At 69.4% G+C, this 56,259-nt stretch carries 48 protein-coding genes and 8 pseudogenes (1 of these 56 only partly in view); 26 read left to right on the top strand and 30 right to left on the bottom strand.

What is annotated here, in order from left to right; all coding sequences use genetic code 11:
• A protein-coding gene (locus tag ACZ7M7_RS41545; protein WP_472126426.1) for an NmrA family NAD(P)-binding protein crosses the window boundary here: on the top strand, window positions 1–145 show its final stretch. It extends 170 nt beyond the left edge of the window; 145 of the gene's 315 nt are visible here — the last part of the coding sequence; its start codon lies beyond the left edge, outside the window; it ends in the stop codon at window positions 143–145.
• Window positions 146–480: 335 nt separating this feature from the next.
• Window positions 481–1,062, top strand: a complete 582-nt coding sequence (locus ACZ7M7_RS41540) for a hypothetical protein (protein ID WP_472126423.1) — start codon at window positions 481–483, stop codon at window positions 1,060–1,062.
• A gap of 263 nt (window positions 1,063–1,325) precedes the next feature.
• Here the strand turns inward: ACZ7M7_RS41540 and ACZ7M7_RS41535 are convergent, their stop codons facing one another.
• Window positions 1,326–1,775 (bottom strand): hypothetical protein, encoded by a 450-nt coding sequence (locus ACZ7M7_RS41535; RefSeq protein WP_472126421.1) that lies wholly within the window; start codon window positions 1,773–1,775, stop codon window positions 1,326–1,328.
• A gap of 593 nt (window positions 1,776–2,368) precedes the next feature.
• On the opposite strand from ACZ7M7_RS41535, the gene ACZ7M7_RS41530 reads away from it, so the two are divergent.
• Window positions 2,369–4,798 carry a helicase-associated domain-containing protein gene (locus ACZ7M7_RS41530; protein WP_472126419.1) on the top strand — a complete coding sequence of 810 codons (2,430 nt, stop codon included), beginning with the start codon at window positions 2,369–2,371 and terminating at the stop codon, window positions 4,796–4,798.
• Window positions 4,799–4,857: 59 nt separating this feature from the next.
• Here ACZ7M7_RS41530 and ACZ7M7_RS41525 read toward each other — a convergent pair.
• Window positions 4,858–5,160: pseudogene (locus tag ACZ7M7_RS41525) on the bottom strand (IS5 family transposase); the annotation flags it as partial.
• A 21-nt stretch (window positions 5,161–5,181) separates the two neighbouring features.
• Window positions 5,182–5,409 (bottom strand): hypothetical protein, encoded by a 228-nt coding sequence (locus ACZ7M7_RS41520; RefSeq protein WP_472126417.1) that lies wholly within the window; start codon window positions 5,407–5,409, stop codon window positions 5,182–5,184.
• A gap of 272 nt (window positions 5,410–5,681) precedes the next feature.
• Here ACZ7M7_RS41520 and ACZ7M7_RS41515 point away from each other — a divergent pair, with 272 nt between their 5' ends.
• Window positions 5,682–6,455: a transposase family protein gene (locus ACZ7M7_RS41515; protein ID WP_472126414.1), complete on the top strand. Its 774-nt coding sequence runs from the start codon at window positions 5,682–5,684 to the stop codon at window positions 6,453–6,455.
• A 6-nt stretch (window positions 6,456–6,461) separates the two neighbouring features.
• On the opposite strand, the gene ACZ7M7_RS41510 is transcribed toward ACZ7M7_RS41515, so the two are convergent.
• From ACZ7M7_RS41510 to ACZ7M7_RS41500, 3 genes are read right to left on the bottom strand one after another with little or no spacing between them, the layout of a single operon-like run.
• Complete coding sequence (locus ACZ7M7_RS41510; RefSeq protein ID WP_472126411.1) at window positions 6,462–7,727, bottom strand: multidrug effflux MFS transporter; 1,266 nt, start codon at window positions 7,725–7,727, stop codon at window positions 6,462–6,464.
• Between the two features lie 3 nt (window positions 7,728–7,730).
• Window positions 7,731–8,375, bottom strand: a complete 645-nt coding sequence (locus ACZ7M7_RS41505) for an NAD(P)-dependent oxidoreductase (RefSeq protein WP_037796701.1) — start codon at window positions 8,373–8,375, stop codon at window positions 7,731–7,733.
• Between the two features lie 23 nt (window positions 8,376–8,398).
• Window positions 8,399–9,151 (bottom strand): MBL fold metallo-hydrolase, encoded by a 753-nt coding sequence (locus ACZ7M7_RS41500; RefSeq protein ID WP_383611574.1) that lies wholly within the window; start codon window positions 9,149–9,151, stop codon window positions 8,399–8,401.
• A gap of 81 nt (window positions 9,152–9,232) precedes the next feature.
• Between ACZ7M7_RS41500 and ACZ7M7_RS41495 the strand changes: the two genes are divergently transcribed.
• The 3 genes and pseudogenes from ACZ7M7_RS41495 to ACZ7M7_RS41485 form a co-directional block, all read left to right on the top strand.
• Window positions 9,233–9,862, top strand: a complete 630-nt coding sequence (locus tag ACZ7M7_RS41495; protein WP_472126407.1) for a winged helix-turn-helix transcriptional regulator — start codon at window positions 9,233–9,235, stop codon at window positions 9,860–9,862.
• 369 nt (window positions 9,863–10,231) lie between these two features.
• Complete coding sequence (locus ACZ7M7_RS41490; RefSeq protein ID WP_472126404.1) at window positions 10,232–10,522, top strand: Atu4866 domain-containing protein; 291 nt, start codon at window positions 10,232–10,234, stop codon at window positions 10,520–10,522.
• Between the two features lie 101 nt (window positions 10,523–10,623).
• Window positions 10,624–10,767, top strand: a pseudogene (locus ACZ7M7_RS41485) (IS5/IS1182 family transposase); the annotation flags it as partial.
• A 29-nt stretch (window positions 10,768–10,796) separates the two neighbouring features.
• Here ACZ7M7_RS41485 and ACZ7M7_RS41480 read toward each other — a convergent pair.
• From ACZ7M7_RS41480 to ACZ7M7_RS41465, 4 genes and pseudogenes are all read right to left on the bottom strand, one after another.
• A pseudogene (locus ACZ7M7_RS41480) lies at window positions 10,797–11,565 on the bottom strand (DeoR/GlpR family DNA-binding transcription regulator).
• A gap of 276 nt (window positions 11,566–11,841) precedes the next feature.
• Window positions 11,842–12,402, bottom strand: a complete 561-nt coding sequence (locus ACZ7M7_RS41475; RefSeq protein WP_472126401.1) for a hypothetical protein — start codon at window positions 12,400–12,402, stop codon at window positions 11,842–11,844.
• 132 nt (window positions 12,403–12,534) lie between these two features.
• Complete coding sequence (locus tag ACZ7M7_RS41470; protein ID WP_472126398.1) at window positions 12,535–13,674, bottom strand: hypothetical protein; 1,140 nt, start codon at window positions 13,672–13,674, stop codon at window positions 12,535–12,537.
• Window positions 13,671–14,471, bottom strand: coding sequence for a sigma-70 family RNA polymerase sigma factor (locus tag ACZ7M7_RS41465; RefSeq protein WP_472126497.1), 801 nt, complete (start codon window positions 14,469–14,471; stop codon window positions 13,671–13,673). Before ACZ7M7_RS41465 ends, ACZ7M7_RS41470 begins: the two co-directional genes overlap by 4 nt.
• A 495-nt stretch (window positions 14,472–14,966) precedes the next feature.
• Here ACZ7M7_RS41465 and ACZ7M7_RS41460 point away from each other — a divergent pair, with 495 nt between their 5' ends.
• Together ACZ7M7_RS41460 and ACZ7M7_RS41455 are read left to right on the top strand one after the other, a co-directional pair.
• A complete protein-coding gene (locus tag ACZ7M7_RS41460; protein WP_472126395.1) occupies window positions 14,967–15,338 on the top strand; it encodes a VOC family protein in 372 nt (123 codons plus the stop codon).
• 17 nt (window positions 15,339–15,355) lie between these two features.
• A pseudogene (locus ACZ7M7_RS41455) lies at window positions 15,356–15,724 on the top strand (helix-turn-helix domain-containing protein); the annotation flags it as partial.
• Between the two features lie 17 nt (window positions 15,725–15,741).
• Here the strand turns inward: ACZ7M7_RS41455 and ACZ7M7_RS41450 are convergent.
• Window positions 15,742–16,710, bottom strand: coding sequence for an Lrp/AsnC family transcriptional regulator (locus tag ACZ7M7_RS41450; RefSeq protein WP_472126392.1), 969 nt, complete (start codon window positions 16,708–16,710; stop codon window positions 15,742–15,744).
• A gap of 145 nt (window positions 16,711–16,855) precedes the next feature.
• Between ACZ7M7_RS41450 and ACZ7M7_RS41445 the strand changes: the two genes are divergently transcribed.
• Both ACZ7M7_RS41445 and ACZ7M7_RS41440 read left to right on the top strand, forming a co-directional pair.
• Complete coding sequence (locus ACZ7M7_RS41445) at window positions 16,856–18,475, top strand: amidohydrolase (protein WP_472126388.1); 1,620 nt, start codon at window positions 16,856–16,858, stop codon at window positions 18,473–18,475.
• 95 nt (window positions 18,476–18,570) lie between these two features.
• On the top strand, window positions 18,571–19,413 hold the full coding sequence (locus ACZ7M7_RS41440; RefSeq protein ID WP_472126385.1) for a PhzF family phenazine biosynthesis protein: 843 nt from the start codon (window positions 18,571–18,573) through the stop codon (window positions 19,411–19,413).
• An 18-nt stretch (window positions 19,414–19,431) separates the two neighbouring features.
• On the opposite strand, the gene ACZ7M7_RS41435 is transcribed toward ACZ7M7_RS41440, so the two are convergent.
• Window positions 19,432–19,875 (bottom strand): Lrp/AsnC family transcriptional regulator, encoded by a 444-nt coding sequence (locus ACZ7M7_RS41435; protein WP_472126382.1) that lies wholly within the window; start codon window positions 19,873–19,875, stop codon window positions 19,432–19,434.
• Window positions 19,876–20,028: 153 nt separating this feature from the next.
• On the opposite strand from ACZ7M7_RS41435, the gene ACZ7M7_RS41430 reads away from it, so the two are divergent.
• The 3 genes from ACZ7M7_RS41430 to ACZ7M7_RS41420 all read left to right on the top strand — a co-directional run bounded on the left by ACZ7M7_RS41430 (window position 20,029) and on the right by ACZ7M7_RS41420 (window position 24,138).
• Window positions 20,029–21,213, top strand: a complete 1,185-nt coding sequence (locus tag ACZ7M7_RS41430; RefSeq protein ID WP_472126379.1) for a trans-sulfuration enzyme family protein — start codon at window positions 20,029–20,031, stop codon at window positions 21,211–21,213.
• A gap of 240 nt (window positions 21,214–21,453) precedes the next feature.
• On the top strand, window positions 21,454–22,755 hold the full coding sequence (locus tag ACZ7M7_RS41425; RefSeq protein ID WP_472126494.1) for an amino acid permease: 1,302 nt from the start codon (window positions 21,454–21,456) through the stop codon (window positions 22,753–22,755).
• 84 nt (window positions 22,756–22,839) lie between these two features.
• Window positions 22,840–24,138 (top strand): amidohydrolase family protein, encoded by a 1,299-nt coding sequence (locus ACZ7M7_RS41420; RefSeq protein ID WP_472126376.1) that lies wholly within the window; start codon window positions 22,840–22,842, stop codon window positions 24,136–24,138.
• A gap of 331 nt (window positions 24,139–24,469) precedes the next feature.
• Here ACZ7M7_RS41420 and ACZ7M7_RS41415 read toward each other — a convergent pair whose 3' ends face one another.
• From ACZ7M7_RS41415 to ACZ7M7_RS41405, 3 genes are all read right to left on the bottom strand, one after another.
• On the bottom strand, window positions 24,470–24,661 hold the full coding sequence (locus tag ACZ7M7_RS41415; protein WP_472126373.1) for a DUF6313 family protein: 192 nt from the start codon (window positions 24,659–24,661) through the stop codon (window positions 24,470–24,472).
• A 574-nt stretch (window positions 24,662–25,235) separates the two neighbouring features.
• Window positions 25,236–26,243, bottom strand: coding sequence for an RNA polymerase sigma factor SigF (locus ACZ7M7_RS41410; protein ID WP_472126370.1), 1,008 nt, complete (start codon window positions 26,241–26,243; stop codon window positions 25,236–25,238).
• Window positions 26,243–26,791, bottom strand: coding sequence for an RNA polymerase sigma factor (locus tag ACZ7M7_RS41405; protein WP_472126367.1), 549 nt, complete (start codon window positions 26,789–26,791; stop codon window positions 26,243–26,245). Before ACZ7M7_RS41405 ends, ACZ7M7_RS41410 begins: the two co-directional genes overlap by 1 nt.
• 365 nt (window positions 26,792–27,156) lie before the next feature.
• Here ACZ7M7_RS41405 and ACZ7M7_RS41400 point away from each other — a divergent pair, with 365 nt between their 5' ends.
• On the top strand, window positions 27,157–27,624 hold the full coding sequence (locus ACZ7M7_RS41400) for a hypothetical protein (protein WP_472126364.1): 468 nt from the start codon (window positions 27,157–27,159) through the stop codon (window positions 27,622–27,624).
• Window positions 27,625–27,670: 46 nt separating this feature from the next.
• Here ACZ7M7_RS41400 and ACZ7M7_RS41395 read toward each other — a convergent pair whose 3' ends face one another.
• Window positions 27,671–28,477: a NucA/NucB deoxyribonuclease domain-containing protein gene (locus ACZ7M7_RS41395; protein ID WP_472126361.1), complete on the bottom strand. Its 807-nt coding sequence runs from the start codon at window positions 28,475–28,477 to the stop codon at window positions 27,671–27,673.
• Between the two features lie 31 nt (window positions 28,478–28,508).
• Between ACZ7M7_RS41395 and ACZ7M7_RS41390 the strand changes: the two are divergent.
• Window positions 28,509–28,661: pseudogene (locus ACZ7M7_RS41390) on the top strand (IS256 family transposase); the annotation flags it as partial.
• Between the two features lie 233 nt (window positions 28,662–28,894).
• Here the strand turns inward: ACZ7M7_RS41390 and ACZ7M7_RS41385 are convergent.
• Window positions 28,895–29,170, bottom strand: a complete 276-nt coding sequence (locus ACZ7M7_RS41385) for a hypothetical protein (protein ID WP_472126358.1) — start codon at window positions 29,168–29,170, stop codon at window positions 28,895–28,897.
• A gap of 104 nt (window positions 29,171–29,274) precedes the next feature.
• Here ACZ7M7_RS41385 and ACZ7M7_RS41380 point away from each other — a divergent pair.
• Together ACZ7M7_RS41380 and ACZ7M7_RS41375 are read left to right on the top strand one after the other, a co-directional pair.
• Window positions 29,275–29,773 (top strand): annotated as a pseudogene (locus tag ACZ7M7_RS41380) (helix-turn-helix domain-containing protein).
• Window positions 29,658–30,044: an SCO6745 family protein gene (locus ACZ7M7_RS41375; RefSeq protein ID WP_472126492.1), complete on the top strand. Its 387-nt coding sequence runs from the start codon at window positions 29,658–29,660 to the stop codon at window positions 30,042–30,044. The pseudogene ACZ7M7_RS41380 and the gene ACZ7M7_RS41375 overlap by 116 nt, the downstream one beginning before the upstream one ends.
• Before the next feature lie 54 nt (window positions 30,045–30,098).
• Here ACZ7M7_RS41375 and ACZ7M7_RS41370 read toward each other — a convergent pair whose 3' ends face one another.
• Window positions 30,099–31,421 (bottom strand): cytochrome P450, encoded by a 1,323-nt coding sequence (locus ACZ7M7_RS41370; RefSeq protein ID WP_472126355.1) that lies wholly within the window; start codon window positions 31,419–31,421, stop codon window positions 30,099–30,101.
• Window positions 31,422–31,569: 148 nt separating this feature from the next.
• Entirely contained in the window at window positions 31,570–31,968 is a 399-nt protein-coding gene (locus tag ACZ7M7_RS41365; RefSeq protein WP_472126489.1) for a hypothetical protein, read from the bottom strand.
• Between the two features lie 180 nt (window positions 31,969–32,148).
• Here ACZ7M7_RS41365 and ACZ7M7_RS41360 point away from each other — a divergent pair, with 180 nt between their 5' ends.
• A complete protein-coding gene (locus ACZ7M7_RS41360) occupies window positions 32,149–33,390 on the top strand; it encodes a cytochrome P450 family protein (protein ID WP_472126353.1) in 1,242 nt (413 codons plus the stop codon).
• Here ACZ7M7_RS41360 and ACZ7M7_RS41355 read toward each other — a convergent pair whose 3' ends face one another.
• Genes ACZ7M7_RS41355 through ACZ7M7_RS41335 form a run of 5 tightly spaced genes read right to left on the bottom strand, consistent with a single transcriptional unit; the run spans window position 33,391 to window position 37,495 of the window.
• On the bottom strand, window positions 33,391–34,758 hold the full coding sequence (locus ACZ7M7_RS41355; RefSeq protein WP_472126350.1) for a cytochrome P450: 1,368 nt from the start codon (window positions 34,756–34,758) through the stop codon (window positions 33,391–33,393).
• Window positions 34,755–35,393: a GTP-binding protein gene (locus ACZ7M7_RS41350; RefSeq protein WP_472126347.1), complete on the bottom strand. Its 639-nt coding sequence runs from the start codon at window positions 35,391–35,393 to the stop codon at window positions 34,755–34,757. The genes ACZ7M7_RS41355 and ACZ7M7_RS41350 overlap by 4 nt, the downstream gene beginning before the upstream one ends.
• Window positions 35,371–35,730, bottom strand: coding sequence for a DUF742 domain-containing protein (locus ACZ7M7_RS41345; RefSeq protein ID WP_472126345.1), 360 nt, complete (start codon window positions 35,728–35,730; stop codon window positions 35,371–35,373). The genes ACZ7M7_RS41350 and ACZ7M7_RS41345 overlap by 23 nt, the downstream gene beginning before the upstream one ends.
• Complete coding sequence (locus ACZ7M7_RS41340) at window positions 35,727–36,140, bottom strand: roadblock/LC7 domain-containing protein (protein ID WP_472126343.1); 414 nt, start codon at window positions 36,138–36,140, stop codon at window positions 35,727–35,729. The genes ACZ7M7_RS41345 and ACZ7M7_RS41340 overlap by 4 nt, the downstream gene beginning before the upstream one ends.
• A complete protein-coding gene (locus ACZ7M7_RS41335; RefSeq protein ID WP_472126341.1) occupies window positions 36,137–37,495 on the bottom strand; it encodes an ATP-binding protein in 1,359 nt (452 codons plus the stop codon). The genes ACZ7M7_RS41340 and ACZ7M7_RS41335 overlap by 4 nt, the downstream gene beginning before the upstream one ends.
• A 286-nt stretch (window positions 37,496–37,781) precedes the next feature.
• On the opposite strand from ACZ7M7_RS41335, the gene ACZ7M7_RS41330 reads away from it, so the two are divergent.
• Entirely contained in the window at window positions 37,782–38,738 is a 957-nt protein-coding gene (locus tag ACZ7M7_RS41330) for an AraC-like ligand-binding domain-containing protein (protein ID WP_472126339.1), read from the top strand.
• Window positions 38,739–38,767: 29 nt separating this feature from the next.
• Here the strand turns inward: ACZ7M7_RS41330 and ACZ7M7_RS41325 are convergent, their stop codons facing one another.
• Together ACZ7M7_RS41325 and ACZ7M7_RS41320 are read right to left on the bottom strand one after the other, a co-directional pair.
• Entirely contained in the window at window positions 38,768–41,089 is a 2,322-nt protein-coding gene (locus ACZ7M7_RS41325; protein ID WP_472126336.1) for an FdhF/YdeP family oxidoreductase, read from the bottom strand.
• Between the two features lie 107 nt (window positions 41,090–41,196).
• The gene (locus tag ACZ7M7_RS41320) at window positions 41,197–42,345 is read right to left on the bottom strand and encodes a glutathione-independent formaldehyde dehydrogenase (protein ID WP_472126333.1); all 1,149 of its coding nucleotides are present in this window, start codon (window positions 42,343–42,345) and stop codon (window positions 41,197–41,199) included.
• 619 nt (window positions 42,346–42,964) lie between these two features.
• Between ACZ7M7_RS41320 and ACZ7M7_RS41315 the strand changes: the two genes are divergently transcribed.
• A complete protein-coding gene (locus ACZ7M7_RS41315) occupies window positions 42,965–43,102 on the top strand; it encodes a hypothetical protein (RefSeq protein ID WP_472126331.1) in 138 nt (45 codons plus the stop codon).
• Window positions 43,103–43,304: 202 nt separating this feature from the next.
• On the opposite strand, the gene ACZ7M7_RS41310 is transcribed toward ACZ7M7_RS41315, so the two are convergent.
• Complete coding sequence (locus ACZ7M7_RS41310) at window positions 43,305–46,562, bottom strand: acetyl-CoA carboxylase family protein (protein WP_472126328.1); 3,258 nt, start codon at window positions 46,560–46,562, stop codon at window positions 43,305–43,307.
• A gap of 124 nt (window positions 46,563–46,686) precedes the next feature.
• Window positions 46,687–47,981, bottom strand: a pseudogene (locus tag ACZ7M7_RS41305) (AMP-binding protein).
• Between the two features lie 1,168 nt (window positions 47,982–49,149).
• On the opposite strand from ACZ7M7_RS41305, the gene ACZ7M7_RS41300 reads away from it, so the two are divergent.
• Both ACZ7M7_RS41300 and ACZ7M7_RS41295 read left to right on the top strand, forming a co-directional pair.
• Window positions 49,150–49,923 carry a calcium-binding protein gene (locus tag ACZ7M7_RS41300; RefSeq protein ID WP_472126325.1) on the top strand — a complete coding sequence of 258 codons (774 nt, stop codon included), beginning with the start codon at window positions 49,150–49,152 and terminating at the stop codon, window positions 49,921–49,923.
• A 64-nt stretch (window positions 49,924–49,987) separates the two neighbouring features.
• Window positions 49,988–50,764, top strand: a complete 777-nt coding sequence (locus tag ACZ7M7_RS41295; RefSeq protein WP_472126322.1) for a calcium-binding protein — start codon at window positions 49,988–49,990, stop codon at window positions 50,762–50,764.
• Window positions 50,765–51,476: 712 nt separating this feature from the next.
• Here the strand turns inward: ACZ7M7_RS41295 and ACZ7M7_RS41290 are convergent.
• A complete protein-coding gene (locus tag ACZ7M7_RS41290; protein ID WP_472126319.1) occupies window positions 51,477–53,255 on the bottom strand; it encodes a hydroxysqualene dehydroxylase in 1,779 nt (592 codons plus the stop codon).
• Window positions 53,256–54,143: 888 nt separating this feature from the next.
• On the opposite strand from ACZ7M7_RS41290, the pseudogene ACZ7M7_RS41285 reads away from it, so the two are divergent.
• Window positions 54,144–54,302: pseudogene (locus ACZ7M7_RS41285) on the top strand (ISL3 family transposase); the annotation flags it as partial.
• 116 nt (window positions 54,303–54,418) lie between these two features.
• On the opposite strand, the gene ACZ7M7_RS41280 reads toward ACZ7M7_RS41285, so the two are convergent.
• On the bottom strand, window positions 54,419–54,658 hold the full coding sequence (locus tag ACZ7M7_RS41280; protein ID WP_472126316.1) for a hypothetical protein: 240 nt from the start codon (window positions 54,656–54,658) through the stop codon (window positions 54,419–54,421).
• On the opposite strand from ACZ7M7_RS41280, the gene ACZ7M7_RS41275 reads away from it, so the two are divergent.
• Together ACZ7M7_RS41275 and ACZ7M7_RS41270 are read left to right on the top strand one after the other, a co-directional pair.
• Complete coding sequence (locus ACZ7M7_RS41275; protein WP_472126313.1) at window positions 54,650–55,177, top strand: transposase; 528 nt, start codon at window positions 54,650–54,652, stop codon at window positions 55,175–55,177. The two genes, ACZ7M7_RS41280 and ACZ7M7_RS41275, sit on opposite strands and share 9 nt — an antisense overlap.
• A 171-nt stretch (window positions 55,178–55,348) precedes the next feature.
• Window positions 55,349–55,969: a hypothetical protein gene (locus ACZ7M7_RS41270; RefSeq protein WP_472126309.1), complete on the top strand. Its 621-nt coding sequence runs from the start codon at window positions 55,349–55,351 to the stop codon at window positions 55,967–55,969.
• Window positions 55,970–56,259 lie beyond the last annotated feature (290 nt).

Here is a 56,259-nt window from a genome sequence, read left to right as displayed (position 1 = left end):
CGGTGATCTGCTCACCATCGCCGACGTGACCACCGCCCTGAAGGGCGTACGGCGCATCTACAAACCTGCTCGGACGCCCGCCGAAGACCGTGCGCTGGGCGTTGGAGAACCACCCGCGCGTCCGGAAGCTGGCGACTGCGCCTGAGCCGCTGAGCGGACCCGTACGCAGAAGAGGCCAGCCGGCCATGCGCGCACGCAACGGCTCCGCACGGCTGGCCTCGGCGCGGACAGACCTCATGTGGAACGCGGGCCACTTCAGCGCGGCACCCGCCCATCGTGGAGCGTCGTGCCCATAGCGTGCCCTCAAGAGCGGACAACCACGGTCAGCAACGGCGCCGTCGCGCCCCCACTCCAGCAGCGATTCAAAGGATCGGTACAGGTCAGACGGCATAGGGCTGCCCAAGCGCCGTCGCTTCCCAAGCTGAGGGCACTGCGAAATCCCGCTGCTTGGGCGTCCCCAGGTGTCCTACCGTTCCGCGTATGACTGCGATCAGCCCCGAGAATCCGCTGACCTCAGAGGACGCCCAGGCGTTGCTCGCCATGCTCCCTTCCCGAGTCGAGATCAAGCGAGGCATGAGTGAGCGCGAACTCGACCAGGTCGAGGAGCGCTGGGGGTTCCGCTTCGCTCCAGAGCACCGGACGCTGCTGGGCGCAGGACTGCCGTCGGGCGGCCGCAGCTGGCCCGACTGGCGGGACGGCGACGCGGAGGAGCTGGCGGAGCGGCTGGCTTGGCCGATCGACGGTGTGCTCTTCGACGTGGAACACAATGCCTTCTGGCATCCGGAGTGGGATCCGCGGCCGACGGGCGCTCAGGACGCCTTGGAGGCGGCTCGCACCTACTTGGCCAAGGTCCCGGTGATGGTGCCGATCTACTCGCATCGGTGTCTGCTGGCGGATCCGAACCGTACGGGCACGCCCGTGCTGTCGATGCACCAGACGGACATCATTTACTACGGTACCGATCTGGTCGACTACTTCCACCACGAGTTCGGTCGCCCGGTGCCCACACCGGAAGACCACCAGTACGCCACGATCCCGTTTTGGTCCTACTTCCTGGACTGAATGGCTCGCGAGCAGGACTGGCCCAGCACCCGCGGGGGTCAGCGGCGCCAAGGACGACATCCACGGCTGACATCAACGACGCCGGCCAGGGGCGTACGTCAGCGACCCTGTCCGGCGTTCACACCAGCCGACGACGGACGCAGGGGAACACCGGGGAACCAGTCGATAGCCCGCCAGGCGCCAGCACCACTCCGCCGCAGGTCAGCCCCGGAGCAGGCCCCAGATGCCCTTAGCTCCCAAGCTCAGGGCCTACGAACGGGGATCTACCTCAGAGAGTTGAGGTCTGCTCGCATTCTGTCGCTGAGCTCCTTGCGCGTCTCGTTGAAGGCCACCCGTACGCGCTCGAACTCGGTGTCCCCATCGGCCGCCCCCTCAACGACGGCATCCCGATAGTCGATCAATCGCTTGATGATTTGATAAGCCGACTCCCCTATTTCCGGAGGTGCCACCAGCGAGATGCGGTGGCGAATGGGGTAGACCTGGAAGTCTCTAAGGGCATCTCTCGCCATCGCGATGCGCTCGGCTTGAGGTAATTCACTCCAGTGGCTCGCATGCCACATCTGTTCACGAGCGGCCAGCACAGCAGCAAGGTAGTCCGCATAGAGGGTGGTGCGTATGTCTCGCTCATGCCGTCGACCTTCACGCTTCCATCGGCCGCGCTCAACGGCCCAGCCTGAGGCGACGGCGATGCCACCACCGATCAGCGCACTCACAGGGGCAGCCCAATCCACCCCAGGACTCTAGGACGCGGCCGTTCGTCCGGATAGGGCCCGCGGCACACCGACTGACGAGGCGCAGGCCGGCCCCATGGTGCACAGGCCACGAGCATGCGGGGGTACAAGCCCGCCGTCTCAGTTTCCGTCTCATTCGGCCCCGTTCACGGTCGTTCAGCCGAGCCCCGGAGCCGTTCCCGCAGCCGACCGCCCCTGAACGCACCCCACGGCCCCACCACCACAGTTGGAAAGCGTGTTGGGGGCAACCCCTCACGAGTTCGAATCTCGTATCGTCCGCACCTCGCCTGAACAGGCGAAACGAAGAGCCGAGCCGCAATCGCGGCTCGGCTCTTCGCCGCGCACTGGTTGCACTTTTGGGTGCATTTACATGCGCCCATCAAGGACATTTCGGGGAGCGGGTAGCCAGATCTTCTACTGCCGTTGTCTCGTCGGGCTGGGCCCGGGGCGGGAAGATGCCCCAGAGTCTGTCTTCGTACGGCATCCGCGGATCATGGAACTGAGCCATCCTTGACCTTGGCGCCGAAGCGACTTCGGCCCGCCTGTGACGTTCCCTGTCTGTCGAGGTGCACCCCGTGAAGTCCCGATCGACGCTTGCAACTTGGCTGAGCGAACTCGACGGTTCCCGCCTAGCACGCGTACTCACCATGCGAAAGGACGCAAGCTCTTCTCCGGAACCACGCTCGGTGGGGGAACTGGCAGACCGTCTCCAACGTCCGGGCTCCGTGGCACTTGTCCTACCGCAGCTCACGCTGCCGTGCTTGCAGGCCGCCGAGGCGCTGGCAGCCCTGGGAGCACGAGCGACCCGGGACAGCCTGGCGGAGTTGCTCGGCTCGACATCCCCTGCGGCGGTACACGTGCTGGATGCGACCCTGGAGGCGCTGTCGGATCGGGCGCTCGTGTGGCAGGACGGCAACGCGGCACTTCGCATGCCCACGCCCTTGCGGCAGGCGTGGGGCACGCCCCTGGGACTTGACGCCCCGCTGGGAGAGCTGCTGGCCGGCACCACCTCGGAGGAACTGCGCGGCATGCTGGCGGTCCTGGGTATTAAGCCACCTGGCACCAAGCCGCAGCGACTCGCGGCTCTGGTGGAGCATCACAGTGACCCGGAACGGGTCGCCGCGCTGGTGGCGGGGGCACCGGCGGCCGCACGGAAGTTGCTAGAGCAGAGCGCCAGATCCGCGCCGCGTCAGTCACTGTTCGTCGTGCTCGGGGCTCCTGACCGCGACCTCCAACCAGGCGCCCGGTGGGCGCTCGACCGCGGGCTCCTGCTCCATGACAGTCACCGGTATGGGCCCGTCCGGATGCCGGTCGAGGTGGCCCTGGCTCTGCGGGGCCCCGATTGGCACGCTCCGTTCGAACCTCTACCGCCCGTCCCACAGTTGGTGCCCATCACCGCCTCGGAGGTCGAGCGGGAGAGCGCGGTGGCCGCCACCGCGTTCGCAGCCCATGCCGCCTCCGTCCTTTCGGCGTGCGCGACCGCTCCACCGACCCGGCTGAAGTCGGGTGGGATCGGCGCGCGTGAGCTGGCCCGGCTCGGCAAGGCCGCCCAAGCGGACGACGCCGTCGTACGCCTCGCCCTGGAGACCGCGTACGCCGCCGGACTGCTGGCCCGCGACAGCGATCGCGTACCTCCCACTGAGGCGTACGACGCCTGGGCCGAGCAGGAGCCCGCGGAACAACTCGCCGTACTGCTCCGGGCATGGCGGGACCTGCCGCTCACCCCCACCCGGGCACGCGACGAGGACAACAAGGCGCTTCCTGCGCTCGCCGGTGCGCGTGACTGCGGCGGCTGTCTACAGGCCCGCCACGGGTTGCTCACCGCGGCAGCGGGGCTCCCAGCAGGACAGGGGGTGAAGGTCGCTTCAGAACTGGGGCCGCTCGTGGCCTGGCACCGTCCGCTCGCCGACGACGCCTCGCCCCCGGACACGGCACCGTTCAGCACCCTGATCCACGAAGGCGAACTGCTGGGCGTGCTGGCACGGGGCGCGCTGTCCCAGCTCGGCGCCCACCTGGCGGCCCACGCCGACGAAGAGCTCGACATCACGGCCCGGCAGCTGCTGCCCCTCGCGGCCACGACGGCCCGGATCGGCGCCGACCTCACCGCCGTCGTCACCGGCACCCCGTCCGCGCGGCTCGCAGCGCTGCTGGATTCGACGGCCGACCGGGAGACCAGTGGCACGGCGTCGGTATGGCGCTTCAGTGCCGGCAGTATCCGCCGGGCCCTGGACGCCGGCCGCACTCCGGACCACATCACAGCCGACCTGGCAGCCGGCTCCGCCACGGCCCTGCCACAGCCGCTGACCTATCTCATCGCCGACACCGCACGAGGTCACGGACGGGTGCGCATCGCCCCCGCGGCCTGTGTCATCCACGGCGACGAACCCGGGCTCCTGGCCGAACTCGCCGCCCACCGCGCACTGTCCAAGCTCGCCCTGCGGCAGCTTGCCCCGACGGTCCTGGTCAGCGGCAGCCCACCCGCGACGACTCTCGCCGCGCTCCGCTCTGCGGGCTACGCCCCGGTCGCCGAGACCGCCGGGGGAACGGTACGCATCGAAAAGCACCTGCCGCACAGGGCCGCCTCTGCCGTCCCACCCCCGCGAAGGAACGTCGGGCAGCGCGGCCCCCGGACCACCGCGACCCGCGCCTCGGACATGCCCGCCGGCACCGGGATGGACGTCCTGGCCGACCGGCTGCTCAAGGCCCCGTTGACGGCACCGGAACCCGACCCGTTCGGCAGCGGGGTGCCTTTCGCGACGGACACCGAGGAGATCGTCGCCGGATACGCGAAGCACCTGTCGTACAGCGATGTCCGCCAGGTCGCCCATGCCATCGACACCGGTGCGGCGATCACGGTTGAGTACATCGCTACCTCGGGCAACCGGACCGTACGCACCCTCAGCGACCTGGAACTCGACCCGCCCTACCTCGACGCCTGGTGCCACCTGCGCGAAGCGGAACGCGTCTTCACTCTCTCCCGCATCCATGGCGTGATGCCCGCGTAGGGCACGACGGCCAAGGCCGGATGCCAGGGGTACCACCTCGTGGACACCTCGTGAGATGTAGTGGAGTCCACCGACACGGTCCACTCCACCGTGCCCACCGCATCGTCTTTGACCTGCACGTACTCCAGCAGCCTTGCCCAGGTTCCGTCCGTCTCCCAGCGGGCGAAGCGTTCGTGGACGGTCTGCCAGGGACCATAGCGCTCGGGCAGATCACGCCAGGGTGCCCCGGTCCGCAACCGCCAGAGCACGCCGTTCACCACCTGGCGGTGATCCCGCCACGGCCGGCCACGACCATCGCCACGCGGCAGCAGTGGGCCTATCCGCTCCCACGCCGCATCCGTCAATTCACCCCGGCCAACCACAAGATCAATGATCAGGTATGGCTAGTCACCCATGAACCACAAGTAGCTGCCCGGCGTCGCCGCACACGCTTCAAGAAGCTCGGCAAGGTCGAGCAGAGCTGCTTTCTGCTGGTCGTCAGTACACCCCTGTGTCAGGGCGGTGACTTCCTGGCGGGCGACTTGAGCTTCCTGTTCGTTGAACAGCGTGTCGCCGTACGGATCCACCCAGCCGAGCTTGCCCGAGCCGTGCCGGTCGAGGGTGCTCAGCACACTCGCCAACGCCTCACCGTGCCCGTAAGAGCCCCGCAGCAAGGTGTCCCGGGATGAACCCTTTCGCGTGGGTCGCCCCGAGTGCAGTTCCAGCTCAATCCCCATGCCCCCCCTTCGGCCTCGGACAACAAAGCTTCGCAGAGATCATTGAGCCTTTTCCAAGCTGATGTTGCAGCTCAGGGTGATGTGGCGGACCCGATGATCGAGGGGTGCGAGGCTCCAGATAGGACAGCTGTCGACCAAGACTCGAAGCCCCGATCGGGAGCCTCGCCATGCTGTCCTACCCCGCCACGATTCCGTTGTCCAGCCGGACCCTGAACCACCTCGCCGACCGCATCCGCGGCCACCGCCAGCAGCGCCGGTCCCGCTGGCGGCGCCTCGAGCCCGGTCGCCAAGCCCTGCTCGCCCTGGCCCACCTGCGCAACGGTGACACCTACACCCGCCTCGCGGCCGGCTTCCAGATCGGCGTCGCCACCGCCTGGCGCTACGTTCAGGAAGCCATCTCCCTACTCAGCGCAGCCGCCGACGGCCTGGACACCGCCATGCGGCGCATCCGGCAGCTGGCGTACGCGATCCTGGACGGCACGCTGATCTCGATCGACCGGGTCGCCGACCAGAAGCCGTACTACTCCGGCAAACACAAACGGCACGGCGTGAACGTGCAGGTCATCGCGGACGCCGCCGGCGGGCTCGTCTGGGCGTCACCGGCACTACCCGGCTCGGCGCACGCCGCCCGGGCCCACGGCATCATCGACGCGCTGACCAGCGAGAAGGTGATGACCTTCGCCGACAAGGGGTACCAAGGCGCCCGCGGAAGCGTCCGCACGCCGTTCAAACGACGTCGCTTCAGGCCCAAGCTGTCCCGGCGGCAGAAGGCCGTCAACCGCGCCCACGCGAAGATCCGCGCTCGCGGCGAACGGGCCATCGCTACCCTCAAAACCTGGAGAATCCTGGTCGAGCTGCGCTGCTGCCCGCGCCGAGTCACCGCAATCGTGCAGGCCATCCTCGTCCTGCACCACGTCGAGTCACCGCGTTACGAAGGATGAAACGGCTCACTGGTTGCCGGCTCGTCTGCGATCGATGTGCCGGCGCGGTCGCCGGTGCCCGGCAGGTCCTTGGCGAGCCGGCCTGCGAGTGCGCTCACCGGGCATCGACCGGGTGAGGACGCCGAGTGTGAGCAGAGCGAGCGCCGGCAGCACGGCGACGATGATTCCCATCGGCAAGGCGTCGGTGGCGCCACCCGCGCCGGCCAGCGGAGCAAGTGCCCCGCCGATCATGAACTGGCTGAAGCCGAGCAGAGCGGCGGCCGACCCGGCGTGTCCGCCGTGGTCGGCCAGGGCCTGGGCCGCGGCGTTCGGCATGACGAGGCCCACGCTGGAGACCAGGACGAACAGGCCGATCAGGAGCGCGGGCAGGGGTGCCCGTGTCAGCACCGCGCCCAGGACCGTGGTGCCACCGGCTGTCGCGCCCAGCAGACCGGCGAGCACCAGCACGCGGGCGCCGGCCCGGGCCACCAGCCGGCCGCTGATCTGGGCGGCCGCAATGAGTCCGGCGGCGTTGACGGCGAACACGGCGCTGTACTGCTGCGGTGACAGGCCGTGGATTTCCTGCAGGACGAACGGCGAGCCGGAGATGTAGGCGAACATCGCCGCGAAGACCAGGCCGTTGGCCAGGACGTACCCGGTGAAGACCCGGTCGCTGAGCAGCTGCCCGACGACAGCCAGCAGCGGCTGGCGTGACGCGGAGGACCGGGTCTCCGGCAGTCCTGCGGCGGAGGCCGCCAGCATCACGGCGCCGAGTACGGCCAGGCTCACGAAGATCCCCGGCCAGGCCGTGACGCGCAGTAGCTGGCCGCCGAGGACCGGCGCGAACACCGGCGCCAGGCCGGTGATCAAGGTCAGTGCGGAGAAGAGACGTGCGGTGCGGGTTCCGGAGGTGCGGTCGCGGACCATGGCGTTGGCGATGACGATGCCGAACGCCCCGCCGATGCCCTGGACCAGGCGTAGGCCGACGAAGGTCCGGACGTCGGGCGCCACCGCGCAGAGCGCGCTGGCGATCGTGTAGAGGGCGAGGCCGGCCAGCAACGGACGCCGCCGGCCGTAGGTGTCACTCAGCGGCCCGGCGATGAGCTGCCCGATGGCCAGCCCGGCCAGGCAGGCGGTGATGGTGAGCTGGGTGGCCGCGGCGCTGGCGCGCAGGTCGCCGGCGAGGTCCGGCAGTCCGGGCAGGTAGCCGTCGATGGACAGGGGTCCCAGGGCCACGAGCGCTGCGAGCAGGACGATGAATCGGGTTTGCCGGCCGGCGGCGTCGTTGCTCATGGCTCAGTACGCCACGGTGATGCGGCGGCGGATCGCGGTGCCGCTCTCGATCGTGTCGGCCAAGGCGATCGCGTAGTCGGCGTACGAGATGCGGCTGTTGCCGTCGTCGTCGGTGAGCAGGGTGTCCCCGGCGCTGCGGTAGGCCCCGGTCCGCTCGCCCGCTCCGATGACCGCGGCGGGCGACACGTACGTCCAGTCGAGGTCGTGCACGCCGCGGTAGAGGTCGAGCGCTTCGGACTGGGCCTCGGCGTTGGCCTTCCACAGCGCGGGGAAGTCCGGGTCGTCCATGACCCGGGCGCCGGTCGGCGTGCGCAGACTACCGGCACCGCCGATGGTGACCAGGCGGGTGACGCCGGCTCGGCGAAGTCCGTCGATCAGCGCACGGGCGGCACCGACGATCGTGGCGCGGTCGCTTTCCTGGCCGATCCGGGGGCCGACGGCCGAGAGCACGGCGTCGTGGGAGGCGGCGAGGCCGGCGACCGCCGCGGGGTCGGTGACGTCACCGGTGGTCACGGTCAGGGCCTTGTGCTCGAGGCCGTCGACGTGGCCGGCTCGGGTGACCGCGGTGACGGTGTGGCCGCGCCGCAGTAGTTCCTCGGTGGTGGGCCGACCGATGTTGCCGCTGGCACCGAACAGGACGATTTTCATGTGTTGTTCCTTGTTTCTGATAGTCAGAGGACGGGCTGGCCGTCGGCGATGATGGCCGCGGTGATGCCCCGCTCGTCGGCGGCGTGCTGGAAGCGCTGCTCGATGTCGGGTTGTTCGGTGTAGAACGGCGGGTTGTGGAACAGGCCGTAGTGCATGGCGCAGACGGTGTCGGCGCCGAGTGCGACGGCGGCCTCGACGCCCTGCTCGGGGGTCATGGTCGCCGGGACGTTGGCCGCGTAGCCCTCGAAGTGGGCGATGACGCCGTTGACCGGGACGAACGCGACGTCGAACGGGCCGTGGTCGCGGGCGATCTGCCACCAGCTGCCGTGCCACTGGGTGTCGCCACAGTGGATGACCCGCCGACCGGTGCCTTCGACGACCCAGGCGACCTGGTCACAGTCGTTGCCGCGCCAGTCCAGCGAGGTCACCGGGGTGACGGTCAGCTTTCCGATGCGCCGTGACTGGCCCAGGTCCTGGGCAACGGGGGTGATGCCCGCCTCGCGCAGCCCGGCCGCGCTCGGGGTGTGGCAGCCGATCGTGCCGGTGGCCGCGATCCGGGCGATCAGGTCGTGGTCGTAGTGGTCGGGGTGCAGGTGGGTGATGAGGGCGTGGGTGCCGGGCGGGGTATCGACCGGGTCGACCGGCCGGTGCGGCGGCCCCATCACCGGCGCCAGCGGAGCGACGTTCTCGAGCGGGTCGATCAGCAGGCGGGTATCGCCGAGACGGATCTCGACGCCGGCCCAGGCCAGCCGACGCACGGAAAGGGTGGGGGTCATGGGCAGCGACGCTAGACCGGCGTTGTTGAGAAAGTCAACAAGAGAGTTTTGAATCTCAACACCACGATGTAGGGTGGTGGCATGCGCACCTACGGGCAGTACTGCGGCATCGCGAAAGCACTGGACACCATCGGCGACCGATGGACCCTGCTGATCATCCGCGAACTGCTCGCCCTGGGTCCTTGCCGGCACACCGACCTGCGCAACGGGCTGCCCGGGATCGCCAGCAACCTGCTGGTCGACCGGCTCCGCGAACTCGAGGAAGCCGGCCTGATCCACCGCGAGGCCGCCCCGCCGCCGGTGGCCACCACCCTGTTCTCCCTCACCGAGCGTGGCCGCGCGCTGGAGCCGGTGCTGCAGGAACTGAGCCGATGGGGAATTCCGCTGTTGCGTGAGCCGGCCGGCAGCGACACCTTCCGCACCCACTGGCTGGACATGCCCGCCCGGGCACTGACCGACCACCGCCCCGACCAGCCGGCAATCGCCCTGCAACTGCACGCCGACGGCAACGAAGACCTGGTCATCGAAGTCAAGGACGGCTCGGTGCACACCCACGCCGGCCGGGTCGACCACCCCACCGCGTCCCTGACCGGACCGCCGCACCTGCTGGCCGCCACCCTGCTCGGCGACCTCGATCTGAGCGCCGCAGTACAGCAAGGCCTGCGACTCAGCGGCGAACACGAGGCAGTAATGCGCATCCTGCCCCGCTGAACGACCGGCCGCTCGCGAGACTGCGACCTCAAGCTCTACCGAGTCTGCGCCGGTCTCAAAAAGGGGCTGCCCTCTTGCAGGGGCAGCCCCACCGATGATGAAATCGTCAGCTGCGACCCCGGCCAAAGCTGTGAACGATCACCTGGTCGCCCAGCCGACAGGCCTGGCCCGGGCCGAGGAGGCCCGCGCCGCTCACCGGTGAAGAGACCCTGCCCCGCCAACCGGCCAAGCGTGCTCCTGCGGGAGCGGCAGCACGCCGCTCCATCGGAAACGGCCCCGCGCGGCAGGTAGGTGTCTGACTCCCAGGACTGCCTCACCTGGGTGGAGTGCGGCCTGGCTGCCCCACTCCGAAAATTGGACCGTGGAGACATGACCACGAACAACTCTTCCCCCGCCCCTCACCCGTATGTCGGGATGTGGGTGACCGCAGACGGATTCATCCGCCAGGAACTGCTGCCGAACGGCCGCTACGACGAAGCCCGCGGCAACCGACAGAGCGCCTACACCGGCAGCTACACCGTCACCGGCAACCACCTCGACTACGTCGACGACACCGGCTTCACCGCCACCGGCGACATCCGCGACGGAGTGCTCTACCACGAACACCTCGTCCTCTACCGCGAGGGTGACAAGCGAGCCCGGCAGGAAAGCCGACCGTGAACGGGAATCGCGCGCAGGTGACCGCCCCGCCACCCCGGGCGGACCCGCCACGGCGACTTCTCGCCCTACGGGCGGCTTCGACATCTGCCGGCGATGTCTAGCGGGGTCAGGTCCGAGACCGTGGCATCGTGCCCGCGATCGCTCGCCGCGGGACCCGGCACGGCACTTACCGTTGGGCGATCGAAGGGAGCTTTGCATGGCTGCACGGCTTCCGACGTCTGCGAATCCGATGGGAACGCAGGGCCACATCCATGTGCCAGCACGAGCTGCTGAGTTAGCCCCCAACTGTGCCCAGAGCCGTCGGTATCACCCTCACGCCGACCTCACGCAGGGCTGTACAGGTCGCGTTGTCTTCCGATGCGTTGGTGATGAGCGCATCCAGGTCCTCCGGATCGCAGATCTTCACCATGCCGGTTCCCGGGATCTTGCTCTTGTCGGCCAGAAGGACCACATTGTCGCTGGCGGCAATCATGGCGCGCCTGGCGGGCACCTCTGCCACGGTGGTGTCCATGACCTGGCCTCCGGGGAAGGCCGCAGGCCCCCATGAACAGCCAGTCTGCATGGACTTGGCGGAGGTTGTCCTCGGCCATGAAGCCGTCCAACATGCGTGACTCGCGGATGACCACGCCCCCGAGCAGCATCACGTCGATGTTCTCGCCGTCGATGAGTTCGTCGTAGACCGCAAGGTTGTTGGTGATCACTGTGAGTCGGCGCCCACGCAGCTGAAGCGCCAGCCGGTGCACTGTCGTTCCGCTGTCGAGAATGACCGACTGGCCGTCCTCGATCATGGTGGCCGCCTGCGCGGCAATCGCGTCCTTCTCTGTTACCTGAACCGCGGCGGCCTCGTCGAAGGGCGGCTGGTCCTCCTCGACGACCGCTCCGCCATGCACCCGGGTAAGCAACCCGTCTCCCTCCAGTTTGAGGAGGTCGCGACGGATGGTCGCCGCGCTGGCATGAAGCTGCTCGGCGAGGTCAGCCACGGACGCTGCGCCGCCCGAGCGCAGGGCTTGCAAGATGAGTTGGTGTCGTCGTTCGGCCAGCACGCAACGGGACACTACACGCTGGCATTCAGCCCAACCTGCAGTCTTGAAGCAGCAGTTGACGACTCCTCGTGTCGCTACAGCAGCCGGCTCGAACCGTTTGAGAACGGACAGGGACGTATGGCTTCGCTGAAGCCCCACTCGCAGCGCCATACGGACACGTGCGATCCCGCCACGGCCGTGCACGCTCCCGCAGGGTCCCGGGCTCGGCTTGCTTCCTGTTTGCGCCAGGGGCCCTTCTGCCTGGCGGCTGGTTTGAACAGGGCCGGGGTACCGTGCTCAGCGTTCCTGACGTCTCGGGCGGCTCCGCGGGGTGTGTCGCCTTCTGGGACGCTGGCGGCGTACGGGTGCGGCCGCATCGTCTGACGGGGCAGCGGTGGTTGAGGAGAACCCGCCCGGGACGGCCGGACGGGCGGCCTGTGCCTCTTGGACGGCGGGCTGGATGGGGCGCTCGGGTGCGGCGTGAGTGGGCCGGGCGGCGCGGGCGAGGATGGTGACATTCACTGTCTGGGAGGCGCAGGTCTCGCAGACCTCTTCCACACTCCATACCCGGCCCACGGTGAGATCGTGGCGCAGGACGAGCAGGATGGAACCTGCGCAGTGTGTCTTGCTGTCGGGGTGGGCGGCGCAGCTCTGGGCGCCGCAGTGGCAGCAGGCGTAGGGGCGGACGGTAGCGGCTTTGGCGTGGGCGGCGGCGTGCTGGGCGGCGAACGCACGCAGAGCGCTGAGGTTCTTGGAGCGGGCCGGCATCCGGCAGGCCGTGGTGGTGCAGGTGACTGTGGCGGAACGGTCGCTGTGGCCGGTGATCCGTACTATCCAGGACCGTCCGGGGACGTGCATGCTGCTCGCCCTAAATTCGAGCGGAATCTTGACTCTTCGAGCCCGGTGGGCGGTTCCTGAGTGCACGTGGGCCGGTCGAACTTTCAGCAGTTGGTGGCGGGTGGCGAGGGTTCGTGTGGTGTGGCTGGGTTCTCACTTGAACGTGTTGGGCAGGGTGTGACGGTCGCTGGCCATCGCATCTCTGGTCTGCCGGAACTCCAGGTGTGTCCCTGCGTGCCCGCTGCTCTGGTCCAGCTGCCGGAGCAGGAACTGTGCGGCGGCCAGGAGGTCTGTCGCCGCCTCGGTCCGGGAAGCTGACAGCAGATCACGCAGACGTGTCTGCCATCCTGCGGACGCGGTCTCGCTCGCCTCCAAGATCCGCTCGCCGCTCTGGCCGTGGGCGGCGAGGTGTCGTCGAATGGCCTCACGCAGATTGGCGTGTGCGTCTGCCAACGCGCTGGTCGAGCTGTCCGTGAGCCTGGCCGAAACGCCCGCGGCCAGTGCCGCCACTACGAACTCTGCCTCGTTGTTTGCCGCAGGTTGCTTGGTGCTCTCGGTCCGCGACGACAGCGCGCCCACATCAACACCTGCGCGCTGCAGGATCTCCACTGCTCGCGCACCAGGAACCTCGAAGATCGCGACGAGCAGATCGAGACCGCGCGCCCATTCTTCGCCCCGTCGGCCGGCGCGTTCGCAGGCGTCGTTCATTGCGCTTGCTGCTGCGGGCGACAAGCCCGCGGTTTCGGCGACTGTGGGGGCATTGGCTACGTCTTCGGCCGTGTTCTGCCAGCGCAAGCCGTAGCCGATGCTGCGCTGCACGAGGTGCCCAAGCAACCGTGCGAGCTGCGCGGGGTCGTCGAAGACTGCGCGCACGTCGGGAGCGATCTCCAGCAGGGCGTGCAGCAGATGGGCCGTGTCGATGTGCGAGTCTCCGTCGCGCAGTGCTTTCCTGCGCGCGTCGGCGATGGCCGAAGCCAACTCGACGCCGGGCCTTGCCTCAACGCCTTGGCCGACCCGCGGGGATGTCGCGTCCTGGTCTGCGTTGTGCAGCGTGTCCGTCAACTTCTGCTCGACGTCGGTCAAGCCTGCGAGCGTGCGGCGGAGCTCTGCTTCGCCGGTTCGCAACATGGCCTCGACCGCGGCCTGGTCCTGCGCGTCCGGTGCAGCGGCTTCCAGTGCAGCCGACAGCTTCTCCTCAAGGTCAGTGGATCGCGCCAGGGCGGCGTTCAGCTCGGCTGACCCTTCCTGCAGACGTCCTTGAAGGCGGGAATCGCGGGGCCGGTTGGGCTTCACTCCACACCTCCCACGCCTTCGGTCAGCAAACGCTGCAGGTTCGCACGTGCCCGCCGCAGGTTCTGGCGTACGTTGACGGCCGGCACACCGAGCGCTTGGGCTGTCTCGGACGGCGTGCACCCGTCGATTTCGAACGCCATCACCGTACGCTGCAGGAGCGGAAGACGTCGAAGAAGCTGCACCACGGCTATCTTCTCGGCCACGTCATCGCTGTGATCGTCTGCCGCACGTTCCGGGACCTGGTCGGTCAGCTCGTCGGGACGGATGTGGTGCACGGACTTCAGCCACATCCGGAAGGCTGTGGTGCGCAGCCACGGTCCTGGATGGTCGACACGATGCCAGGTTTTCGCCAGTTCAACACACGCGGCCTGCACGGCGTCCTCTGCATCGTGCCGTGACCCGCCTGCCTTGATCAGGAAAGCCACGAGGGGCACGAACCGGGCCCGGAAGACGTCGGTGAAAGCTGCTTCCTCCTGCGGTTGCAGCCATGGCAGGCGTCGCTGCTGTTCCAGCGCCCCTGTGTCCCCGGCGTCTGTCGTGCCCTCAAGAAGGTGGCGCCAGGAGGTGACGCCCGGGCGTCTTCGCACGAGAGCGCGGCGCTCCTGCGGGGTCAAGCCTCCCCAGACGCCGTACTCGACCTCATTGTCCAGAGCGTCGGCAAGACATGCGGTTCGCACTACACAGTCTGCGCAGATAGTCGTGTGTCTGGCTCGTGCTGTCTCGTGGGCGAACATCCCTAACGGGTGATCGGCACTGCGGCATGCCGCGCGGGCTGCCCAGTTATTTCCCCAGACCACGCCGGTCTCCTCGGTGTCCGGTTTGCTGGCCCACTTCAATGGTCAGATGGTCTGCCTGGTCGATGAAGCGGCTGCCCTGAGGAAGTTCACGCACCACATCTCGGCGAAAGGATCCGCGGGCCTTCTCCAGTTGAACCAGCCCCCTTGTGTGGATCCAGGTGCGTAGCACGACCGCCAGGTACCCCACTGCCGTGATCCCTGCCGCGATCGCATACTCCGGCATCGCCCTGCGCTCCGTTCGCCGTTCAGTAGAAGTCGTCACTAGGGAGTGCCGTCAGGGCAGGCCGGACGTGACCTCACCCGGCCTCCCTTTTTCAGCAGGCTGTGGGGCGCCCCTGAGTGAACGTGCCTTCGCTGGGCGGAGATCGCGGCTCGTGCGGCCGACTCTGGAGTATGCGCCGTCCGCAGAGCTAGTGCCGCATCAGGCAACGTTGGCCTCGTAGTTGGTGACGTGGCTCGCGCCGCGGGTCTGTCGGTGTCTGCCAGAACCGGCGGATGCTGAGCATCGGAACCATCGTGATGGGGGCCGCTGATGTGCGGCGGGCCGCGGAGTTCTGGAGTCAGGCACTTGGCTACGTCCCTCGCGATGGTGAGATGAAGGACGACTGGGCGGTGCTGGTGCCAGCCGACGGCTTGGGTGCCGCACTTGCGCTCGACCTCAGCACGACGCCCGTGCAGGAACACCCGAGGATCCACCTCGACCTCTATGCCGGCGACGCCGCTGATCAAGAAGCCGAAGTGGCGCGACTGATTTCCCTGGGCGCTGAACGCGTCGACTGGGACTCTTATCCGGACGATGCCGACTTCGTCGTGCTCGCCGATCCCGAGGGCAACCGCTTCCGCGTCATCGACACCAGTCACAGTTGACGGACACGAGGGCTCGGATGGCGGAGCGTCTGCGGGTGCGGGAGATCGACGGCGACGAGGGACGGCGGCTGCTGCGAATCATCCGCAGAGGTACCGGGTCAGTGGTGACCTGGCGTCGGGCGCAGATGGTACTGCCGTCCGCGCAGGGCGTGGCGGTGACGAAGATCGCCGATGTCACTTTCACCAGCGCCGACCGGGTCCGGGATGTGATCCACAACTTCAACGCCGACGGCTTCGACTCCCTGTATCCGAAGTACAAGGGTGGGCGGCCGAAGACCTTCACGCTGTCCGAGCGCCGCGAGATCAAGAAGATCGCGAAGTCCAAGCCTGCCGAGCACGGCCTGCCGTTCTCCACCTGGAGTCTGACCAAGCTGGCAGACTTCCTCGGACGACATTCCCTTCGTCAGTGTCGGGTCAGGCCCGTGCGTTTGACGGTTGCCAGCAGCGGGGTGGTGTCGATGGCGGTGACTGCTTCCGCAGGGCCGACGGCGTCGGTGAGGAAGGTGTACAGGGCGTCGAGGTTTGTGGCGGCGACCGCGACGACCAGGTTGGCGGGCCCGGTGGTGGCGGCGCAGAACCGGACGTGCGGATGGGCGCTCAGGGCCTTCGCGGTCTCCTGCAGCGCACCCGGCCGTACCGAGATCCACAGCAATGCCTCGGTCTTGGCGCCGAGCAGTGCGAGATCGAGCTCGGTGGCCAGGCGCAGTACCTGGCTCTTCATGAGCGCTTCGAGCCGTCGGCGGGCGGTGAGCGCGGTGGTGCCGGCGCGGCGGGCCAGGTCCGTGTAGGTGGCCCGGCCGTCCTCAGTCAGCCCGGCGATCAGCGCGGTGTCGACGTCGAGAGGCGCGTACGGCGGTGCCGACGTCGTCGGTGGCGCGAGGTCGGGGGCGAGTTCGGCCAGTTCTGCGGGTGAGAGGAGGCCAGCGGTCCAGCGGAAGGCGGTGGGGAAGACTCGTAGCAGGGTGTGGGCGGTCCAGGTGCCGACGGCGTCGGTGGCGGGCAGGTCGCGCAGCAGCAGGTTGTTGCGGGCCTCCGCTCCTTCCAGGAAGAAGATCGTCGAGATCTCGTCGCCGCCGCCGAGGATGTCGACCCAGACAGTGTCGGTGCGTCGGGCCAGCGCCTGGGCGACCTGACGGATCTTGTTGGGGCGGCAGCGGATGCGCAGGGCGATGGGGATCAGGTCCGGGAAGCGGGCCGGGTTGCGGACGACGGTCGCGCGCAGGGTGCCGTCGGCGTAGAGCAGGGCGACACGGCGTACGACGGTGCGCTCGGACAGCCCCAGACAGCGAGCCACCTCACGCCAGGAGGCACGCGGCGAGGCGACCAGGGCGGCCGCGATCCGCCGATCGGATTCATCGAGCACCTGTCGCATGATCCGCATGATAGGCCCGGACAGTGGCGTACTTTCCGCTCAGCAGCCTTCAGCTTGGCGGTGAATCCGCGCACTCCGCCTACAACGGTCTCGTCGCCGGACAGCTCGTCCGGGATCCGGCACCTTCGAGATGAGGGAGAAGACGATGACTGATCATGGAGCCGACCTGCTGATCCGCGCCGGCGCGGTGCACACCCTGGTGCCCGGTCAGGCGGTGCAGCGGGCAGTGGCCGTGCGCGGCGACCGCATCGCCGCCGTGTCCGCCGACCCGCACAGCCTCGACCACCTGGTGAGCGCGGATACGCAGGTCCATGACCTGCCCGGTGCCACCGTGCTGCCCGCCTTCGACGATACCCACACCCACCTGATCTTCGCGGCGCTCGGCGCCCACGACGTCCCCGTGCACCAGGCCCGCAACATCCCCGAGTTCCTCGACCTGATCCGGCAGCGGGCCGCCGTCACCCGCGAGGGCGAGTGGATCCGCACCACCACCAACTGGCAGGAACTCAATCTGGCCGAGCGCCGCATGCCCACCGCGGCCGAACTCGACCAGGCCACCGACCGGCACCCGGTCCTCGTCAAGCGCGGCGGCCACAACGACGTCGTCAACCACTATGCGCTGCGTCTGGCGGGCATCACCGAGGACACCCCCGTGCCACCGGGCGGCACCATCGGCCGCGGCGCCGACGGCAGGCTCGACGGCAGGCTGATCGACAACGCGCTCCACCTGGTGGAGCACCTGGTCCCGGCCCCGGACCGGGCCGAGCGCATCGACGGACTACGCCTGGCCACACGCGACTACGCCGCCACGGGCATCGGGACCGTACGCGACTGCGCGGTCACCCCCGAGGACTACGCGGTGCTGCTGGCCGCCCGCGAGGCGGGGGCGCTCAGCACCCGGGTGCGAGCGCTGATCTCGGCCCTCGGACTGACCAGTCCCGCGCAGGTGGAGGACCTGCTCGACGTCATGGAGGAGTGGCGTGGCAACTCCGACCCGTGGCTGTCGGTGTGGGGGGTGAAGTTCGGCCTCGACGGCGGCCTGGAGGCCGGGGCCACCGAGGAGCCGTACGCCTGCGACCACGCCTTCTCCGGGATGCTGATCTGGGAGCCGGACGCGCTCGTCGAGGTCGTCGAGGCCGTGGTCCGACGCGGCTGGCGGGTCGGCACCCACGCCTACGGCGACCGCGCGGTGCGCACCCTCCTGGACGTATACGAGCGCGTCCTTGCACGCAACCCCGGTCTGCCCGCCGACACGCTGGTGATGGAGCACGGCGGCCTGGCCGGTCCCGAACAGCAGGCACGTGCCGTCGCGTTGGGCATCCCGGTCACCATCCAGCAGCCGCTGCTGCACGACACCGCCGAGGTCGAGGAGGGCTTCTGGGGCCCCGAACGCGTCGCCCGGCTGTTCCCCGCGCGCGGCTGGATCGACCTGGGCGCCGAGGTCAGCGCCGGATCCGACTTCCCCGTCGGCCAGTTCGGCGCGATGCGCTCCATCTGGGGCATGACCACCCGACAGACCGTCATCGGGATCAAGGGCCCCGAGCACGCCATCACCTACGACGAAGCCCTCACCCTGCACACCGCGGGCGCCGCCCGCCTGACCGGCGAGGAACACCTTCGCGGCACCCTCACCCCTGGCCGCCTCGCCGACCTCACCGTCTGGGACCAGGACCCCGCCCACTGCCCCGGCGACGCCCTGCGCGACCTCATCCCCACGCACACCTTCGTCGGCGGCCTCCTGGTCACCCCGAACGGCACGCGGTAATCAGTCCACTCAGGAGTAACTGGCTCTGTCCTGGTGTCGCAAGCGGCCGTTCAGATGGACCTCTTGGCGGCCGCTGCTGAAAGGTGTCGATGACCATGCCGCGTACCCGTTCGTTCGTGCAGGTCGACGTGTTCTCCACGAGCCCCTACTCCGGCAATCCGGTCGCGGTCGTCCTGGACGGGACGGACCTGAGCGATGAACAGATGCAGCAGCTGGCGCGCTGGACGAATCTGTCCGAGACCACGTTCGTCCTGCCGCCCACCGTCCCCGAGGCGGACTACCGGCTGCGGATCTTCACCCCCGGAGGCGAGCTGCCGTTCGCCGGGCACCCCACCCTCGGCTCCGCCCGCGCGTGGCTGGACTGCGGCGGCACCCCTCAGCACGCCGAGCACCTCGTGCAGGAGTGCGCCGCCGGCCTGGTCACCGTGCGCCGCGGCGAAGACACCTTGTCCTTCGCCGCCCCGCCCCGCATTCGTGCCGGCGAACTCGACGACGACTATCTCAAGCAGATCGTGGCCGCGTTCGGCATCACGCGGGAGCAGGTCGTGGCTCATCAGTGGGTCGACAACGGGCCCGGCTGGGCCGTGCTCCAGCTGGCCACCGCCGAGCAGGTCCTCGCCCTCGAACCCGATCTGACCCTGATCCCGGACGCGATGGTCGGCGCGATCGGCGCCTGGCCCGAGGGATCCGAGTACGCCTTCGAGATACGTACGTTCGCCCCGGGCGCCGGTGTGCCCGAAGACCCCGCGTGCGGCAGCATGAACGCCGCCGTCGGGCAGTGGCTCACCTCCACCGGCGCCGCCCCCTCCGCCTACCGGGTCTCCCAGGGCGCGAAGGTGGGGCGGGCCGCGAGGATCGAGGTCACCGCCGATACGGACGGCACGGTCTGGGTCAGCGGCGCCGCCGCCATCTGTATCCACGGCACCATCACGCTGTGACCAGCAAGGCCACGACCGTCATGTGGGGTCGGCGGAGAGCGTCTTCATGGTGACGTAGCTGGTCACCGTGGCCACGCCGGGCAGGGCGGCCAGCTGGTTGGCGTGGAAGTCCTCGTAGGCCGGCAGGTCGGCGACCTCGACCTGGAGCAGGTAGTCGAAGTTGCCGGTGATGTGGTGGCAGGCGACCACCTCGGGCAACTGGGTGATCCCGCGCTCGAACGCGACCACGTCCGCGCGGGTGTGCCGCATCAGCCGGACCCCGGCGAACACGCGCAGGCTGCGGCCGACCGCGGCGGGATCGATCAGCGCCCGGTAACCGCGGATAACCCCGGCCTCCTCCAGCTGACGCACCCGCCGCAGACACGGTGACGGTGACAGCCCGACCCGGGCGGCCAGCTCGTTGTTGCTGATCCGACCGTTCTCTTCGAGCACAGCCAGAATCGACCGATCCACCTCATCCATGGTGGCAGATTATTGCGCTCGCCTGCCATGTACCACAATCGTGCGCCCTTAGTGAGCGCAATTTGCTGCCAAAATTGCTGCGATCGGTTCAATTCTGGGCGGCTCTCGCCCACGCTTCATGGCGTTACCCCCAACCGTCCACGGAGGGCAGCCATGCCGGGCAACAGCACCATCACCGTCCACGCCGATCGCGAGATCCACCCCACCCGCGCCGTGGCACCGCCCATCTACCAGACGGCGACATTCTGGGCCGAGGACGGCGAGACGTTCGCACGCGGCGCCGTCGAACCGCGCGGCAAGGACTTCTACACCCGCTTCGGCAACCCCAACCACGCCCAGGTCGCAGCCGTCGTCGCCGAGCTGGAGGGCACCGAGGCCGCCATGGTCACCGCCTCCGGGATGGCCGCGCTCACCACCGCCGTGCTGGCCCTGGTCACCGCTGGCGACCACGTCATCGGGCAGAAGTCCACCTACGGCGGCACCGGCTCGGTCCTCATGAACCTGCTCCCGCGCCTCGGCGTATCCACCACCCAGGTCGACCAGACCGACCCTGAGGCATTCGCGAAGGCTCTGACCCCCAACACCCGTCTGATCCTGGTGGAGTCGCCGAGCAACCCGCTGCTGCAGCTCACCGACCTGCGTGCCGTCGCAGACCTGGCCCGCGCCCACGGCGTGCTGACCATGGCGGACAACACGTTCGCCACCCCGCTGAACCAGCGGCCGGCGGACCTCGGCATCGACCTGGTCTGGCACAGCGCGACCAAGTACCTCAACGGCCACTCCGACGTCTCCGCCGGAGTGATCGCCGGACCCGCCGAACTCCTGGACCGGATCTGGGACGTGGGCCTGCTCACCGGCGCCACCCTCGGCCCCATCGACGCCTGGCTGCTGCTGCGCGGCATGCGCACCCTGCCGCTGCGCGTGCCACGGCACAACGCCAACGGCCTGGCCCTCGCGGAGGCGCTGCAGGAGCATCCGGCCGTGGCCAAGGTGCACTATCCCGGCCTGCCCTCCCACCCTCAGCACAAGCTGGCCGCCGATCAGATGAGCGGCTTCGGCGGGGTGCTCGGCATCGAGTTCACCGGCGGCTTCAAGATGGCCGACGCGTTCCTCGGCAAACTGCGCTACTCCCGCCGCTCGGCCAGCCTGGGCGGCGTGGAATCCCTGGCCGTGCACCCGGCGTCCATGTGGCGCGGGATGCTCAGCGAGGAACAGATCGCCGAGTCGGTTCCGCCGGGCCTGGTCCGGCTGGCCGCGGGCACCGAGGACACCGCCGACCTGGTTGCCGACGCGCTCGCCGCCGCCGACGCCGTACACACCACGACGGCAAGCGCCTGAACCACCCGGAGAGCGCGGTCACACAGTGCGGCGACGCCTTCCATGGGTGTGCACAGGTGACCGGCGCGGTTCTCGACACCACAGGCCCCTGCGCCCAGCAGCTCAATGAAGAGGTGCACCTCCATGCCCAACCCGCCAAAGCATCGCCTCGCCGACCTCACACCCGCTCACGCAACCACCGACGATTCGCCCCGCAGCGGCACCCCGCTCTCTCGGGGGCTCAAGCAGCGTCACCTGTCGATGATCGCCCTCGGTGGTGTCATCGGCGCGGGCCTGTTCGTCGGCTCCGGCGCCGGTATCGCGGCCGCCGGACCGTCGATCGTCGTCGCCTACGCACTGTCTGGCGTGCTCGTCATGCTGGTGATGCGCATGCTCGGCGAGATGTCGGCAGCGAACCCGGCCTTCGGCTCGTTCTCGGTGCATGCCGAGCGGGCGATTGGGCCGTGGGCGGGCTTCACCGCCGGCTGGATGTTCTGGGCACTGCTGTGCGTGGGTGTCGCCGCCGAGGCGATCGGCGCCGCGTCCATCATGACCGGCTGGTTCCCGCAGACCTCGTCCTGGGTGTGGGTCCTGCTGTTCATGGCCGCGTTCTGCGGCACGAACCTCGCGGCAGTGGGCAACTTCGGTGAATTCGAGTTCTGGTTCGCGGCACTGAAGGTCGCCGCGATCTCCCTCTTCCTCGTGCTCGGCGCTCTCGCCATCCTCGGTCTGTTGCCGGGCACCGATGCCCCGGGCACGGCGAACCTCGCCGGCGAGGGTGGCTTCCTGCCGCACGGCACGAACGGCCTGGTCGTCGGGCTGCTCACCTCGGTCTTCGCCTACGGCGGCCTGGAGACGGTCACCATCGCCGCCGCCGAGTCCGAACACCCGGTCCGCGGAGTCGCCATGGCCGTGCGCACCGCGATGTGGCGGATCGCCGTCTTCTACATCGGATCCATGCTGGTCATCGTCACCCTGATCCCGTGGAGCGACCCCGCCGTCACCACCAGCGGCCCGTACGTGGCGGTCCTCGACCACCTCGACATCCCTGCCGCCGGCCAGATCATGAACGTGATCGTGCTGGTGGCTCTGCTGTCCGCGATGAACGCCAACATCTACGGCTCCTCCCGCATGGCCTACTCGCTCACCGCCCGCGGACAGGGCCCGAAAGCCCTCGACAAGGTCTCCGGCGGAGTGCCGCGACACGCGGTGATCGCCTCCTCCGCCTTCGGCTTCATCGCGGTACTGCTGAGCTACTGGTGGCCGGAGACGGTTTTCACCTGGCTGCTGAACATGGTCGGCGCGGCCGTGCTGGTGGTGTGGGGCTTCATCGCCGCCGCCCAGCTGCGGATGCGCCGCCGGCTGGAGCGCGAGGCGCCCGAGAAGCTGGTCGTGAAGATGTGGGCCTTCCCCGCCCTGACGTGGGTGGCACTTGCGGGAGTGCTGGCGATCCTGGCCCTCATGGCCCGCCAACCCGACACCCGCGTGCAGCTGTACTTCACCGGCGGCCTGGCACTTGCCCTCTCTCTCATCGGCTACCTGCGGCAGAAAGCCCGCACCTGATCTGCGCGGCCTCGAGCGGACCCGCCGAGACCACCCCAACATGATCTTGAACTATCCGAAAGCGTCCGTGAAGGAGTTCACCCAATGAAGACCCTGCTCACCAGCGGCACCGTGGTCAGCATGGACCCGGCCGTCGGCGACATCGACCGCGGTGACGTGCTCATCGACGACGGCGTGATCGTCGAGGTCGCCGAACGGATCGACGCGCCGGACGCCGACGTGATCGACGCGACCGACCGGATCGTCATGCCCGGCTTCGTCGACAACCACCGCCACAACTGGCAGACCGCGTTCCGCGGTATCGGAGCGGACTGGACGTTCGCCGAGTGGGCGGCGGCCATGCACGGCACGGTCAAACCCCACTACACGCCCGAGGACGTCTACGCCGCCACCCTGCTCGGCCGCCTGGAGGCCCTGCACTCCGGAATCACGACCATGCTGGACTGGTACCACGTCGCCCAAGGCCCCGAGCACGAGGACGCCGCCATTGCCGCGCTGCGCGACGCTCCTGGGCGGTCGATCTTCTGCCTCGGCGCCGGCTGGGCCGCCCCCACTCCCGTCGACGCGGCCATCCGCCGCGTCCGCACCGGCCTGGGTGACGACGGCCTGGTCACCATGGCGTTCGGGCTGCGCGGGGCCGACGACACCGGCATGGACCTCCTCACCCGCGAGCTAATGCTGGCGGACGAACTCGGGCTGCGCACCAGCCTGCACATCGCCTCCGACGGCACCCAGCGCCCGGTCGCCGATCTCCACCAGCACGGCCTCCTGCGGGACACGACCACGTTCGTGCACGCCAACGGCATCAGCGACAACGAACTGCGCATGCTCGCCGACGCGGGCAGTTCCATCTCGATCAGCCCCGACGTCGAGCTGAAGATGGGCTTCGGAGCGCCGATGACCGGCCGGGCCCTGGCCGCAGGCCTGCGCCCGACGCTCTCCGTCGACGTCGTCCCCTCGGTCGCCGGCGACATGTTCGCCACGATGCGTGCCGCCTTCGCCGCCCAGCGCGGCCTGGACGGCGGCCTGCGCTCCCGCGACCTGCTGCAGTTCGTCACCGTCGACGCCGCCGCCTCGTGCGGACTCAACGCCCGAACCGGCAGCCTCACACCCGGCAAGGACGCCGACATCATCCTCCTGCGCACCGACGACCTGACCGTCTTCCCCGTCACCGACCCGGCCGCCACCATCGTCTCCGCCGCCCACCCCGGCCTGGTCGACACCGTCCTCGTCGCCGGCCGTGTCGTCAAGCGAAACGGCGTCCTGGTGAACGTCGACTTGGCAGCGCTGAGGACCGGGCTGCTCGAATCACGCAACCGGATCGCGGCAGCCGCTGACATTCCCCTCGACGGCACATGGCGTCCGCAGCCGACATCGGAGTAGATCCCTTGAGGCTCTCCCGGCTCGGCTGAGGCAGCGGTTGCCACGGTGATCTCGAACGAAAGGCCCGTCAACTCAGCGGCAAACGACATCTAGTTGCCGGCCGTACCAGCACTGAACGCGGGTGGACACCCAGCACATCAACAGCACGACGGTCCTGTAGAGCCGTCCCGTTCCCTTGGAGCCTTCCTCGGATCGCTGCCGCCCCCGGGATGTCGGTCCAGACTCGGCCTTGTAGCAGCCGCCTCTGACCGGCATATCCCGGTCCGCCGCGTCGGAACACCTCAGCACGGCAGCCCGCTTGAGAAGGCGAGAGCAGGCGGAGCCGGATTGCTCATCTGGTCCGGTTCCGCATCGTGAGCCGGCGGCGGGCCCCGATCTGCTGGCTGAGGAGGTATCCGGCAGCGCCCCCGATGAAGGCAGGAACGACCAACCAACCGGCCAGGCACAGTACGTAGGCGTAGACCGCGTGGCGGATCTGGCCGGGAGCGGTGAGGCCTACCAGCACCTCTATGCCACTCGCCACCCCAGGACTGTCCCGCCTACGACGTACAGCGCCACGAAACCCCGTCAGCCACCGCGAGGCGCGGGTGACGAGCCAGTGGGGTGCAAGATCGAGCAGCGACAGTGCCCGCATTCGGTCTCGTAAGCGTTCGCGCCGCCGTCAGCCGCGCCGTTCAGCTGCATCGAGCATGCATGGTGCCTTGAGGCGACGGTGATGTCGCCGACCCGTCCCTGCCCGACAGGATCCCGATCGGCTACATCGGGAGCCCGGTCATCCACATGTTCCGCCGGCAGCAGTCGGCCGGCCCGGGGAACGGACGCCGTCTTCGTCTCAGACCCAAAAGGTCCCCTGGCCGGCATCAACACGGACGTGCTGTGCTCAGGGCTCCCCGCACACGCGGCCGCCAACCATGTACCGGGGTGACCTTGCACGATCATCGCCGTGTCCCCTGAGCAGCGCGCCGTGGCGGACCCGTAACCCAGCAGCCTGCCAGAGCGCCTCGCGCCACCCGCGGCCGTTCACCGCCCGGCAGCGCGTCCCCAAACGCCGCCCGGGAGCGGCGACCGCGGGCACGGACCCTTCTGTGTAGGGCAGTTCACTCCTCCGTGAGGAGCCTCTCGCGGAGCTGGGCCAGTGTGCGGGCCAGGAGCCGGGAGACGTGCATCTGGGAGATGCCGACCTCCTGCGCGATCTGCGACTGGGTCATGTTGCCGAAGAAGCGCAGCAACAGGATGCGCTTCTCGCGCGGCGGCAGATCTTCCAGCAGGGGCTTGAGGGACTCGCGGTACTCGACTCCCTCGAGTGCCTCCTCCTCTACTCCCAGGGTGTCCGCGACCGCCGGGGACTCGTCGTCGGTGTCGGGGACGTCCAGGGACAGCGTGGAGTACGCGTTCGCGGACTCCAGGCCCTCCAGGACCTCCTCCTCCGAGATCGCCAGCTTCTTAGCCAGTTCGTGGACAGTGGGCGGCCGGCCCTGCTCCTGGGAGAGCTCGGCGGTGGCCGTGGTGAGCGCCAGACGCAGCTCCTGCAGGCGCCTGGGGACGCGGACCGCCCAGCCCTTGTCGCGGAAGTGGCGCTTGATCTCACCGACGACCGTCGGGGTCACGTAGGTGGAGAACTCGACGCCGCGCTCGGGGTCGAAGCGGTCGACCGACTTGATCAGACCGATGGTGGCGACCTGGGTCAGGTCGTCCAGCGGCTCACCGCGGTTGCGGAAGCGGCGTGCGAGATGCTCGACGAGCGGCAGGTGCATACGGACCAGCCGGTTGCGCAGCTCCGCATACTCCACGCTCCCACCTTGCAAGGCGCGCAGTTCGAGGAACATCGCTCGCGCGTCGCTGCGGTCGGCGGCGGGCGGAGTGCGGCGCGCAGGCTGGTGGGCGGGCTGTGTCTTGGTCCGCCGCTTGACTCTGGCCAGCGCGGACTCGACGTCCTGGGCCGTGGCCACGAGCGATCCGATCGGTCCTTCACTGGCCGTCAGGGTGTCGCGCAGGGCGGCGATGTCGTCCTCGTCGTGGTGGTCGGCCATCACTGCCTCCCGCCCGCGGCGCACCGCTTCTGCAGGCAGTGCGGCAACTTTGTCCTCGTCGTGGCGGCCGGTCATCACTGCCTCCCCTCGCCCGTGTCGATCACGCCCAGCTCCTGCAGCTGGCTTCGCACATCTTCCAGCGCCTGGCGCGCCCGGTGCAGATGCACACGCGCCGTCGCCACCTGGATACGCATCTCTTTCGCGGCATCCCCCAACGGCTGCCCAGCAATCGCACAGCGGCCCATCACTTCACGCTGTTTGTCACTCAGAGACACAATGCGCTCCAGCACAGTGCGGTAGGCGCCCCGGGCATCCATCAAGGACGCCAGATCCAGCTCCGCCGCGGCCCGGTCATGATGCTCTGTGTCGAAGCCGACCGAGCCGGCTTCCTTCTGCAGCCGCAGCACCTCGCGCACCACGGTGGTGCGCAGCCAGGCCGGCCAGGTCCTCACCGGTTCCAGGTGCGGGGCGTTCCAGCGCTGCCAGCACTGCAGGAAAGCCTCCTGCACCGCATCATCGGCCAGGGTGCGGCGCCCTCCGGAGACGAAGATCGCCTGCGCCAGAAGGGGGCGGTACCACTGGCGGAACAGGGCATCGAACTCCTCCTCGGGCGGCGCCGTCATTGAGGTTCCCGCGCGTCCAGGCGGACGCTCCACGCGGTGCCGTCCTGGTCGCTCACCTCGGCCCTCCCCCCGCGGACAGACAGTTCCCGCGCGACGCGGGCCATCGCCCGGGCACGCACCCGCTCTCTGAACAGGTAACCGCAGGCCCGGACGGCAGCGCCCACAGCAGCCGCCCCAGTGCCCACTATCACCCAACTCCACTGCTCTGTCACGGCGTTGGCCTCCCCGACCTCGATGCACTGTCACCAAGTAGAGGAATCCGGCGCCGAAAACGCGTACACAACCCTGCCGAGCAGAGCATCGGATCTCACGTCTGCTTACGATCAAGGCGATGACCGGTCGTCGGTGACATCGAGGGGGCTGCTGTGGCCAGACTTGTCCGGAAGCAACAGGTGAATGCCGACGTGGCCTATCACGCGTTCGGCTTGCAGGAGTCCGATGACGGTGACCTGCCGGTTCCGTTCCCGGACGATTTCGAGCAAGGCGTGTTCCTGAATGCCTTCCCGGGGCGCCTTGACATCTACAGTGCCGGCCACACCCACACGGCCTCGGTCGCGGTCGAGGTGTGGGACGGGCCGCCACCCGCTCAGGGCGCCGCACAGTGGGATGAGCAGGCCGAGGCCGATTTCGAGTCGACCAGCGGCGAGGTGGCCGTGTGGTCCATGAGCCTGGGACGGGCCGACGATGTCATCACACTCGCGGGGTCGGGGGGCTCGTGGCGGGTGCGCGTGAGCTGCTCCGGCCGGGCCGCGGCTGCGGCGCTGTCGGAGGACGAGGGCACGGGCGACGGCGTGGAGACGTATCTCGTGCAGTTCTGGCCCGCCAAGCCCTGAATGCGGCGTGGGGCGGCCCGTGCGGGCCGCCCCACGGCGCGTCGTGTCAGGAGACGATCTTCACGATGAAGCCGTCCTCCAGGCCGTCGATGATCCGGTTCTTGGCGTAGAAGCTGAGCAGGATGTTGCCTCCGGCGCCGTTGTCGTCCTTGGGGATCGGCTTGACGGAGAAGTTGAACTTCCGTGCATCGGGGTTGTGGTCGAACTCGGCCGCCCCCTCATAGGTGGTGGCGAACGGGTACTCGTCGCACTCGAGGGCACCGCCTTGCGTGTAGCCAGCGCCCCAGTACCGCTTGCACTGCTTGACCGCTGCCTTGCGGTTGTCGTCCCTGCGGTCCTTGCTCACCGTGCGGTGCAGCGGCTCCTTGACCGTCTGGCCGGGCACCTTCTTCGCCGACATGTACGGCTTGGTGTCCTCCGGCTTCGTGAACGCCGTCTTGAGGTGCTGCGCCGCCGCGCGTTCCTCGGCGCCCGGCTTCGCGCTGTACGTCATCGTCGGCACGTAGCTGAACGTCGCCGCGCCTTTCCGGTCCGGGTTGCCGCCGCCGGTGGAGTTGGCCAGGTACTTGGCCGCGTCCCACCGCGGCGCGAGCATGAACAGCTTGCCGCCCATGGACCCGCTCAGCGCCCACGGCGCAGGCGGCGTGTAGCTGACGGCGGGCTCATAGACCGCGAAGAGCAGGTCCGTGGAACCGCTGCTCCCCTGCCCCGGCTTCGCGGTCACCGTTTCCTTGAACGTCCGCATCGCCTTCAGCTGGGCGAACGTCTTCGTCCCCGGCATGTTCCCGCCCCGGGTGTAACGCGCCCCGGACGGCCAGCTCTGCGGGATGTTCCCCTTGGTCGTGATCGGCATGGCCGAGGAGCCGGTCCTGCCGGTCTCCACGAATGAGGCCGCCGCCCTCAAATGCACCTACATGGCGCTGATGAGCCTGGACCCGACCGGCAAAAGCCGCAAGAGGTGGACCATGCGCTGGAAGGCACCCCTGAACGCGTTCCAGATCGCCTTCGAGGGCCGCCTCACCCCGAGCAACAACTGACCACTCAACAACCAAGATCAGCCGTTAAGTTGACACACCCGGACGATGCACGGGGCCTGCTCAACGACGACTCACTGCCGACTCCGGATCTCGTCGCCGGACTGCTGGTGATCGTCTACGCCCGAGCGTCACCTCGCACAGCGCGTGCGGTGTCGCGGGCACACAGCGGAGGAGGCCAAGACGTAGCTGACGTCGGCCTCTTCCGGCCCACGGCGTGCGGCGGTCTCCACGCTCTACAGCTGCGGGAGCGCCTCACCGGCGATAAGTTCCAGGTGGTCGAGGTCATTGAAGTCGATCAGTCGCAGATGGATACGGCTCGCGCCGATCGCGGAGAACTCGCCGAGCCGCTCCACGAGCTGGGCCGGGGATCCGACCACCGGATCCTCCGGCGGCAGCGCGCTCTTCACATACAGCGGGGCGGCCCGTCGTTGGGCCTCCGCGTCGGTACGGCCGATGAGGAAGCGCCCGAAACCCTGAACCGCCTGCTGCTCGAGCACCTGCGAGCGCACGGCCGGTACGGAACCGCAGCGCACACCCCGTCCCCCGACTCTCCGAAGAGGTGACCGTGAAGACAGTGCGTGCGGCCTGGCGCGGACTCGAACCCGTCCACGCAATGATCTACTTCGTCCCCGAAGGAAGGCGACGGTACACGGACCTCGGACTGAGCGGACGCGCCGGCTACTTCACCCCCCGCAGCGCACCGTTCGGCCGGGCATCCGCCGAGCTGGTCATCGCGACCTTCTACAACTTCAACCCCGCTCTCGTACGGCAGGCGCTCGACGGGGCCTGGGACGCGGCCCCAGCAGATGCTGGACGCGCGGTACGCAGCGGCGGGCGAAGCCCTGCGGCGCGCGGGAATCCACGAACTGCCCGCCCTCGACGAGGTCGTGGCACTGACCCGCCGGGCCGCCGAAGCGGCCCGCGAACACGCGCAGGGCCGCCCGCTGTTCGCCGCGCCACGCCGCGCTGCCCTGGCCGGAGGATCCGGTGCTGCAGCTGTGGCACGCTCAGACACTGCTCCGGGAGTTCCGTGGGGACGGCCATGTCGCCTGCCTGCTGAGCGAGGGCATGGGGGCCCTGGAAGCCCTGATTCTGCACGCCGCCACCGGTGAGGTTCCCGTCGACTTCCTCAAGGCCAGCCGCGCATGGCCCGAGGAGGAGTGGGTCAACACGCAGGAGCGCCTACGCACGCGAGGCCTCCTCGACGGCGACTCCCTCAGCCCGGAAGGCGTACACCTACGTCGGCACATCGAGGACCGCACCGACCGCCTGGCCCTCCCCGCCTACGCCGCCCTGGGTGACGCCGACTGTGAACGTCTCGCCGAACTCGCCGGCCCCTTCGGCCGCGCCGTCCTCGAAGTCGACCTTCTCAAGCTCGACTGACCGGGCCCTTGTCCCGGGCTGAGGAACGCCGAAAGGTCGTCGCTGCCATGCCGCCTATGCCCGTTCCACTGCCACCTTCGACGGTGCTCTGAACGACAGCAGGCCGAGCATGGGTGGCTCGCCCGTCCCGGCGACCGGCCGGATGTCCGGAAGTCTGCGTGCTGCTGCCCGCAGGGCCACCGCCGCCTCCGTGCGCGCCAAGGACGCACCCGGGCAGCGGTGGCGACCGGCGCCGAATGCCAGGTGGTGGCGGATGTTCTCCCGGTTCGGGCACATTTTTTCCGGTTTTGGGAAGACCTCCGGGTCGGATCCGCTGCCCATGAGCATCAGCAGCAACTGCGCACCGGCCGGCAGTCCGACTCCGCCCAGTCGGGTCGCCTGCGGGGTCACCCGGCGCCAGGTGGTCACCGGCGGCTCACGTCGCAGGACCTCTTCCACCCAGGCCTCGGCCGGGCCCGCTGCCCCGGCCACGCGCGGCCACCTGCCGGGCTCGTCCAGTGCCCGGCGCAGCACGGTGGCGATGAGTTGCCCGGTGGTGGACTGGCCGGCGATGAAGACGAAGAGGCAAGCGGCGACCGCGGTCTCGGCGTCCAGTGGATGGCCGTCGGGCAGGCGATGGCGGGCGAGTGCCTCGATGAACGAGCCGGAAGGGACCGTGCCGCCGCGCACGGTCACGGTGAGCCACTGATGGAATTCCGCGACGAGCTCTGCCAGTTCCCGTTGCCGTTCGAGTGGAGCCCTGCCCCAGAACAGCTCCAGCGAGGCGTCACTCCAGCGGATCAGAGTGGCCGGTTCGACGCCCTGGATGCCGAGGACCTCCATCAGGACCCGGCACGGAAGGACCTGCGCGAATGAAGTGAACAGGTCGCAGCCGTCAGTGGAGTCGAGTTGGGACCGTACCCCGTCGAGCAGTTCGTCGGCGATGCGCTCGATCACCGGCACGGCCGCCGCGACACGCTGTGCGTTGAAGAACCGTGTGACCACGCGGCGCAGTCCGGAGTGACTCAGGGTGCCGTTGTTCGCCAGGGCGGGCGGGAGCGTGAAGCCGACGCGAGCCAGGACCCGCAGCACGGCGACGGGCAGCGGGGTGACAGCGTGCTGGGCGTTGTCCGGGTGGAACCGCTCCGGGTCGAGCAGGACCCGGCGTACGTCCTGATGGCGGCTGACCAGCCACAGCCCGGTAGCAGGGTCGTGGTGGACGGGAGACTCGGACCGCAGGAGGTCCAGCCAGGGGTAGGGATCGCGGACGAAAGGGTCACCGAAGAGGTCGAGCAGATCCAGCGGATCACGGGTGTCGGTGGATTCGGGGCCGGCCGCCGGGCCCCACCCGGCTGCTCCGGTACCGGGTGCGAAGCAATCCAGAGCCGGGGAAGTCACGGCCGGAAGTTAACACGCAACAGGCACGCCACCAGGCAGTATGTGCGCGGCATCACTTGCTGAGCCCGGCTCGGGCTCGCTGACTTCGCCCGCATGACACCCCGCGGATCCCACCCCGGCCGGGCTCAGGTTCGCCCGGGGCGGGTGATCAGAGGGTGGGGGACTTCGCCCGGAGGAGGGCCGTGCGCAGGGCGGAGTGCAGGCGGGATGTGTTCGTCCACTCGTGGTCGCGCGACGGGGAGACCCGCCAGTACAGACCGGGCCGCGTGACGCGGTGGAGCGGGGGGATCGCCACGTGGCAGCCCCGGCCCAGGACACGGACCTGCGGGAGCTCCGAGTCGGCGGCGGAGCCAGGAGGAATCAGCCAGTACAGGCGTCCGCCGAAGCCGTCCCCGATCACGGCTCCCGTCTCGTCTCCGAGGTCGCGCAGTGCGTCGATCCCGAGGTCGAGCGGTACGCGTACGGCGTCCCACCAGCCACCCGCAGCCACGAGCCGCACCTCGACACTGCCCGGGTGCACCCACCACGGGGCCTCGTCGACAGTCATCGCACTCACCGGCTCTCCGATCCGACACCTCGCACCGTAAGGCGAAGACGAACCGCCGACTTACGTCCGCGCGCAGGGAAGTTGTCCCCGCGCGCAGCGTTCGGGCACGACGCTCACCCGCGCACGCTACGTTCAAGTAGCTTTACAAGCCGTATTGATGCGCGAGCGCAGGAGGCTTCCGTGGGACACCCCCGCCCCTTAGTGATCGACCCGACCGGCCGCGACATCCACGGCGAGGCCGCCCGGATACGCGAGCACGGACCGGTGACCCTCGTCGAACTGCCCGACGGTGTGCGGGCCTGGGCCGTCAGCAGTCCCGACCTCCTCAAGCGCCTGCTGACCGACCCACGCGTCTCCAAGGACCCGCGCCGGCACTGGCCCCGGTGGATCAACGGCGAGATCTCCCCGGAATGGCCGCTGTTCACCTGGGTCGCGGTGCAGAACATGTTCACCGCCTACGGAAGCGAGCACAAGCGGCTGCGCGCCCTGGTCTCCAAGGCGTTCACCGCACGCCGCAGCATGGCGCTCCGACCCCGTGTCGAGGAGATCGCCACTGCCCTGCTGGAGCGGGTCGAGGCGGCCGGACGACACGGCCAAGTCGTCGATCTGCGCGAGGAGTTCTGCTATCCGCTGCCGATCCAGGTGATCAGCGAACTCTTCGGCCTGCCCGAGGAACAGGGTGCGGAGCTACGGGCCGTCGTGGACGGCGTCTTCCACACCTCCGCCACCCCGGAGGAAGTCACCGACATCTATACGCGGTTCTACGCGGCGATGGGCGAACTCGTCGCTCTCAAGCGGCGGTCGCCGGGCGACGACCTGACCTCGGCGCTCATCGCGGCCCGCGACGACGGCGACACCGGACTGAGCGAGCAGGAGCTGCTCGACACCCTGGTGCTCATGGTCAGCGCCGGCCACGAGACCACGGTCAACCTGATCGACAACGCCATTCACCTCCTGCTGACCCATCCGGACCAGCTCGCCCACGTCCGCTCCGGCCGCGTCTCCTGGGAGGACGTCGTCGAGGAGGCACTGCGCGTGGAGGCGCCCGTCGCCAGCCTGCCGCTGCGGTATGCCGTCGAGGACCTTGTGATGAGCGAGTTCGGCGGGCCGGACGAGGTGGTGATCGGCAAGGGTGAGGCCATCCTCGCCGCTTACGCGGCCGCCGGACGGCACCCCGGGAAGTACGGCGAGGACGCCGACCGCTTCGACGTCCCCCGCGCCGACAAGGAGCACCTCGCCTTCGGCCACGGCGTGCACTTCTGCCTGGGCGCCCCACTGGGCCGGCTGGAGGCCCGTGTCGCGCTCCAGGCGCTCTTCGACCGCTTCCCCGGACTCCGACTCGCCGTTTCCCAGAAGGAGTTGGAGCCGGTCGACTCGTTCATCTCCAACGGCCACCAGTCCCTTCCGGTACTCCTGTCCTGATCACTCGCCACGCCACCACGCCAGCAGCCGGGCACCCCATCCTCGTCGCACGCGACCGGCCTCAGGCCCCGCGGCCGGCCCGGGTGTCGGCGCGCTGCGCCGCACGGGCGACTCGTCGCCGACGGTGGAGGGGGCGGACGGGGTGACGGCAGCCGGCGGGAAGGTCACCGGCAGCGCGGCCAGCGCACGGTGGAAGGGACCCGGCCGCCAGGCCAATTCGTCTACAGGTACGGCGAGTTCGACGTCCGGAAGCCGGTCCAGCAGCTTTTCCACCGCGACCGCCGCGATCAGCCGGGCCGGACCCTGCGCCGGGCAGTTGTGCGGGCCCGCGCTCCACGCCAGGTGGGCGCGGTTGCCCGCACGCTGATCCGCCGTCAGGGACGGGTCGGTGTTCGCCGCGGCGAGACTGACCACGAGCGGATGCCCCGCCCGCAGCAGCACCCCTTCGTGGACGACGTCATGGATCGGGTAGTGCACGGCGTAGTTGGCCATGGGCGGGTCGGTCCACAGCACCTCGTCGAGGGCGTCGTCCACCGGCAGACTGCCGCCCGAGAGGCTGCCCGCGAACCGGTCGTCGGACAGCAGCAGCCGCAGGGCGTTGGCGATCAGGTTCTGCTGGGGCTCGGTACCCGCGCCCATGAGCAGGACAAGGGTGTGCACCATCTCCTCGTCCGTGAGCTGGGCGGGGTGGGCCATGAGCCAGGACGTCACATCCGGCCCGGGCCGCCGGCGCTTCAGTGTGACGAGGTCCAGCAGGGTCGTCGCGAGCAGTTCGTTCGCCCGCTCGGCGTCCACACCGTCGAAGATCCCGGACATCCCCTGGACCAGCCGCTCTCCGTAGTCGGCCGGGCAGCCGAACAGGCGGTTGAACACCAGCAGGGGAAGCACCTGGGCGTACTCGCCGAGCAGATCGGCCTGCCCGGCCGGGGCGATGCGGTCGATGAGCGTGTCCGCGCTCGCCTCGACGTAAGAGCGCAGGGTGGCAGGGGCCACCCGGGCCACGCTGTCGGTGATCGCGCCGCGTAGCCTGCGGTGTTCCGCGCCGTCGGCCCACAGCGCGTTCGGCCGGTACATCATCATCGGCACGACCGGGCTGTCCGGGCCTACGGTGCCGTCCGCGAGGTCCTTCCAGCGGCGGGCGTCCTTGGAGAACGTCTCGGTGCTGCGCAGCACGTGCAGGGCGGCGTCGTATCCGACGACGAGCGAGGCCCGCACGCCGGGCGCCAGTTCGACCGGCGCGATCGGGCCGACGTCGCGCAGCCGCCGGTAGACGGCTGCCGGGTCGGCGGCGAACTCGGGCCCGTGCAGGGACTCGTACGCAGGGTGCGCCGGGCAGCCCGGCGGCGGATTGGGCGGTACGGAGGTCACGCGTGCTCCAGGGGGCCGATGGGGGTCCCCCCGCTCGAGCGAAGCCGAGAGTGGGGGAGGGTGAGGAGGTACTCGACGAGACGGATGAGGGCCCGCGTGGCCGAGACCCGGTCGCGGGCGTCGCACCGGACGAGGGGGGTTTCGGGCAGCAGGTCGAGGGCCTCGCGCACCTCGTCGAGCTCGTACGCGGGGGCGTCGTGGAACTGGTTCAGGGCGACCGCGTACGGCAGTCCGTGCTCCTCCAGCACGCCCATGACCTCGAACGACTGGCTGAGGCGGCGGCTGTCGGCGAGGACGAGCGCGCCGAGCGCGCCCCGGGTCATGTCCTGCCACAGCCGGGTGAAGCGCTGCTGGCCCGGGGTGCCGAAGAGATAGAGCACCAGGCGGTCGTTGAGGGTGAGCCGGCCGAAGTCGAGGGCGACCGTGGTGGTCGTCTTGTCCCGCATGCCGGCCAGGTCGTCGACGAGAGCGCCGGCCTCGGTCATGACCTCCTCGGTGCACAGGGGCCGGATCTCGGAGAGCGTGCCGACGAAGGTGGTCTTGCCGACCGCGAAGTGGCCCACGATCAGCAGCTTGACCGCCGTCTGCACGCTGGGCCGCAGGTAGACGTCGTCAGAGGCGGGCGCGGAGTCCATCGAGCACCTCCTGGAGGATTCTGGCGTCGGTCGGCCGGGCGGCGGGGATCGGTGCGCGGGTGACGATGTGGCCGGTGTCCATGAGATCGGCGATCAGCACTTTGGCCACGCCGACCGGCAGCGACAGGTGGCCGGCCACCTCGGCGACCGACAGGGCTCCGGGCCGGCACAGCTCCATGAGCCTGCGCTTTTCCGGGTTGAGTCCGGTCAACGGCAGATCGCCGGTGGCGATCAGCAGCGTGACCAGGTCCAGGGTGTTGCGGGTCGGGTGGGCGCGGCCGTCCGTGACGACGTACGAACGCACCAGCCTGTCTGCGGAGCGGCGCCGGGGTGTCATGCCGGGCTGCCGGTGTCCTGCCGGGCGGGGCTGGTCAGCTCCTTGCCGAGCCGGTCGACGAGTTTGTGCATGCGGTAGGTGACGGCCTCCATGTCGACGTCCTCGCCGGTGGAGACGGCTAGGTAGGCGCCCTCGCCGGCGGCGACCAGGAAGACGTAACCGTGCGCGAACTCGATCATGGTCTGCCGCCACGGGGTGTGCGCGGAGCCGCAGAACTCGGCCGTGCTGCGGCTGATCGACTGGACGCCGGACAGTCCCGCGGCCAGCCGTTCGGCGTCGTCGCGGTCGATGTCCTTGGAGAAGGCGCGGAGCATGCCGTCGGCGGAGAGCAGGATCGCGTGACGCGCCTGCGGCACCTTCAGCACCTCGTCCAGCATCCAGCCCAAAGTGTTGTTGATGGGCCCGGTCATTCGTGGCTTTTCCCTTCGTCGTCGTGGAGCGTGTCCCGGGCGTCCCTGCCGGAGCGGGTGCCGCGTGCGAAGGCGCCCATGCGCCGGGCGTTCTCCTCCGCCGAGCGGCCGCCGACCTCTTCGGCCGGTGCAGGCTGCGGGGCCGGTTGGCGTGGGCTGCGGCGACGCCGCTTGGGCAGGCCGCCCGGCGTCGTCGCCTCCGCGGGTTCGGGGGTGGGGGCGGCATGGGGATCGAGGGTGGGGGCGGCGGCCGGATCTGCAGCGGGGGCCGTGTCGGTCGAGTGCGTATGCGCAGGGGCAGGGGCAGGGGTATGCGCGGGCGGTTCGGCGGGCGGCACGGGCGCCTGGTCGACGGGGTCCAGGTGCGTGAGCAGGGCGGCCGGCAGGAACACCACCGCGCGTACACCGCCGTACGGGGAGAGCGTGTCCACGGAGACGTTGAACCCGTAGCGCTCGGTGAGCGCCCCGATGACGGCGAAGCCGAAGCGGGGCGGGTCACCGAGCCGGACGATGTCCACGTTGTGTGTGCGGGCGAGCAGTTCGGCGGCGTGTGCGGCCGCCTGGCCGTCCATGCCGACCCCGGCGTCGTCGATCACCACGCAAGCGCCGTTGTGCACCGTCTGGACGGTGACCTCGACGGTCGTGCCCGGCTGCGAGTGACGCGCCGCGTTGTCGAGCAGTTCGGCGACCGCCAGTACCACCGGTTCGACGGCCCGGCTCCGCACGGCGATGTCGACCTCGCCGTTGATACGGATGCGCCGGTAGTCGCGGATACGGGAGGTGGCGCCGCGTACGACCTCCACGAGCGCGGAGGTGGCACGCTGGCGGCCCGGCCACGAGCCGCACAGCACGGCGATGACCTGGGCACGGCGGCCGAACTGGGCGTTGGCGTGGTCGATTTCGAGCAGGTCGCTCAGCACGCCGGGGTTGTCGTGCCGGTCCTGCATCTCGGAGATGGACACCTGTTGTTCGTTGGCCAAGGCCTGCAGGGAGCGCATCGACGCCTTCAAGGCGGCCTTCGCCGACTGGTCGGCGCTCGACCGGGCGTGCTCGACCGCACCGGCGAATCGCTCCACAACACCGTCGAGACACTTCGCGAACTCCGTGTCGGCGAGCCGGGTGTCGAGCAGACCGACGGCCGGGTCCTGCTGGTGGGTCGCGTCCTCCAGGGCCGGCAGCCTGGCCGAGACGAGGTGCCGCAGTTCCTCGTCCCGTGCCCGAAGGCCGTCCCCCAGTTCGGCGTTCCGTCTGCGCTGCCGTGCGGTGATGCCACGTTCGCGCACCAGCAGCACGGCGACAGCGAACAGGCACACGGCCAGGCACCAGAACACCGCCTCCGGTATCTGTTCCGTCATCAAGTCCTCACAGCGGGTGGCGGGTCGACGGGCAGCGCACGACGGTAGTGGCGCGTCCGCATCCGGACTTGTCCGTGCGCGCAAGGAAGTTGCCGCTGGACGCACGCCCGTTCGTGAGACCCGCAGATCGCGAGCGGTTCGGCACGGGCGTAGGCCGATGAGGCCGATACGAGTTCCGGAAACCGATTGCTGGTCCCTAGGCTGCGCCGAACAACAGTCCTCGAACACAGGGGCGTTCGGGGCTGCTCCCGAGGCCGTCGGGAGACGTCGCAGCAAAGGGGATGCGTTGCCCACGGGAAGCTACGTCGTGGAGACGACGAGGACCGCCGAGGTCGGAACCCGCGAGCAGACCGATCTGTGGAGTGAGCGCGTCGCGGCGTACCAGACCAGGATGGACTACAGGTACGCCCGCGCCGAGGGCTTCCGCGGCGAGATGATCCGGCAGGGCAGCGACAGCTACCAGGTCGTCACCTGGTACAGCGACCAGATCGAGTACGCCCGCACACCGGGCCTGATCCGTCAGATGCCCGACCCCGACTACCGGCTCCTCTTCCCGCTCGCGGGCGAACTGCTGCTGCGACAGGAGGACCAGGAGGTGCGGCTGACGCCGGGCACGGGCAGCCTGATCACACTCGGTGCGCCCTTCGAGATCGCGCACGGCGCGTCCCTGCGCGGTGTCATCATGTCGATCCCGGCCCAGGAGATCGACGGCCCGCTGAACCGGAAGGCGCCGCTGGCCACCGGGCTCGACCTGACCAAGGGGCTGGGCCGCGTGGTGCACTCCATGGTGCGCGGCCTGAACGACGAGCGTGGCCATCTCACCACCCCGCAGTTCGACGCTGTCTGCGACCGCGTCGTCGAGCTGCTGTGCATGCTCACCTGCGGGGACGACCGTCCCGACGTCCTGGGGCAGCTGACCGAGGTGGAGGCGGTGGTCCGCCGCCATGTGCGCGAGCACGCGGCCGACCCCGGCCTGTCCGGCGCTTCCATGGCCCGTGCCCTCGGCTGGTCCCTGCGCCAGATTCAGCTCGCGCTCCAACAGGTGGGCACCACGCCTCGCGACCTGATCCGCGACGAGCGCCTGCGGCTGGTCCGCGAGCGACTCCTGCGCGCCGACTGCGCGCACATGACGATCACGGACCTGACGTACGCCTCGGGCTTCTCCTCGGCGAGCGCGATGAGCACGGCCTTCCGTCGGCGCTTCGGGGTAAGCCCCCGGGAGATGCGTTCCAAGGCCCGCTGATCTGCTGATCTGTCGCACCGAATGCCTGCTCAGCCGTTGGAAGGTTCGATGCGGATCACGATGGATTTGGTCGCGGGAGTGTTGCTGGTCTCGGCCGTGGAGTCCAGTGCGACCAGCACGTTCGTCTCCGGGTAGTAGGCGGCGGCGCAGCCCCGTGGCGTCGGATAGCGGACGGCGCGGAAGCCGGGGGCGCGGCGTTCACCATCAGGGTTGACGCTGACCAGATCCACCAGATCGCCTTCGCGCAGGTGGAGGTCGCGGAGGTCGTCCCGGTTGAGGAGGACGACACGCCGTCCGCCCTTGATGCCGCGGTAGCGGTCGTCGAGGCCGTAGACGGTGGTGTTGAACTGGTCGTGCGACCGTACCGTCGTCAGCAGCAGGTGTCCCGGCGGGACCTCGGTCGCGGTCGGTGGGTTGACGGTGAAGCGCGCCTTGCCGGCCGGTGTGGGGAAGGTGCGAGAGTCGCGCGGTGCCCGAGGGAGCATAAAGCCGCCGGGCTGCCGCAGGCGCTGCTCGAAGGCGTGGAATCCGGGGACGACGTGCTCGATGTGGCGGCGGATCACAGCGTAGTCGTCACGCATCTCGCGCCAGCCGAGGTCGGCGCCGAAGAGCGCGTGCGCGAGGTCGGCGACGATCGCGACCTCGCTGCGCAGGTGCGGTGATCCGGGAAGGAGCCGTCCGCGCGACGCGTGCACCATTGCCATCGTGTCCTCGACGGTGACGAACTGCTCGCCGGAAGCCTGCAGATCGCGTTCGGTGCGGCCGAGACAGGGCAGGACCAGTGCCTCGGTGCCGTGGCACAGATGGGTCCGGTTGAGTTTGGTCGCGACATGGACGGTGAGGGGGCAGTTGGCCAGTGCGGCCTCGGTGACCTCCGTGTCGGGCGTAGCCGAGGCGAAATTGCCGCCGAGGCCGAGGAACACGTCGACCTTGCCGTCACGCATGGCCTTGATCGAGTCGACGGTGTCCAGACCGGGGGCCCGGGGCGGTTCGAAGCCGAACTCGTCGCTCAGCTTGTCCAGGAACGTGTCGGGCATCTTCTCCCAGATGCCCATGGTGCGGTCGCCCTGGACGTTGCTGTGCCCGCGGATCGGGGCGGGCCCGGCACCGGGGCGTCCGATGTTTCCGCGCAGCAGAAGGAAGTTGACGATCTCTCGGATGGTGGCCACCGCGTTGCGGTGCTGGGTGAGCCCCATCGCCCAGCAGACGACGACGCTGTCCGCGGCGAGCACGTCGGCCGCGACGTCCTCGATCAGGCGGCGGGACAGACCGGCCGTCGTCTCGATCCGCGACCGGTCCAGGGCACGCCATGCCGCTGCCGCCGCCTCGTAGCCGTCGCAGTACCGGTCGATGAAGTCGTGGTCCAGGACGGAGCCCGGCCGGGCGTCCTCCCGGTCGATCAGCGCACGGTTCAGGCCCGCGAACAGGGCCAGGTCGCCGTTGACACGGACCGGGAGCCAGCGGTCGGTGAGCTGCGTACCCGAACCCATCAGGCCGCGTGCGGTCTGCGGGTTGCGGAAGCGGCCGAAGCCGGCCTCGGGGAGCGGGTTGACGGCGATGATACGGGCGCCGCGCCGCTTGGCCTGTTCGAGCGCGGTGAGCATACGGGGGTGGCAGGTGCCGGGGTTCTGGCCCACGACGATGATCAAGTCTGCGTGATCGGTGATGTCGGAGTAGGTGATGAGGCCCTTTCCCACACCGATGGTCTCCGTCAGGGCCGCGCCACTCGACTCGTGGCACATGTTCGAGCAGTCCGGCAGGTTGTTCGTGCCGAGTCTGCGCGCCAGCAGCTGGTAGAGGAAGGCTGCCTCGTTGCTCGTACGGCCGCTGGTGTAGAAGACGGCACGGTTCGGATCGGCGAGGCCGCGCAGGCGGTCGGCGGTGAGCGCGAGCGCGTCCTCCCACGAGATGGGCTCGTAGTGCGTCGCGCCGGGGGCGAGATGCACCGGCCGGGCCAGCCGGCCCTGCGACTCCAGCCAGTGGCCGTCCCGCTCCCGCAGGGTGGCGACGGGGTACTGGGCGAAGAACGCCGTGTCGACGCGTTTGCGCGTGGCCTCCCAGGCGACGGCCTTCGCGCCGTTCTCGCAGAACTCCGCGCTCTTCCGGTGGTCGGGATCGGGGTCGCCCCATGCGCAGCTCGGACAGTCGAAACCGTCGGCCTGGTTCATCGCCAGGAGCGTCTGCAGACTCCGCTTCGGCCCCATTTCGGCCATGGAATACCGCGCGGATTCGGTGATGCCGTGCATTCCGACGCTGGACTTCTTGGGGCCGGACGATGTCGGATCCGATGCGGACGCAGAGCCGCCCGGCGACGCGTGCGTGCCCGTCGGGTCGATCGGTTGCTCAGTCATGACTGCCTCTTCTGCCAAGGCCGCTCACGGCGGGTCGGCTGCTGGGCTCGGCTTCCAGCAGCCGACCCGCCGCCCTGGACGGACGGTGGGGCGTCCCGTCCGGCCTCTTACGCCGCGAGCGCGTGGCCGGGATGCAGGACGACCTTGGTGTAGCCCTCGATCCGCTGGTCGAACTTCTTGTACGCGCTCGGCGCCTCCTCCAGCGGCAGTTCGTGGGAGACCACGAAGCTGGGCTTGGCGCGCCCCGCGATGATGAGGTCACGCAGCTGGCGGTTGTACTGCTTGACGTTGCACTGACCGGTGCCCATCCGCTGGCCCTTCTCGAACATCCTGCCGATGGAGACCAACAGTTGACCGTGCTTGGCGTTCTCGTCGGGTCCGCCCGGGTCGGACGGCACGTACAGGCCCGGTATGCCCAGCAGACCGGTCGGCCGTACCGTCTCGACGAGCGTGTTGAGGACGACGGCGGGTTCCTCGTGGCTCGCGTCGTGCGCCTGGGCCTGGTAGCCGACGGCGTCGACGCCCTTGTCGGTTCCCTCGCCGCCGGTCTGTTCCTTGATCTGCGCGGCCGGGTCGCCCTTGGTGAAGTCGATCGGTATGGCTCCGATCTCCTCGGCCTTGGCGAGCCGCTCGGGCACCCGGTCCACGGAGAACACCTTCGACGCACCGCGCAACAGCGCGGAGTACGCGGCCATCAGCCCGACCGGACCGGCACCGAAGACGGCCACGCTCTCGCCGGGAGACACCTGGGCGAGCTCGCATCCGTGGTAGCCGGTCGGGAAGATGTCGGCGAGCAACACGAAATCGGTCTCGAAGTTGTTCGTCGGCAGCTTCAGGCAGTTGAAATCGGCGAAGGGCACCCGTAGCAGCTCTGCCTGCCCGCCCGTGTACGGCCCCATGGCCACGTAGCCATAGGCTCCACCGGCGAAGCCCGGATTGACCGTCAGGCAGAAGCCGGTCTTCCCGGCAAGGCAGTTCTTGCAGAATCCGCAGGCGACGTTGAACGGCATGACGACGCGGTCACCCTTGGACAGCGAGGTCACACCCGCGCCGGCTTCCTCGACGATGCCCATGTTCTCGTGTCCGAAGACGATGCCCGACTCGGCCGCCGTGCGGCCCTCGTACATGTGCAGGTCGGATCCGCAGATGGCGGTGGATGTGACCCGTACCAGCACGTCGTTCGGGTGCTGGATCTGCGGATCGTCGACGTCCCTGACGGCGACGCTGAAGGGCTCTTCGTAGACAACTGCTTTCACCTGGATCACCTCCGCGTCGAGCGCCGGGTGACGACGACGGGCCGCCCTGATCGAGGCCCTGGCCGGGAGAACAGGTAACGAGGCGGAGCCTTCGGTCCGTGTCGTAGCCCCAGGCGCCTTTACTCCCCCCTCTGGACACTTCCAGGGAACGCCCGTGACGCACTCGCTGCAACCCCCGCCGGCCGGGAGATTCCGGCGCCTGGTAACACACTGATCACGTCACGTCACCGAGGGGAAGGCCGCCAAGAGCCGGCTGCATCTTGATGTGCTGGGATCGAACCCAGAACCCCTCGATGAGCAACAACCCGAACCCCCTCGACGACCGACCCCGTCGAGACAACCCGGCGCCGGCGCGGAGCGGCACCGCCTGGCGTGCGGGCCTCGTCGCAACCGCGCTCGCCGCCGTGGGCGTGCTCGGCCCCGCCGCCCCGGTCGAAGCCCAGACCCAGCAGGGTCAGGCGTATGCATGGGTCAGCGACAGCTGGGGCGGCGGAACCGTCACCAGCCGGCCGGAAGGGATCAACTGTCACGTGGTGGCGTTCTTGAGCCGTACGAGAGCGAGGAACCGCGACCGGACCAGACCGGCACATGCTCCGCGAGCTTCCCGTTCGGAACGACTGTGACCTTCGCCGCCACGCCCGATCCGATTTCTTACCGCAACACCGGTCCCGACCCGAGTCGCCTGGCCGTGAACCCCGGCTACAACCCTGTTTACGTCACCTTCTGCCCGGAGCACGGCCTCTGCTTCAGCTTCTGACACTTCGCTCAGTCCGCAGGACGCCCGCTTCCTGGCGTACTCCGACGAGACCCTCCGCGGCCGGGTCACCGGTGTCCGGGCCACGCCCTCCATACCCGGCCCGCCGCGTGGGTGGCGGTGCCCGGCATCGCCGCGCACGGCCGGCCCGGAGACACACGGCGACCACGGAGGAACGGGCCGTGTGCCGGGCGTCAGCAGGCCTTCACCAGGTGTCGACACAGCGGCGCGAGCCGCGCCGCCCGGGCTCGGGGTCATGCAGCAGCGTGCTGATCCAGCGTCGGGACTCGGCCGGGTCGATGACGTCGTCGATCTCGAAGACCGATGCGACGTTGAGGGCCTTACCGTGCTCGTAGGCGGCCGCGACCCTGCGGGCGAACTCCCGCTCGCGCTCGTCCACGTCCTCGATGGCCGCTAGCTCCCGGCGGTAGCCCAGCCGCACCGCACCCTCGATGCCCATCGGCCCGAACTCGCCCGTGGGCCACGCCACCGTGAACCGGGGGATGCGGAAGCCGCCGCCGGCCATGGCCTGGGCGCCCAGCCCGTAACCCTTGCGCAGCACGATCACCCCGAAGGGCACCGTGAGCGCCGCGGCATGTACGAACATGCGGCTGACATGCCGGACGGTCGCGGTCCTCTCCGCCTCGGGGCCGACCATGAACCCGGGTGTGTCGCACAGGGAGACCACCGGCAGCCCGAACGCGTCGCACAGCTGCAGGAAGCGGCTCGCCTTGTCCGCCGCGTCGGAGTCGATGGCGCCGCCCAGATGCCGAGGGTCGTTGGCCAGGATGCCGCACGGGCGGCCCTCCACCCGGGCCAGAGCGGTGACGACGCCGCGTCCGAAATGCCGTCGCAGCTCCAGGACGGAGTCCGCGTCGGCGAGGGTGGCGACGACCGCACGCACGTCGTACGCCCGCCGCCGGTTCTCGGGAATGAGGTGGCGCAGTCGGCGCTGGTCGGGGCACTCCCATTCCGTCACCGCGCCCTGGAAGTACGACAGATACATGCGCGCCAGTCGGATGGCATCCGCGTCGTCCTCGGCCTCGAGGTCGACGACGCCGTTCGCCCGCTGGACCTCGACCGGCCCGATGTCCTCCGGGGCGAAGCTGCCCAGTCCCCCGCCCTCGATCATCGCCGGGCCGCCCATGCCGATGGTGGCCTCGGGCGTGGCGATGATGACGTCGCAGCAGCCGAGCAGCGCGGCGTTGCCGGCGAAGCAGCGTCCCGACCCGATGCCGACCAGCGGCACCTTCCCGTTCAGGGACGCGAACAGTGCGAAGGCCATGCAGTCCAGGCCGGAGACCACGGTGCCGTCCACATCGCCCGGCCGGCCGCCGCCCCCTTCGGCGAACAGGACGACGGGCAGATGCGCCTGTTCGGCCAACGCGAAGAGCCGGTCCTTCTTGCGGTGGCCCGTCATGCCCTGGGTGCCGGCCATCACGCTGTAGTCGTACGACATCGCCACCACGCGGGCGGACCGGGGTCCGAACCGGTCGGCCCCCACCGTGCCCACCCCGCCGACCACGCCGTCGGCGGGCGTGCGGCGGATGAGGTCGTCCAGGGAACGGCGGCTGCGCTGGGCGGCGATGGCCAGGCCGCCGTACTCGACGAAACTGCCCGGGTCACACAGGTCGGCGATGTTCTCACGGGCGGTGCGCCGACCCTCGGCGTGCCGCCGGGCGACCATCTCGGGGCGCTCGGCGTCGTCGCCGAACCGCTTGCGCGCCCGCACCTCCTCCAGATCGGCACGTGGGGCGTCCGGATCCGGCAGCTCCACGGGGCGCGGCTCACCGTCCGCCGCGCCGGTGGCCTCCATCACCACCAAGGGCTGACCGTGCTCGGCCAGTCCACCGGGCTCAGCCCGTACGGCGACGACGAGGCCGTCTCCCGGAGCCTGGAGCAGGTGCTCCATCTTCATGGACTCCAGGACCACCAGGGTGCTTCCAGCCCGTATGCGCTCCCCTTCGGCGACGGCGACGTCAACGACGGTGGCCGTCATGGGGGCGGTGACGGTGAGCGTGCCCTGCGGCCCCAAAGCGTCTGCAACCTCGGCGTCCTTCTTCCCGTCTGTCTCCTGCCGGACCAGTGCGGGCAGGAGTTCGTCTACGAGCGCCGTGTGCAGCCGCCCGGCGACGACCTCGGGTGCCTCCAACAGCCGTCGCAGCACCTCGGTGTTGGTGGCGACTCCCTCGACCCTCAGCTCCGCCAGGGCTCGGCGGGCGCGGGCGAGCGTGTCAGGCAGGCTGCCGGAGCCGTCGTGGGCGACGAGCTTGGCCAGCAGTGAGTCGAAGCGCGGGCTGACCCGGCCGCCGGGAAACGCGGCGGTGTCAACGCGCACACCCGGCCCGGCCGGCGGCCAGAAGACGTCCAGCGTGCCGGCGGAGGGCAGCACCGTCCCGTCGGAGCGGACCGTCTCGGCGTTGACCCGCACCTGCACCGCGCAGCCGCGGGGAACGGGAGCCTGCCCCGCCCCGACGCGGTCGAGGCTCGCGCCGGCGGCCACCCGCAGCTGGGCCTTGACCAGGTCGATGCCGGTGACCTCCTCGGTGACGGTGTGTTCGACCTGAATGCGCGGGTTGGCCTCGAGGAAGTAGAAGCCGCGGGAGACGGAGCCGTCGCCGGTGTCAACGAGGAACTCGAACGTGCCGAGACCGGCATAGGCGACCTCCCGGGCCATGCGCAGCGCCGCATCGTGCAGCCCGGCCCGCACCGCCTCGTCGAGGCCGGGCGCCGGTGCGATCTCCACGATCTTCTGCCGGTGCCGCTGCAGGCTGCAGTCGCGGTCGCCGTAGCCGACGACGGCGCCCGTGCCGTCGCCGAGCACCTGAACCTCGACATGGCGGGCGCGCCGCAGCAATTGCTCGACGTAGACCGCGCCGTCTCCGAAGGCGTGCGAGGCCTCCGAACGGCAGCGCCGGACGGCCTCCTCCAACTGCCCTGCCTCGTACACCGCCCGCATGCCGCGCCCGCCGCCGCCGGCGACCGCCTTGACCATCACCGCGGCACCGTCGCCGAGGCCGGCCATGAACGCACGCGCCTCCTCGATGCCGGTGTCGCCGTACGTCGCCGGCAGCACCGGCACGTCGAGGCGCACGGCGAGTTCACGGGCCGCGGTCTTGTCGCCGAGCGTTCGCAGCACCTCGGGGCGCGGCCCGACCCAGGTGAGTCCGGCGTCGGTGCACCGCTGTGCGAAGTCGGCGTTCTCGGCCAGCAGTCCGTAGCCGGGGTGGACCGCGTCGCAGCCCGCGCGCACCGCCGCGCCGACCAGGGCCGCCGCGTCCAGGAAGGCCCCCGGGCCATCGCCGTCGAGCACCACGACCTCGTCCGCCATGCGGGTGTGCAGCGCGTCCGCCTCGTCGCGGGAGCGCAGGGCCACCGTCAGCAGGTCCAGCTCGCGGGCGGCGCGGATCACCCGGACCGCGATCTCGCCGCGGTTGGCGACCAGCAGCTTGGCAAGCTCCATCGTCACCGGTCCTTTTCGTCAGCATCGGCAGCGGCCGGAGACACGGCGATGCGCGCGACCCGCTCCAGCAGCTCGTCCTTCTTCACCTTGCCGGTGGTGGTCATGGGCAGGTCGTCGACGCACCTCACCACGGGCACCTTGTACGGCGCCATGTTCGCCCGCGCCCACGCTCGCACGCCCTCGGCGTCAAGCGTGGCACCGGGGCGGTGAGCACATCCGGGTGCCGGGCCAGCAGCGCCTCCAGCGCGGACGGGAAGACGCTCATACCCGAGACCTTGATCATCTCCTTGGTGCGGCCCAGGTAGTGCAGGCACCCGTCCTCGTCGATCATGCCGATGTCGCCGGTGTGCAGCCAGCCGTCGCGCAGGACCCGGGCGGTGGCCTCCGGCTGCCGCCAGTATCCGGTGAGCAGGGAGGGAGAGCGTACGAGGATCTCGCCACGCTCACCCAGCGGCAGCGGCTCGGCACTCTCCCCGTCGGCCACCATGAACTCGGTGCCCGGCACGGGCAGTCCGCAGAAGACCGGCTCGGTCAGCAGGTCGTGGTCCCCGTGCTGGAACCCGGTGGTGAAGGAGTCCGCGGTGTGCGTCTCGGTCATGCCGTACGCCGCCTCCTGCAGCACGCTGTGCTCGCCGACCAGGGAGCTCCACCGGGCCCGGATCTCCGGCGTCAGCTTGCGCACGAACGACATGGCCCGCGGCTGCGCCAGACTGGACAGGTCGGTGCCGGGCAGGCCGGGATGCTCCATCAGCTCGGCGTAGTTGTCGACCGTGCCCAGCATGAGCGTCACGTGGTACCGCTCGATCGCCTGCAGCACGGCCTCGGGGTCCCACCGGGTGAGCAGCACGATGCCGCTGCCGGTGAGCAGCGGCAGCAGGATGCCGAAGTCCTCGCCAGCGATCCAGAAGACCGGCACGTAGATCAGCAGCACGTCGGGGTTGTCGCCGGAGAGGTCCATGCCGCCGGCGGCCGCCGCCGTCGCCGCGGTGTAGAGCATGTGCCGCTGGGAGTGTTCGCACCCCTTGGGCAGGCCGGTGGTCCCTCCGGTGTAGTTGAGGGCGGCGAGCGCGTCCAGGTCGGCCGGCTCGTCCTGCCCGCGGGCGCCGCCGACGGCCTGCGCCCACGCACTGCCGGCCGAGCCGGCACCCGCCAGACCGGACGGCAGCGGCAACACCGGATCGGACGGGAGCATGTCGGCCAGGCCGGTGACGAGCACGCTCCGTACGGCTGTGCCGGACCGCACCGCCTCGACCAGCTGCCGCAGGGTGTCGAGGGTGATCAGGATCTCCACCCCGCGTCGGCCAGCTCGTGCCGCAGCTCGTACGCCCGGAACATCGGGTTCACCGGGACGTGCACGGCTCCTGCGCGCAGGATGCCGGGCATGGCGACGACGAACTGCGGGCAGTTGGGCAGGAACACCCCGACGCGGTCTCCGTGGCGTACACCGCTGCGCTGCAGCCAGCCGCACAGCCGCGCCGTCAGGTTCCCCCAGCGCCGCGTACGTGATCTGCTCGCCGTAGAAGGTGATCGCGACGCGGTCGGGATGACGCCGGGCCCAGTGCCCCAGGTGGTCCGTGAGCGGCCGCTGCCCGAGCGGGTACACCGCCTCCCTCGGCATCGAGGTCGGCCATACGCGCTGCTGGCGGGCCCGTACGTCGGCCAAGGACTCCTCCACGCGCGCGTTGTCCGCCACGACAGCCTCCGGCTCAGGCATACCAACTGGTCGGCATGCCCCGCATCAACGTAAAGGGAACCCGCGAGCCGGGACAAGGGTGCGTATGCGATGGGAGCAGGCCGGGGCTTCCGTCTCCTTGAAGGTTACGAACCAGCCAGAGCCGCGCCAGGAGGCTCATGTACGCACCCGAAGTGCTCTGGCGCAGTGGCGGCCCGGCCACCAGTGGACGCCCCTTGACGTCCACCGTTCACACCGAAACAGACCGGGATACCCAGGACCGCCTGCGCAGAGCCCGAAGCCGCTTGAACATGCCGGCGGAAAGCCCTGTTCACGAGCCCTTGCAGATCAACCGTGCGGGCCGAATCAACTCACCCCATGACTAATTGAATTCGGTACGGATGAATGTCGAATTAACGTAGCCGGGCTGATGAAAATCAAGCACAAGTATGCGCGCAGTTCATCGATCCCCGGTCAGGGCGACGATCCACGCGCAGAGACCGTGTATTCGGCAATGGCGCTAATTCGGCTTCAGCACGGCTCCGCATCCCGGCATGCTCTGGGTGCTCAGGCGCCAGGGCCGATCACCGGTCGAGCAGGCGTCGGCCATGGCGCGATGGGAGGGGCCTTCGAGGACTGAGGACGGGTGAAAGCGGCAAGGACATCCGGGTGTCGCGCCGGGATGGGCCGCAGCCGCACGTTCAGCGCTTGCGGCCACACCATTTTCATCGCTTTCCCTCGCACTCCGCGATGGCCGGCTGTTGGGTCCCGGCTGCGGTCGGCAGACCACGCGCCGGAGCCGTTGATACCTGCCTCCTCCGATTGGCCCGGCGATCGAAGCAAGGTGACCGAAGCAAAGGGAAATGCGCACGGCTGCGAGATCGAAATTCAGCGCCCTATCGTCAGGAGCAGGTCATGAAGAGAAAGCGTCATCACACCGTGACACTTCTGGCCACGGTGTGCGGGTTCACTCTGTGCCTCGCGGGCGTGGTCCGCGCGGCCGACGCACCGACGCCACACACTCTCGCCACGACGCTGGTGAATAAGACCGGCACCACCATCACGGTCACCGCCGGAGTCGGACGGGGCAACACGATCAGTGTCTGGCAGTCAGGCAGCAGCATCAGAATCAGAGACACCGGAGACACGGTCGCACCGTCCGGCGACTGCTACGCCATCAGCACGACCGAAGTCGCCTGCAGGGCCGCCGACACCACCGAAGTCGTGGTCAACGCCGGCGACCAGGACGACAACGTCACCTCGTCGCTGGCGGCCCTCGGCGTCACCCTCATCGGCGGTGCCGGCACTGACAGCCTCTACGGCGGGTCCGCGAACGACACCCTCGAAGGCGACGAGGGTTCCGACTTCCTCTCCGGCGGCGCAGGCAACGACACGCTGACGGGGGGAGCCGAGGCGGACAGGATCTTCGGTGGCTCCGGCAATGACTCCATCGAGGGACGCGGCGGCTCGGACATCGTGGACGGCGGTGCCGGCAACGACGTGATCTACGGCGGCGGCGGCAACGAGCGGATCGTCGCCGGTGCCGGCAACGACTACGCCGAGGGTGGCAGCGGCCGGGACTCCATCGACGCCGTGGACAACGTCAGCGGCAACGACTACGTCGAAGGCGGCGCCGACGTGGACGACTGCCGCGCCGACTTGGGCGACAACGTCAGCGGATGCCCCTGATCGGCATGAGCGAGCAGCACGCAAGCACCCGTACACGGCGAGACAACACGAAAGGCGGGCACCGATGAGAACACGAAGCATCGCCACCACGGTGGTGGCGATCGGCGCACTCACCTGCGCTCCGCTGACCGCCGCCTCCGCCGCGCCCGGTGCCGCCCCCAGCGGCAGCCTGGCAGGCACCACCGTCGTGCAGGAGGTGGGTGACACCCTGGTCGTCACGGCTGACCAGGGAGTGGCGAACGACATAACCATCCGGCGTCAGGGCACCGTTGTGGTAGTGACGGACGCCGGGGACACCGTGGCCGCGGTCGCCCCGTGTCAGTCGACGGGGACGCACACGGCAGAGTGTCCGCTGCCGGTCACGTCGATACGGGTCAACGCCAACGACGCCGATGACAGTGTCACCATCTCCCCGAACCTGGAGGCCGTGGGAACGGTGATCGGCGGTGCGGGTGACGACCGCCTCAACGGCGGGCCCCGGGCGGACCGGCTCGTCGGCGACGACCCGGCTGCCACCGGACTGCGGGCGACGCCAGGCAACGACACCATCAACGGCGGCCCCGGCAACGACACGATCTCCGGGCTGGCCGGCAACGACACCATCAACGGCAATGCCGGCAACGACACCCTCAATGGCGACGACGGCAACGACACCCTCGGGGGTGACCAGGGCAACGACACCCTCACCGGGGGCAGGGGCAACGACACGCACAACGGCGGCGAGGGCAACGACACCCTCAACGCCGTGGACAACGTGATCGCCAACGACAGCCTCGACGGCGGCCTCGGCTTCGACACCTGCAACCGCGACACCGGCGACACAGCCCTCAACTGCCCCTGATCAACGACGCGTGAGAGCCTTCTGGGACCAATCGGGTCGGAGGCGTCGCCGGACAGCCGCACCGGCTGTCCGGCGACAGGGCCGCAGAGCCAAGCCTCTCAGCCGCCCCTCATCGCAAAGACGTCATAAGGCGGACCGATAGGAAGAATTCAGGTCAGACCCATTCTCTCGCCCCGAAGGCGGGCTCCGAGACAGTTGGAGCGCCAAACGAGCGTCACGGTCGATCGATCGCGTCACCTCTGTGTCCAGGCCGCGAACCGTTGCCGGACCCGAAGGCGCTCCGCAGGAGCCAGCATGTGCGGCCCAGGCGGCCATCGGGCTGCACGGTGGCTTTCACGACGTCACCGGTGATCAAAGTGAGTGTGGCTTCCGCCCTGCTTGCCCTCGGAGGCGTACTACTGCGGGGCCGGGGTGAGGTGGGGGGTTGGCGACGGATTCGGTGCGGCGAGTGCCGGCGGTAGACCCCCGGCCACGAACGCCATACCGATCCCGACTGCCAAGACCCGCGAGCGCATGCGCATCGCCTTTCCCTTCAGTCATGCGCCCCGCTGCAAGCGGTGGCCTTCGCAGCAGCGAGTTTGAAGGTATAGATCAATGGGTGCTACGGCACGGAAGAAGCTTTCGCAATCGTCGCAGGTCAGGAGGGCGTTAGCTCTCAGCCAATCTGATGCCCCGTCTGAAACGACCCCTTCATGCCAAACTCGAGGTCTCGCTAGCCCAGGTCCAACGCGTTCGGCAGGCCCCAGCGGTAGCGGGTCCGGTCGTGGCGTTTGAGGGCCTCGAACTCCGGGGCCCGGTACAACGGCGTGATCGTGCAGCTCGGTGCGTCCGAACCCGCCCTGTCCAGCAGTGCGTTGACCGCCGCCCGCGCGGACGCGTTGGCGCCTTCCATGGTCGCCAGATCGATGTCGACGGACACGTAGTCACCCGCGAGGAAGAGGTTCGGGATCCTCGTCGCCGCCGTGGGCCGGTTATGGAAGGTGCCCGCGGGGTGGATCAGTAGCTCGTCCTCGTTGACCGGATGCGGCGTCCCGATGCCGTCGACGCCCGGATCGAGGAACCACGAGTGCAGCGCGCTGTCCCTCAGCACCACCTTCCCCGTGTCGTTCAGCGCCGCCTTCAGCTGCGCCCACACCTCCTTGGCGACCTCTTCCCGGGTGCACTGCTTGGCCGTCCTGCCGTACAGGATGCCGGGCTTGTCCCACTCGGAGATGTCGACGGAGATGCAGTCGACGGCGGCGCCGTCGCCGTAGTCGGCGGGGAAGTTGCGGCCCGGCCAGTGCCCGGCCTGCTGAATGGCCGTCAGCGACCAGGGCGAGTCCACGCAGTTGAGGTGCCCGTCGAGCAGCGGCGCCGACTCGGTCAGATAGAACTGGATGCCGGTCATCCAGTCCGTCTCCAGCTTGTCGCAGCGCGCGAGCTGGGTATCGGCGGCCCGCAGGTCCGCGCCCCAGGTGCGGCGGGCGTGCTCGACGGGCATCGCACACACGTAGTGGTCAGCGGTCACGGTCCGCGCCTGGCCGTTCGGGTCCGTGATCCGTGCTCCGGTGACCCTGTCCCCGTCGTACAGCACCTCCCGTACGGTCCTGCCTATCTCGAACTCGACACCGAGCGATGTCAGATGGGCAACCCACGGGTCGATCCACGCCTCGTTCGTGGGTGCGTTGAGGATACGGTCGAGCGGGCCGTCCGCGCCGCGCCCCAGCGCGTTGAAGACGAACGCCTCCAGCAGGCTGGCGACCGTGCGCGTACTAGCCTCCTCCGCCTTGGTGGCGACGATGTTGCGGGTGACCCCGACGGCCAGGATGCGCTGGTAGTCGTGGCTCATGCGCTCGGCCCTGATGTAGTCCCACCATGGCGTTGCCTCCCAGACCTCGTTGCGCCGCTCGTCGCAGCTGGTGAGGAAGACCAGGACGCGGTTCACGAAGTACGCCGTCTGGTGCGGAGGTATCCCGCGCACGGTCTCCATGACGGCGGTCAGCGCGCGGCGCACATCGTCGAGAGTGAGGTCGGGCGGCTGATGGCCGGGCCAGGGCAGGGGAAGCCGCAGGTCCTCACGGCCGGTGCGGGCGAAGGACATCTCGGAAGGGGCGACGAGGTTGTCCCAGACACCGTTGGGGTTACCCGGGAACGGGATGCGCCGCATCGTGTCGGGCAGGTTGTGGTAGATGCCGGGGATGAAGCGGAAGCCGTGCTCGGCGGGCAACTCCCGCCGCCCGCCGCGCGCGCTGCCCGGCACGCCCATGCTGCGGGCCTTGCCGCCCAGCGCCCGGCGCTCGTAGACCGTCACACGGAAGCCGCGTTCGGCGAGTTCGTGCGCGGCGGTCAGACCAGCCACCCCACCGCCGAGCACGGCGACCGACCCCGGCGTGCGTGGTGCGGAGGTGCGTGCCACGGCCGTCGCCGTACGGGCCGTACCCAGCGCGGCGGCACCGCCGGCAGCGGCGGTTGCAGCCATGAACGTGCGTCGTGAACTGCCCGAAACAGCCATCCGTTCCCCCCTCTTACCCACAAGTAACCATCCGTCCGGCGCAGGAGCATACGGAGAACCCGTGTGACCCGGAAGCCACGTGAGGCCTCATTCCTTCGATGGCTGGAAATGGAGGTCGCCGCCCGAAGCGGCAAGCACCCCTGACCCGGTGAGCCTGGGGTGCCATATGGCGCACGCTGTGTGTGAGGCCGTTCATGGCAACGGCTGCCGCGGTGACGGTGACGGGGTTGGCGTAGCGGGTCAGCCCTTCAATGCCACGCTCGGCGATGCGCGACGCCGCTGTACGCCCTGCCACTTCGGGCCTCGGGGGAGAAACCAAGTCCCACTGCCCCAGGACCTCGTTGTCGCCGCCTTGTTCAGGCCCTTGCCCAGGCCGCCCTCCGTTCGTCGCCAGGGCCTGGCTGTGCGCGCAATGCCAGTACGACCGGCGCGTCAAGCCACGGCTCACCGACGTGCTGCTGCGCGTCTTCCACCACGTGCTCAGCGTGGACTGTGGCTGACCGGTGCACGGGAAGGGCACCTGCTGCTGCCCGCACGGGGAGACGAGGTCGCCGGCTGGCGGACCGAACCCGTCCGTATTAACTTCCGAGCCGCCCGGCGGCATCGGCAGGCCACCAGTCCCTGCGCCGCTTCCCCGCGCAATCCCGGTGCGAACGCGGCTGTGCCTGAGGCGCCCCAGCCGGACTTCGTCTCGCTGTTCGCCTTGCCCGCGGCATGCAAGTGGGAGGAGGAAGACTGCCGGAAGCGCCACTGGGATGCTCATGTCGGCGTACACGTGAACGTGGCCCTGGCAAGATTTCCGTGAGGCTGGGGTGTGCCACCGTGCGCCGGTGACGCTCCGTCACGGGTAGCGGCAGTGTCGGCGAGTGTGATGACCTCGTACGAACTGTGGCGCCGCATCTGGATGTGGTGCGGGTGGAACGGGTGTGGTCGGCGGGCGGCGTGGTCCGTATCGCTGCCCGTACCCGGGAGTTGGCGGTGGCGTGTCCGGACTGCGGTCGCGGCTCCGCGCGGACACACAGCCGCTATGGCCGCACGCTGGTTGATGTCGCTGTCGGCGGCCGCCCGGTCGTGATCGGGCTGTCGGTGCGGCGGTTGTTCTGCGACAGCCCGAGCTGTGGTCGGCGGACGTTCGCCGAGCAGGTGGAAGGGCTGACGGTCCGCTACCAGCGGCGCAGTCCGCTGCTGCAGCACCTGGTGGAGATGGCCGGGGTACTGCTCGCCGGCCGCGGCGGTGCCCGGCTCCTGCACATCTTGAAGGCGCCGCTTTCGCGGACGAGTGTGCTGTTCCACTTGATGCGCATGCAGCTGCCGTCGGCAGCGACTCCGCGGGTGCTGGGCGTGGACGACTTCTCCTGCGCCAGCGGTGGGAGGAAGGCGAACACACCGCGACGGTGCTGCACCAGGAGATCGTCGCCAAGGGCTGCCGGGGCCACTACCAGCGCGTCAAAATGGCCATCGCCCCGCTGCGTCGGGGCCTGCCAATCAACACACCGCGCGAGCGACCGCCCTCGCCCCGGCAGGTCGCTCGCTGGATCACCACCGCACCATCCCGACGTGGCCTGCACGCCACCGAGACGCTCAGACGACTACTCGAGCACTGCCCGGAACTGGCCCAAACCCACGACCTGGTACGTCAGTTCGCCGCCATGCTCGACTCCCACGATGCCACCATGCTGACGCACTGGCTCGAGCAACTCACGACCTCCCGCATCCCCGCCCTGGCCAGCCTCGCCAACGCCATCCGCGAAGACCAACCCGCAGTCGTCCAGGGCATCACCACCCCGTTCAACTCCGGAGTCAACGAGGGCCGCATCACCGACCTGAAGCTCCAGAAACGGATCACGGCCGGCCGCGCGGGAGTGCCGCTGCTCCGTCAACGCGTCATCCTCATGGCCCTGCTCCGACGCCGCTACCCGTGACGGAGCGTCACCGGCGCGCGGTGGCACACCCCAGCCTCACGGAAATCGTGCCAGGGCCACTCAGACGAGTACGCGGACAACTGGAGGCTCGGCGTCTGAGACGTGACTGACGAAGGCCGACGACCAACTCCTAGGCCTAGCTGCTTCCCATGCCCGCTACGCTCCCGCGTCATGGGAACGCCCTGGGCTTCGATCATTGGCGGGACGACGGCTGTCTTCAGCGCCATCGCCACGGGCGGCGCGTGGCTGGCCGCACGTCGGGCCAATGCCACCGCCGATGCGGTCGCACGCATCGAGCGCGAACGCTGGCACGCCGAACTGACCCCGCAGTTCAGGGTCTCCATTGAGCCGCCGTTCGCTGACGATCTCCGCCGCTTGGTCGTGCATCTGACCGGTCCACTCCCCCTGGGCCGCCTTGATGAGATCCGCGTCGAGATTGCACAGAGCAACGACCTCGACTACAACGCCCCCTTGGTCGGCGATCGGCGAGTGGATCCCGAGCAGCTGGCCGCGCAGCTGTGGGGGCCGTACAAGTTCCTGCGTTCAGCGAACGGTAAGGATGACGCTGGGAAGATGGCCGCCCCGTTCGCCCTGGCCGTGGGCAAGGGCAAGACGTTTACGCTGACGCGCACGGACCCACCGCCCTGGTGGCGGGGCAGCGCAGCGGAGGGACGGTGGGGAGCCAGGTGGCTGGGCAAGCCCGTGCGCCTCATCCTCACCTGCCGTCGGGATGGCCTTGAGCCGTGGGTGGTCCCGTGCGAGGTGGAACTACCCGTGCAGCCGCAGGTGTGACAACCAACCCCTCTCGGGTGGCGTTCTCCGCACTCGCCATCCTTGAACGGCGCATGGCAAGTCGAATCCTTCATGCATGCCACGAACTACCTTGCGGCGATCGACGTGTCGGAGGGTGAGTACACGGCAGCAAGCTCACCGGATGGTGGCGTGCTGGCACTCACTGCTCCCGAAGGCTGGGAAGGCCGGAAGGCCGGTTGCGTCCAGGGAGATGGTGTATGGGTTCGACCTGATCCGGGGGTTTGCTCCGGCGTTGGGATGATGCCCGCATAGCTGAACGGCCACCGGCT

Source organism: Streptomyces sp. NPDC111606 (assembly GCF_055656945.1).
This window is presented reverse-complemented; position numbering and strand designations above follow the sequence as displayed.

Coding starts and splice junctions, on each gene's coding strand:
- ACZ7M7_RS41290 (WP_472126319.1), bottom strand. CDS start 53,255: ATGGCTGTTTCGGGCAGTTCACGACGCACGTTCATGGCTGCAACCGCC.
- ACZ7M7_RS41410 (WP_472126370.1), bottom strand. CDS start 26,243: ATGACCGGCCGCCACGACGAGGACAAAGTTGCCGCACTGCCTGCAGAA.
- ACZ7M7_RS41270 (WP_472126309.1), top strand. CDS start 55,349: ATGGGAACGCCCTGGGCTTCGATCATTGGCGGGACGACGGCTGTCTTC.
- ACZ7M7_RS41325 (WP_472126336.1), bottom strand. CDS start 41,089: ATGACTGAGCAACCGATCGACCCGACGGGCACGCACGCGTCGCCGGGC.
- ACZ7M7_RS41515 (WP_472126414.1), top strand. CDS start 5,682: ATGCTGTCCTACCCCGCCACGATTCCGTTGTCCAGCCGGACCCTGAAC.
- ACZ7M7_RS41435 (WP_472126382.1), bottom strand. CDS start 19,875: ATGGATGAGGTGGATCGGTCGATTCTGGCTGTGCTCGAAGAGAACGGT.
- ACZ7M7_RS41395 (WP_472126361.1), bottom strand. CDS start 28,477: ATGCCGATCACGACCAAGGGGAACATCCCGCAGAGCTGGCCGTCCGGG.
- ACZ7M7_RS41420 (WP_472126376.1), top strand. CDS start 22,840: ATGAAGACCCTGCTCACCAGCGGCACCGTGGTCAGCATGGACCCGGCC.
- ACZ7M7_RS41450 (WP_472126392.1), bottom strand. CDS start 16,710: ATGCGACAGGTGCTCGATGAATCCGATCGGCGGATCGCGGCCGCCCTG.
- ACZ7M7_RS41295 (WP_472126322.1), top strand. CDS start 49,988: ATGAGAACACGAAGCATCGCCACCACGGTGGTGGCGATCGGCGCACTC.
- ACZ7M7_RS41310 (WP_472126328.1), bottom strand. CDS start 46,562: ATGGAGCTTGCCAAGCTGCTGGTCGCCAACCGCGGCGAGATCGCGGTC.
- ACZ7M7_RS41505 (WP_037796701.1), bottom strand. CDS start 8,375: ATGAAAATCGTCCTGTTCGGTGCCAGCGGCAACATCGGTCGGCCCACC.
- ACZ7M7_RS41350 (WP_472126347.1), bottom strand. CDS start 35,393: ATGGACTCCGCGCCCGCCTCTGACGACGTCTACCTGCGGCCCAGCGTG.
- ACZ7M7_RS41540 (WP_472126423.1), top strand. CDS start 481: ATGACTGCGATCAGCCCCGAGAATCCGCTGACCTCAGAGGACGCCCAG.
- ACZ7M7_RS41460 (WP_472126395.1), top strand. CDS start 14,967: ATGCTGAGCATCGGAACCATCGTGATGGGGGCCGCTGATGTGCGGCGG.
- ACZ7M7_RS41405 (WP_472126367.1), bottom strand. CDS start 26,791: ATGACGGCGCCGCCCGAGGAGGAGTTCGATGCCCTGTTCCGCCAGTGG.
- ACZ7M7_RS41300 (WP_472126325.1), top strand. CDS start 49,150: ATGAAGAGAAAGCGTCATCACACCGTGACACTTCTGGCCACGGTGTGC.
- ACZ7M7_RS41510 (WP_472126411.1), bottom strand. CDS start 7,727: ATGAGCAACGACGCCGCCGGCCGGCAAACCCGATTCATCGTCCTGCTC.
- ACZ7M7_RS41495 (WP_472126407.1), top strand. CDS start 9,233: ATGCGCACCTACGGGCAGTACTGCGGCATCGCGAAAGCACTGGACACC.
- ACZ7M7_RS41500 (WP_383611574.1), bottom strand. CDS start 9,151: ATGACCCCCACCCTTTCCGTGCGTCGGCTGGCCTGGGCCGGCGTCGAG.
- ACZ7M7_RS41365 (WP_472126489.1), bottom strand. CDS start 31,968: ATGACTGTCGACGAGGCCCCGTGGTGGGTGCACCCGGGCAGTGTCGAG.
- ACZ7M7_RS41345 (WP_472126345.1), bottom strand. CDS start 35,730: ATGACACCCCGGCGCCGCTCCGCAGACAGGCTGGTGCGTTCGTACGTC.
- ACZ7M7_RS41475 (WP_472126401.1), bottom strand. CDS start 12,402: ATGCACGTCCCCGGACGGTCCTGGATAGTACGGATCACCGGCCACAGC.
- ACZ7M7_RS41445 (WP_472126388.1), top strand. CDS start 16,856: ATGACTGATCATGGAGCCGACCTGCTGATCCGCGCCGGCGCGGTGCAC.
- ACZ7M7_RS41335 (WP_472126341.1), bottom strand. CDS start 37,495: ATGACGGAACAGATACCGGAGGCGGTGTTCTGGTGCCTGGCCGTGTGC.
- ACZ7M7_RS41340 (WP_472126343.1), bottom strand. CDS start 36,140: ATGACCGGGCCCATCAACAACACTTTGGGCTGGATGCTGGACGAGGTG.
- ACZ7M7_RS41425 (WP_472126494.1), top strand. CDS start 21,454: ATGATCGCCCTCGGTGGTGTCATCGGCGCGGGCCTGTTCGTCGGCTCC.
- ACZ7M7_RS41440 (WP_472126385.1), top strand. CDS start 18,571: ATGCCGCGTACCCGTTCGTTCGTGCAGGTCGACGTGTTCTCCACGAGC.
- ACZ7M7_RS41490 (WP_472126404.1), top strand. CDS start 10,232: ATGACCACGAACAACTCTTCCCCCGCCCCTCACCCGTATGTCGGGATG.
- ACZ7M7_RS41430 (WP_472126379.1), top strand. CDS start 20,029: ATGCCGGGCAACAGCACCATCACCGTCCACGCCGATCGCGAGATCCAC.